Origin of the sequence: Halomonas borealis (genome assembly GCF_004798905.1) — a bacterium.
GTDB lineage: Bacteria > Pseudomonadota > Gammaproteobacteria > Pseudomonadales > Halomonadaceae > Halomonas > Halomonas borealis.
The window spans coordinates 57,672-112,972 of record NZ_SDMO01000009.1 but is presented as its reverse complement, the minus strand read 5'-3'; the positions used below and the strand labels follow the sequence as shown (position 1 = coordinate 112,972).

At 64.9% G+C, this 55,301-nt stretch carries 57 protein-coding genes and 1 tRNA gene (2 of these 58 cut by a window edge); 37 read left to right on the top strand and 21 right to left on the bottom strand.

The window, feature by feature from the left end; genetic code table 11:
• The 5 genes from ETC07_RS10555 to ETC07_RS10535 all read left to right on the top strand — a co-directional run.
• Nucleotides 1–52, top strand: partial view of a thiol:disulfide interchange protein DsbA/DsbL gene (locus tag ETC07_RS10555; protein ID WP_136248479.1) — the final stretch only. Its footprint begins 590 nt before the window's first position; 52 of the gene's 642 nt are visible here — the last part of the coding sequence; its start codon lies off the left edge, out of view; the stop codon is at nt 50–52.
• A gap of 40 nt (nt 53–92) precedes the next feature.
• A complete protein-coding gene (locus ETC07_RS10550; RefSeq protein ID WP_240724623.1) occupies nt 93–872 on the top strand; it encodes an endonuclease/exonuclease/phosphatase family protein in 780 nt (259 codons plus the stop codon).
• A gap of 118 nt (nt 873–990) precedes the next feature.
• On the top strand, nt 991–1,551 hold the full coding sequence (locus ETC07_RS10545; protein ID WP_136248477.1) for a TRAP transporter small permease subunit: 561 nt from the start codon (nt 991–993) through the stop codon (nt 1,549–1,551).
• On the top strand, nt 1,551–2,954 hold the full coding sequence (locus ETC07_RS10540) for a TRAP transporter large permease (RefSeq protein WP_136248476.1): 1,404 nt from the start codon (nt 1,551–1,553) through the stop codon (nt 2,952–2,954). The genes ETC07_RS10545 and ETC07_RS10540 overlap by 1 nt, the downstream gene beginning before the upstream one ends.
• 170 nt (nt 2,955–3,124) lie before the next feature.
• Nucleotides 3,125–4,234, top strand: coding sequence for a TRAP transporter substrate-binding protein (locus tag ETC07_RS10535; RefSeq protein WP_136248475.1), 1,110 nt, complete (start codon nt 3,125–3,127; stop codon nt 4,232–4,234).
• Between the two features lie 61 nt (nt 4,235–4,295).
• Here the strand turns inward: ETC07_RS10535 and ETC07_RS10530 are convergent, their stop codons facing one another.
• Nucleotides 4,296–4,727, bottom strand: coding sequence for a YqaA family protein (locus tag ETC07_RS10530; RefSeq protein WP_136248474.1), 432 nt, complete (start codon nt 4,725–4,727; stop codon nt 4,296–4,298).
• A 63-nt stretch (nt 4,728–4,790) separates the two neighbouring features.
• Between ETC07_RS10530 and thiD the strand changes: the two genes are divergently transcribed.
• The 4 genes from thiD (at nt 4,791) to dtd (ending at nt 7,684) form a co-directional block, all read left to right on the top strand.
• Nucleotides 4,791–5,612 carry a bifunctional hydroxymethylpyrimidine kinase/phosphomethylpyrimidine kinase gene (gene thiD / locus ETC07_RS10525; protein WP_136248473.1) on the top strand — a complete coding sequence of 274 codons (822 nt, stop codon included), beginning with the start codon at nt 4,791–4,793 and terminating at the stop codon, nt 5,610–5,612.
• Between the two features lie 105 nt (nt 5,613–5,717).
• Complete coding sequence (locus ETC07_RS10520; RefSeq protein WP_136248472.1) at nt 5,718–6,563, top strand: universal stress protein; 846 nt, start codon at nt 5,718–5,720, stop codon at nt 6,561–6,563.
• A 50-nt stretch (nt 6,564–6,613) separates the two neighbouring features.
• The gene (locus ETC07_RS10515; RefSeq protein ID WP_136248471.1) at nt 6,614–7,180 is read left to right on the top strand and encodes a chalcone isomerase family protein; all 567 of its coding nucleotides are present in this window, start codon (nt 6,614–6,616) and stop codon (nt 7,178–7,180) included.
• Nucleotides 7,181–7,246: 66 nt separating this feature from the next.
• Complete coding sequence (gene dtd / locus ETC07_RS10510; RefSeq protein WP_136248470.1) at nt 7,247–7,684, top strand: D-aminoacyl-tRNA deacylase; 438 nt, start codon at nt 7,247–7,249, stop codon at nt 7,682–7,684.
• 9 nt (nt 7,685–7,693) lie between these two features.
• On the opposite strand, the gene ETC07_RS10505 is transcribed toward dtd, so the two are convergent.
• Nucleotides 7,694–9,640: an ABC-F family ATP-binding cassette domain-containing protein gene (locus ETC07_RS10505; protein ID WP_136248469.1), complete on the bottom strand. Its 1,947-nt coding sequence runs from the start codon at nt 9,638–9,640 to the stop codon at nt 7,694–7,696.
• 194 nt (nt 9,641–9,834) lie between these two features.
• Between ETC07_RS10505 and ETC07_RS10500 the strand changes: the two genes are divergently transcribed.
• The 7 genes from ETC07_RS10500 to ETC07_RS10470 all read left to right on the top strand — a co-directional run bounded on the left by ETC07_RS10500 (nt 9,835) and on the right by ETC07_RS10470 (nt 15,888).
• Nucleotides 9,835–10,362 (top strand): TIGR02444 family protein, encoded by a 528-nt coding sequence (locus tag ETC07_RS10500; protein WP_136248468.1) that lies wholly within the window; start codon nt 9,835–9,837, stop codon nt 10,360–10,362.
• A gap of 80 nt (nt 10,363–10,442) precedes the next feature.
• Nucleotides 10,443–11,465, top strand: coding sequence for a TRAP transporter substrate-binding protein (locus ETC07_RS10495; RefSeq protein ID WP_136248467.1), 1,023 nt, complete (start codon nt 10,443–10,445; stop codon nt 11,463–11,465).
• Nucleotides 11,466–11,642: 177 nt separating this feature from the next.
• Complete coding sequence (locus ETC07_RS10490; protein ID WP_136248466.1) at nt 11,643–12,221, top strand: TRAP transporter small permease; 579 nt, start codon at nt 11,643–11,645, stop codon at nt 12,219–12,221.
• Nucleotides 12,222–12,249: 28 nt separating this feature from the next.
• Nucleotides 12,250–13,536, top strand: coding sequence for a TRAP transporter large permease (locus ETC07_RS10485; protein ID WP_136248465.1), 1,287 nt, complete (start codon nt 12,250–12,252; stop codon nt 13,534–13,536).
• A gap of 27 nt (nt 13,537–13,563) precedes the next feature.
• A complete protein-coding gene (locus tag ETC07_RS10480; RefSeq protein ID WP_136248501.1) occupies nt 13,564–14,007 on the top strand; it encodes a universal stress protein in 444 nt (147 codons plus the stop codon).
• 131 nt (nt 14,008–14,138) lie between these two features.
• A complete protein-coding gene (gene bamJ / locus ETC07_RS10475) occupies nt 14,139–14,855 on the top strand; it encodes a BamJ family beta-barrel-assembly machinery protein (protein WP_136248464.1) in 717 nt (238 codons plus the stop codon).
• Between the two features lie 118 nt (nt 14,856–14,973).
• The gene (locus ETC07_RS10470; RefSeq protein WP_136248463.1) at nt 14,974–15,888 is read left to right on the top strand and encodes an AEC family transporter; all 915 of its coding nucleotides are present in this window, start codon (nt 14,974–14,976) and stop codon (nt 15,886–15,888) included.
• A gap of 225 nt (nt 15,889–16,113) precedes the next feature.
• Here the strand turns inward: ETC07_RS10470 and ETC07_RS10465 are convergent, their stop codons facing one another.
• Complete coding sequence (locus ETC07_RS10465; RefSeq protein WP_136248462.1) at nt 16,114–16,998, bottom strand: LysR substrate-binding domain-containing protein; 885 nt, start codon at nt 16,996–16,998, stop codon at nt 16,114–16,116.
• Between the two features lie 89 nt (nt 16,999–17,087).
• On the opposite strand from ETC07_RS10465, the gene ETC07_RS10460 reads away from it, so the two are divergent.
• Nucleotides 17,088–18,116 carry a DMT family transporter gene (locus ETC07_RS10460; protein ID WP_136248461.1) on the top strand — a complete coding sequence of 343 codons (1,029 nt, stop codon included), beginning with the start codon at nt 17,088–17,090 and terminating at the stop codon, nt 18,114–18,116.
• 11 nt (nt 18,117–18,127) lie between these two features.
• On the opposite strand, the gene trmB is transcribed toward ETC07_RS10460, so the two are convergent.
• The 3 genes from trmB to thiS all read right to left on the bottom strand — a co-directional run bounded on the left by trmB (nt 18,128) and on the right by thiS (nt 20,117).
• On the bottom strand, nt 18,128–18,874 hold the full coding sequence (trmB, locus tag ETC07_RS10455) for a tRNA (guanosine(46)-N7)-methyltransferase TrmB (protein ID WP_136248460.1): 747 nt from the start codon (nt 18,872–18,874) through the stop codon (nt 18,128–18,130).
• 32 nt (nt 18,875–18,906) lie between these two features.
• On the bottom strand, nt 18,907–19,704 hold the full coding sequence (locus tag ETC07_RS10450) for a thiazole synthase (protein WP_136248459.1): 798 nt from the start codon (nt 19,702–19,704) through the stop codon (nt 18,907–18,909).
• 212 nt (nt 19,705–19,916) lie between these two features.
• A complete protein-coding gene (gene thiS / locus ETC07_RS10445; RefSeq protein WP_136248458.1) occupies nt 19,917–20,117 on the bottom strand; it encodes a sulfur carrier protein ThiS in 201 nt (66 codons plus the stop codon).
• Nucleotides 20,118–20,345: 228 nt separating this feature from the next.
• Between thiS and ETC07_RS10440 the strand changes: the two genes are divergently transcribed.
• Nucleotides 20,346–20,750, top strand: a complete 405-nt coding sequence (locus ETC07_RS10440) for a DUF423 domain-containing protein (RefSeq protein WP_136248457.1) — start codon at nt 20,346–20,348, stop codon at nt 20,748–20,750.
• A gap of 57 nt (nt 20,751–20,807) precedes the next feature.
• Here ETC07_RS10440 and ETC07_RS10435 read toward each other — a convergent pair whose 3' ends face one another.
• Complete coding sequence (locus tag ETC07_RS10435) at nt 20,808–21,221, bottom strand: PaaI family thioesterase (protein ID WP_136248456.1); 414 nt, start codon at nt 21,219–21,221, stop codon at nt 20,808–20,810.
• Between the two features lie 118 nt (nt 21,222–21,339).
• Entirely contained in the window at nt 21,340–23,526 is a 2,187-nt protein-coding gene (locus ETC07_RS10430) for a malate synthase G (protein WP_136248455.1), read from the bottom strand.
• 231 nt (nt 23,527–23,757) lie between these two features.
• Here ETC07_RS10430 and ETC07_RS10425 point away from each other — a divergent pair, with 231 nt between their 5' ends.
• The gene (locus ETC07_RS10425; protein WP_136248454.1) at nt 23,758–24,741 is read left to right on the top strand and encodes an alpha/beta hydrolase; all 984 of its coding nucleotides are present in this window, start codon (nt 23,758–23,760) and stop codon (nt 24,739–24,741) included.
• On the top strand, nt 24,738–25,235 hold the full coding sequence (locus ETC07_RS10420; RefSeq protein WP_136248453.1) for a hypothetical protein: 498 nt from the start codon (nt 24,738–24,740) through the stop codon (nt 25,233–25,235). Before ETC07_RS10425 ends, ETC07_RS10420 begins: the two co-directional genes overlap by 4 nt.
• Before the next feature lie 45 nt (nt 25,236–25,280).
• On the opposite strand, the gene ETC07_RS10415 is transcribed toward ETC07_RS10420, so the two are convergent.
• The gene (locus ETC07_RS10415) at nt 25,281–26,786 is read right to left on the bottom strand and encodes a YifB family Mg chelatase-like AAA ATPase (RefSeq protein WP_136248452.1); all 1,506 of its coding nucleotides are present in this window, start codon (nt 26,784–26,786) and stop codon (nt 25,281–25,283) included.
• A gap of 71 nt (nt 26,787–26,857) precedes the next feature.
• Nucleotides 26,858–27,205, bottom strand: a complete 348-nt coding sequence (locus ETC07_RS10410; protein ID WP_136248451.1) for an accessory factor UbiK family protein — start codon at nt 27,203–27,205, stop codon at nt 26,858–26,860.
• Nucleotides 27,206–27,520: 315 nt separating this feature from the next.
• Here ETC07_RS10410 and ETC07_RS10405 point away from each other — a divergent pair, with 315 nt between their 5' ends.
• The 4 genes from ETC07_RS10405 to ETC07_RS16515 all read left to right on the top strand — a co-directional run bounded on the left by ETC07_RS10405 (nt 27,521) and on the right by ETC07_RS16515 (nt 29,904).
• Nucleotides 27,521–27,859, top strand: a complete 339-nt coding sequence (locus ETC07_RS10405; protein WP_136248450.1) for a P-II family nitrogen regulator — start codon at nt 27,521–27,523, stop codon at nt 27,857–27,859.
• 38 nt (nt 27,860–27,897) lie between these two features.
• A complete protein-coding gene (locus ETC07_RS10400; RefSeq protein ID WP_136248449.1) occupies nt 27,898–29,214 on the top strand; it encodes an ammonium transporter in 1,317 nt (438 codons plus the stop codon).
• Between the two features lie 144 nt (nt 29,215–29,358).
• The gene (gene glnK, locus ETC07_RS10395) at nt 29,359–29,697 is read left to right on the top strand and encodes a P-II family nitrogen regulator (RefSeq protein ID WP_136248448.1); all 339 of its coding nucleotides are present in this window, start codon (nt 29,359–29,361) and stop codon (nt 29,695–29,697) included.
• Between the two features lie 21 nt (nt 29,698–29,718).
• Nucleotides 29,719–29,904, top strand: a complete 186-nt coding sequence (locus tag ETC07_RS16515; protein WP_438590662.1) for a P-II family nitrogen regulator — start codon at nt 29,719–29,721, stop codon at nt 29,902–29,904.
• Between the two features lie 26 nt (nt 29,905–29,930).
• Here the strand turns inward: ETC07_RS16515 and ETC07_RS10385 are convergent, their stop codons facing one another.
• The gene (locus tag ETC07_RS10385; protein ID WP_136248446.1) at nt 29,931–30,707 is read right to left on the bottom strand and encodes a ferredoxin--NADP reductase; all 777 of its coding nucleotides are present in this window, start codon (nt 30,705–30,707) and stop codon (nt 29,931–29,933) included.
• Nucleotides 30,708–30,865: 158 nt separating this feature from the next.
• On the opposite strand from ETC07_RS10385, the gene ETC07_RS10380 reads away from it, so the two are divergent.
• Entirely contained in the window at nt 30,866–31,792 is a 927-nt protein-coding gene (locus tag ETC07_RS10380) for a LysR family transcriptional regulator (protein ID WP_136248445.1), read from the top strand.
• A 128-nt stretch (nt 31,793–31,920) separates the two neighbouring features.
• Nucleotides 31,921–33,018 (top strand): cell division protein FtsZ, encoded by a 1,098-nt coding sequence (ftsZ, locus tag ETC07_RS10375; protein ID WP_136248444.1) that lies wholly within the window; start codon nt 31,921–31,923, stop codon nt 33,016–33,018.
• A 389-nt stretch (nt 33,019–33,407) separates the two neighbouring features.
• Here the strand turns inward: ftsZ and ETC07_RS10365 are convergent, their stop codons facing one another.
• Both ETC07_RS10365 and ETC07_RS10360 read right to left on the bottom strand, forming a co-directional pair.
• Entirely contained in the window at nt 33,408–33,869 is a 462-nt protein-coding gene (locus ETC07_RS10365) for a COG4315 family predicted lipoprotein (RefSeq protein WP_136248443.1), read from the bottom strand.
• Nucleotides 33,870–34,228: 359 nt separating this feature from the next.
• Nucleotides 34,229–34,305 (bottom strand) — tRNA-Arg (locus ETC07_RS10360).
• 328 nt (nt 34,306–34,633) lie between these two features.
• On the opposite strand from ETC07_RS10360, the gene ETC07_RS10355 reads away from it, so the two are divergent.
• Together ETC07_RS10355 and ETC07_RS10350 are read left to right on the top strand one after the other, a co-directional pair.
• Entirely contained in the window at nt 34,634–35,689 is a 1,056-nt protein-coding gene (locus tag ETC07_RS10355) for a baeRF3 domain-containing protein (protein WP_240724622.1), read from the top strand.
• A gap of 224 nt (nt 35,690–35,913) precedes the next feature.
• A complete protein-coding gene (locus ETC07_RS10350) occupies nt 35,914–36,348 on the top strand; it encodes a c-type cytochrome (protein ID WP_240724621.1) in 435 nt (144 codons plus the stop codon).
• A 54-nt stretch (nt 36,349–36,402) separates the two neighbouring features.
• Here the strand turns inward: ETC07_RS10350 and rep are convergent, their stop codons facing one another.
• From rep to pyrE, 3 genes are all read right to left on the bottom strand, one after another.
• Nucleotides 36,403–38,454 (bottom strand): DNA helicase Rep, encoded by a 2,052-nt coding sequence (rep, locus tag ETC07_RS10345; RefSeq protein ID WP_136248441.1) that lies wholly within the window; start codon nt 38,452–38,454, stop codon nt 36,403–36,405.
• Complete coding sequence (gene trmL / locus ETC07_RS10340; RefSeq protein WP_136248440.1) at nt 38,451–38,945, bottom strand: tRNA (uridine(34)/cytosine(34)/5-carboxymethylaminomethyluridine(34)-2'-O)-methyltransferase TrmL; 495 nt, start codon at nt 38,943–38,945, stop codon at nt 38,451–38,453. Before trmL ends, rep begins: the two co-directional genes overlap by 4 nt.
• Before the next feature lie 113 nt (nt 38,946–39,058).
• On the bottom strand, nt 39,059–39,739 hold the full coding sequence (gene pyrE / locus ETC07_RS10335) for an orotate phosphoribosyltransferase (protein WP_136248439.1): 681 nt from the start codon (nt 39,737–39,739) through the stop codon (nt 39,059–39,061).
• Between the two features lie 91 nt (nt 39,740–39,830).
• Between pyrE and ETC07_RS10330 the strand changes: the two genes are divergently transcribed.
• Nucleotides 39,831–40,598 (top strand): exodeoxyribonuclease III, encoded by a 768-nt coding sequence (locus ETC07_RS10330; protein WP_136248438.1) that lies wholly within the window; start codon nt 39,831–39,833, stop codon nt 40,596–40,598.
• A gap of 111 nt (nt 40,599–40,709) precedes the next feature.
• On the opposite strand, the gene rph is transcribed toward ETC07_RS10330, so the two are convergent.
• Nucleotides 40,710–41,447 (bottom strand): ribonuclease PH, encoded by a 738-nt coding sequence (rph, locus tag ETC07_RS10325; protein WP_136248437.1) that lies wholly within the window; start codon nt 41,445–41,447, stop codon nt 40,710–40,712.
• Between the two features lie 110 nt (nt 41,448–41,557).
• Here rph and ETC07_RS10320 point away from each other — a divergent pair, with 110 nt between their 5' ends.
• Nucleotides 41,558–42,421, top strand: a complete 864-nt coding sequence (locus tag ETC07_RS10320; RefSeq protein ID WP_136248436.1) for a YicC/YloC family endoribonuclease — start codon at nt 41,558–41,560, stop codon at nt 42,419–42,421.
• A gap of 348 nt (nt 42,422–42,769) precedes the next feature.
• Entirely contained in the window at nt 42,770–44,032 is a 1,263-nt protein-coding gene (locus tag ETC07_RS10315; RefSeq protein WP_136248435.1) for a tyrosine-type recombinase/integrase, read from the top strand.
• A 730-nt stretch (nt 44,033–44,762) separates the two neighbouring features.
• Here ETC07_RS10315 and ETC07_RS10310 read toward each other — a convergent pair.
• Entirely contained in the window at nt 44,763–45,686 is a 924-nt protein-coding gene (locus ETC07_RS10310) for a pentapeptide repeat-containing protein (protein ID WP_136248434.1), read from the bottom strand.
• A gap of 886 nt (nt 45,687–46,572) precedes the next feature.
• Between ETC07_RS10310 and ETC07_RS10305 the strand changes: the two genes are divergently transcribed.
• From ETC07_RS10305 to ETC07_RS10280, 6 genes are all read left to right on the top strand, one after another.
• Nucleotides 46,573–47,541, top strand: a complete 969-nt coding sequence (locus ETC07_RS10305) for a DUF932 domain-containing protein (RefSeq protein WP_136248433.1) — start codon at nt 46,573–46,575, stop codon at nt 47,539–47,541.
• 96 nt (nt 47,542–47,637) lie between these two features.
• A complete protein-coding gene (locus ETC07_RS10300; protein WP_136248432.1) occupies nt 47,638–47,823 on the top strand; it encodes a hypothetical protein in 186 nt (61 codons plus the stop codon).
• An 11-nt stretch (nt 47,824–47,834) separates the two neighbouring features.
• The gene (locus ETC07_RS10295) at nt 47,835–48,572 is read left to right on the top strand and encodes an ERF family protein (protein ID WP_136248431.1); all 738 of its coding nucleotides are present in this window, start codon (nt 47,835–47,837) and stop codon (nt 48,570–48,572) included.
• A 59-nt stretch (nt 48,573–48,631) separates the two neighbouring features.
• On the top strand, nt 48,632–49,243 hold the full coding sequence (locus ETC07_RS10290; RefSeq protein WP_136248430.1) for a lambda exonuclease family protein: 612 nt from the start codon (nt 48,632–48,634) through the stop codon (nt 49,241–49,243).
• 9 nt (nt 49,244–49,252) lie between these two features.
• A complete protein-coding gene (gene radC, locus ETC07_RS10285) occupies nt 49,253–49,750 on the top strand; it encodes a RadC family protein (RefSeq protein ID WP_136248429.1) in 498 nt (165 codons plus the stop codon).
• Nucleotides 49,751–50,225: 475 nt separating this feature from the next.
• Nucleotides 50,226–50,672 (top strand): hypothetical protein, encoded by a 447-nt coding sequence (locus ETC07_RS10280; RefSeq protein WP_136248428.1) that lies wholly within the window; start codon nt 50,226–50,228, stop codon nt 50,670–50,672.
• Between the two features lie 341 nt (nt 50,673–51,013).
• On the opposite strand, the gene ETC07_RS10275 is transcribed toward ETC07_RS10280, so the two are convergent.
• The 3 genes in view from ETC07_RS10275 to ETC07_RS10265 are tightly spaced (each overlapping or abutting the next) and all read right to left on the bottom strand, a layout consistent with a single transcriptional unit that may run on beyond the window.
• The gene (locus ETC07_RS10275; protein WP_205742538.1) at nt 51,014–51,748 is read right to left on the bottom strand and encodes a hypothetical protein; all 735 of its coding nucleotides are present in this window, start codon (nt 51,746–51,748) and stop codon (nt 51,014–51,016) included.
• On the bottom strand, nt 51,745–53,739 hold the full coding sequence (gene pglZ / locus ETC07_RS10270; RefSeq protein ID WP_136248427.1) for a BREX-3 system phosphatase PglZ: 1,995 nt from the start codon (nt 53,737–53,739) through the stop codon (nt 51,745–51,747). The genes ETC07_RS10275 and pglZ overlap by 4 nt, the downstream gene beginning before the upstream one ends.
• A protein-coding gene (locus ETC07_RS10265) for a DEAD/DEAH box helicase (protein ID WP_136248426.1) crosses the window boundary here: on the bottom strand, nt 53,739–55,301 show its 3' portion. 1,263 nt of this gene lie beyond the right edge of the window; 1,563 of the gene's 2,826 nt are visible here — the last part of the coding sequence; its start codon lies off the right edge, out of view; its stop codon occupies nt 53,739–53,741. The genes pglZ and ETC07_RS10265 overlap by 1 nt, the downstream gene beginning before the upstream one ends.

The following is a 55,301-nucleotide window of genomic DNA, read 5'->3' as shown; positions in this document are numbered from 1 at the left end:
GCAGATCGCCGATGCCCTGGTCGATCAGGTGCGCGACGAGCGGGCCGAGTGACATGCAACAGCGGGCCGAGGACAACGACCATGCTCCGGGCATGACGTCTCTGAAGCTACTGACCTTCAACCTGCAGGTCGGCATCCAGACCTCGGCCTACCGCCACTATCTGACGCGGGGCTGGCAACACCTGCTCCCCCATCCCCGCCGCGGTGAGCGCCTCGATGCCATGGGCGAGGTGCTCGGCGGCTTCGACATCGTCGGCCTGCAGGAGGTGGACGGGGGCAGCTTCCGCTCCGGCCACGTCAACCAGGTGGCCTACCTGGCCGGCCGGGCCGGCTTTCCCCACCACTACCAGCAGCTCAACCGCAACCTGGGGCGCGTCGCCCAGCACAGCAATGGTCTGCTGTCGAAACTGACGCCCGCGCGCGTCGAGGAGCACCGCCTGCCCGGCACCCTGCCCGGCCGCGGCGCCATCCATGCCCGCTTCGGCGAGGGGCCCGATGCCCTGCACGTCTTCGTCGCTCATCTGGCCCTCAGCCATCGTGGCCGCGTGCGCCAGCTCGACTACCTCAGCGAACTGATCCAGCCGCTGCGTCATGTGGTGGTGATGGGCGATCTCAACTGCACGCCGGATCAGATCCACGCCCATTCGCGGTTCCGCGATTCCCTGCCCCTGCATCCGGTGCGCCCGCCGCTCAGCTATCCCTCCTGGCAACCGCGCCGCGCCCTGGATCACATCCTGCTCTCCGATTCCCTGGAGACCGACCGCGTCGAGGTGCTGGAGCACCTGTACTCGGATCATCTGCCGGTCGCGATCGAGGTGCGGCTACCCGCCGCCTGCCAGGCCAGCCTGACGTCTCCCCCCGGCACGGGTTAAGACCAATGTCGGTCCTGTCATCCCGACAGGCGTTGACGAATTCCCGTATAGTCGGCTGAGTCGTTTCAACGCACGGCGCCCCTACTCTCGACGTCACCGCAACTCCGAGCGATCGCCCATGCCTCCTACCCACGAGCTCCCGAGTCTGCTGACCTGGCTCGACCGCTTCTCCGAGTGGCTCGGGCGCAGCCTGTCCTGGCTGATCCTGCTGATGATGCTGGTTCAGTTCTTGATCGTGGTGCTGCGCTATGCCTTCAGCATCAACAGCATCCCCATGCAGGAATCGGTGATGTACATGCATGCCACGGTGTTCATGCTCGCCGCCGGCTACACCCTGCGCCACGGCGGCCATGTGCGGGTGGACATCTTCTATCGAGCCATGACGCCGAAGCGCAAGGCACTGATCGACCTGCTGGGCACCCTGTTCCTGCTGCTGCCGTTCATGGTCTTCGTGATCCTGTCCAGCCTCGGCTATGTGAGCAAGTCCTGGGCGATCCTCGAGAGCTCGCCGGATACCGGCGGCATTCCCGCCGTCTTCCTGCTCAAGACGCTGATTCCCGCGTTCGGCGGGCTGATGATCCTCCAGGCCATGGTCGAGGCCACGCGTAACCTGCTGATCCTGACCGGCCGCATCGATCCCCAGGCCGACACCCCCGATCACCACGAGGAGCACCTGTGATGCTGGAGTTCATGCCGCTGGTGCTGTTCGCCGTAATCTGTACCGTGCTGATGTTCGGCTACCCGGTCGCCCTGTCGCTGGCCGGCACCGCGCTGGCCTTCGCCGGGCTGGGCTTCGGCCTCGAATCGCTGGGCATCGATGCCAACTTCGACGGCGGCTACCTGGCCGCCTTCCCCAACCGCCTCTACGGCATCATGAGCAATCAGACGCTGCTCGCGGTGCCGCTGTTCGTGCTGATGGGCGTGCTGCTGGAGAAGTCGCGGGTCGCCGAGACGCTGCTCGAGGCCATGGCCATGCTGTTCGGCTCGCTGCGCGGCGGCCTGGGCATCTCGGTGACCCTGGTCGGCATGCTGCTCGCCGCCTCCACCGGCATCGTCGGCGCCACCGTGGTCACCATGGGCCTGATGTCGCTGCCGACCATGCTCAAGCGCGGCTACAGCATACCGCTGGCCACCGGCACCATCTGCGCCACCGGCACCCTGGGCCAGATCATTCCGCCCTCCATCGCCCTGGTGCTGCTGGGCGACGTGCTGTCCTCCGCCTACCAGCAGGCCCAGCTGTCGATGGGCATCTTCAGCCCCAAGACCGTATCGGTGGGTGACCTGTTCATGGGCGCCCTGGTACCCGGCATGATCCTGGTGGCCCTCTATATCGCCTATGTCGCCGTGACCGCCTGGCTCAAGCCGGCCTCGGCCCCGGCGGTGGATCGCCAGGAGTTGATGGACGAGCTCGGCCACGAGGGCGGCCTGGGCCTGCTGTTGCTCAAGGGGCTGGTGCCGCCGATCGTGCTGATCGTGGTGGTGCTCGGCTCGATCCTCGGCGGCCTCGCCACGCCCACCGAGGCCTCGGCGGTGGGGGCCTTCGGCGCCCTGGTGCTGGCCCTGGCCTACCGGCGCCTGAGCCTCGCCACCCTCAAGGAGGTGCTGCGTTCCACGGCCGATGTCACCACCATGGTGTTCCTGATCCTGATCGGCGCGGCGCTGTTCTCACTGGTGTTCCGCGCCTACGGCGGCGAGGAGCTGGTCACCCACCTGTTCGAGGGCATGCCCGGCGGCGTGGTCGGCGCCACCCTGATCGTGATGCTGGTGATCTTCCTGCTCGGCTTCATCCTCGACTTCATCGAGATCACCTTCGTGGTGGTGCCGATCGTCGGCCCGATCCTGCTGGCCATGGGCCTCGACCCGGTGTGGCTGGGGATCATGATCGCCATCAACCTGCAGACCTCGTTCCTCACGCCGCCATTCGGCTTCGCGCTGTTCTACCTGCGCGGCGTGGCGCCGGATTCGGTGCCGACCTCCGCCATCTACCGCGGCGTGATGCCGTTCATCGCCCTGCAGCTGGCCATGCTGGTCGCGCTGTCGTTCTTCCCACAGCTCGCCACCTGGTTGCCGCAGCAGTTCTAGCCGTCTCCCGTTGGCGCCCCGTGGACGACACGAGGGCGCCGGCGGCTACAGTATCGGAAGCGGCGCCTCGCCCTTCCCCCCGGCTCGGCCAAGGCGCCGAGCCTCTTGCAAGCCATGCCCTACCGGGATTGCCCGGTTCAACAACGCCATAACAGATCAAGGGAGCAAGCATGCAGCGCACATCACTCACCAAAGCCATCACCCTCGCCGGAGCCGCCACCGGGCTACTGCTCATCGGCACCCAGGCCCAGGCCCAGGCCCAGGAGACCTTCGAGTGGAAGATGGCCACCGCCTGGCCGAAGAACTTCCCCGGCGTCGGCCAGGGGCCCGAACGCCTCGCCGAACTGGTCGACAAGATGTCCGACGGCCGGCTGACCCTCGAGGTGTTCGGCGCCGGCCAGCTGGTCCCCGGCTTCGAGGTCTTCGATGCCGTCGCCGAGGGCACCGCCGAAATGGGCCACTCCGCCTCCTACTACTGGAAGGGCAAGGCCCCGGCGGCCCAGTTCTTCGCCGCCGTGCCGTTCGGCATGAATGCCCAGGAGATGAACGCCTGGCTGCACTACGGCGGCGGCATGGAGCTGTGGAACGAGCTCTACGAGCCGTTCGGCGTCGACGTCATGGCCGCCGGTGCCTCCGGGGTACAGATGGGCGGCTGGTACAACGAGGAGATCACCTCGGTCGACGACCTGGACGGCCTGAAGATGCGCATGCCGGGCCTCGGCGGCGAGGTCATGAACCGCATGGGCGTGGCCATCGTCAACATGCCGGGCGGCGAGATCTTCACCTCGTTGCAGTCCGGCGCCATCGATGCCACCGAATGGATCGGCCCCTACAACGACCTGGCCTTCGGCCTCTACCAGGCCGCGGATTACTACTACTATCCGGGCTGGCACGAGCCGACGGTGATGTTCGAGGCGATCGTCAACGACGAGGCCATGGCCTCCCTGCCGGACGATCTCCAGGCGATCCTGCGCACCGCGATCCGCGATGTGAACCAGGATGTGCTGGACGAGTACACCGCGCGCAACAACGACGCCCTGGAGACCCTGGTCAACGAGCATGACGTCGAGCTGCGCCGCCTGCCGGACGACGTGCTGGCCGAGGCCCAGCGCATCTCCGACGATGTGGTCGCCGAGCTGGCCGAGTCCAGCGAGATGGCCGGCAAGATCTATGACTCCTACAGCGCCTTCCAGGAGAAGGTCGAGGACTACCACGCCATCTCCGAGCAGGCCTACTACGACGCCCGCAATCCGCAAGGCGACACCGCCTCCGCCGAGTAAGCTCACGGCCCCATCGCAGGACCGCCAGGGACCGCCTTCGGGCGGTCCCACTGCGTTCAGCCTATCGACAGAGCGGCGCCAGCCAGGCCTCGGCCAGCATCAGCACCAGGCCGTAGCGCCCGTCCTTGGCTATCAGGATCCACAGCGCGGCCCGCCACCAGGGCAGCCGGAAGATCCCCGCCAGCACGGTGAGCGGATCGCCGATCACCGGCATCCACGCCAGCAGCAGGCTGGCCTCGCCCCCTCGGCGGTACCAGTGCTCCGCCCGCGCCAGGCTGCGCGACGAGACCGGGAACCAGCGATGGTCCCGATAGTGGAGGGCGTGTCGCCCTAATCCCACATTGATCAGGCTGCCCAGCACGTTGCCCGCGGTGGCCACCGCCCATAACGCCAGCGGCGTGCCACCCTGACACCACTGCCTGGCCAGCCAGGCCTCCGAGCCACCGGGCAGCAAGGTGGCACTGACCAGGGCGACCAAGAACAGGCTCAGCATGGCCGTCGGCCGCTCCCCTGGCGTATGCTAGACACCGGATTCACGCCACAAGACGACAACATCATGTCCTCCATTCCCCATACCCTGACCATTGCCGGCTCCGACCCCTCGGGAGGCGCGGGCCTGCAGGGCGATCTCAAGACGTTCTCGGCGCTGGGCACCTACGCCACCAACGTCATCACCGCGGTGATCGCCCAGAACACCCAGGGTGTGGCCGCCGTGCACCCGGTGCCGGCGGCGGTGATTGGCGAGCAGCTCGAGAACCTGCTCGACGACGTTCGCATCGACGCGGTGAAGATCGGCATGGTCGGCGACCGCGCGGTCGCCGAGACCCTCGCCGAGGTGCTCGAGCGACGCCGGCCGCGCTGGATCGTACTCGACCCGGTGATGGTGGCCAAGAGCGGGGACATCCTGGTCGATGCCGCCGGCATCGCCGCGGTGCGCGACATCCTGGTGCCGCTGGCCGACGTGATCACCCCCAACCTGCCCGAAGCCGCGGTGTTGCTCGGCGCCGAGACGCCACGCACCCCGGATGCCATGGAGGCCATGCTGCCTGCGCTGCAGGCCCTCGAGGCGCCCTACGTGCTGCTCAAGGGCGGCCACCTGTATGGCGAATCCTGTCCCGACCTGCTGGCCACGCCCGAGAGCAGCCAGTGGCTGCCGGCGCCACGCATCGCCACCGACAACCTGCACGGCACCGGCTGCGCGCTGTCCTCGGCGATCACCGCCCGGCTGGCCCATCTGCCGCTCGAGGCCGACGGCGATGCCATCGTCACGGCCATCGGCGAGGCCAAGCGCTGGCTGCACGCCGCCCTCGACGCCAGCCCGCTGCTGGGGATCGGCCAAGGCCGCGGCCCGGTGCACCACTTCCACGCCTGGTGGTGAGGCGCGACGTCGGCGCCATGGCCGGGGCACCAACGCCCGCTTGCAGGGGCGGCCGGAGGCACCCATCCTGAAACGGTCATCTCCCGGCCGCATGAGGGTTGTGCCATGTCCCGCACCCTGCTGTTTGCCTGTGATCTTTCCGCCGAGAACCGTGCCGCCTTCGCCCGGGCCATCCGGCTCGCGAACGACACCGGCGCCCGTCTCGACGTCATCCACGTGCTCGACCCTCACCTGCCGCGTCGGGTCGTCCCTCGGCTGGAAGAGGCCGTGGTGGCGGATATCACCGCCACCCTCACCGACATCCGTGAGGACTACGCCCTCGACGAGCCGGCGACGCTGATACAGACGGTGGCCGGCGCGCCCTACGCGGAGATCATCCGCGAGGCCCACGAGCGCGAGGCCGACATGATCATCCTCGGCACCCACCGCAAGCGCGGCCAGCCGGACCTGGTCACCGGCACCAGCCTGGCGCGGGTGCTACGCGGCGCGCCCTGCCCGGTGCTCTCGGTGAGCCATCCCGCCACCCAGCCGTGGCAAGACATACTGGTGCCGGTAGACTTCTCGCTGACCTGCCGCCACACCCTGCACGAGACGCTCAGGCGCTTCCCCGAGGGCCGGCTGACCCTGCTGCATGCCTGGAACATCCCCGGCGAGCGCGAACTGGGCTCGCGCAGCGATTACGCCTTGTGGCGAGATCGCGAGGTGGCCAGGCTGCGGCGCCACCTCGAGCAGGAAATCGACCAGTTGTTGGGAGAGCTCGAACGCGTCCCCGAGGTGACCCTCGAGCTCGAGCAGGGCGACCCCCTGGAGGTACTGATGACTCGGCTGCGCCGCCAGCCACCGCAGCTGCTGGCGCTGGGCAGCCGCGGCCAGCTCGGGCGCCACAGCCAGATCACCGAGCGCCTGCTGGCCGAGCCGCATTGCGACATCATGCTGTGTCGCAGCTGGTGACGCCGGGCCCCGGCCCGCGCGTCTTCTACTCTCCCTCGCAGAGGTCGCCCATGCCGTCCAGACACCGGCCCCTCGCCGCCCTGCTGCTGACCCTGAGCCTCGTCGCCGCGCCCATCGACGCCGATGTCTCGGTCGAAGGCGCACGCTTCGCCTCGGACCAGCAGGTCGACGGCCGAGCCTTCCGACTGATCGGCCACGGGCTGTTCCGCTATATGATCTGGGATGCCTACGCCGGCGCCTATTACCAGGCCCGCGGCTATTCCCGGCCGGCGCCCCAGTCCACCGAGGTGCCGCGGCGCTTGGAGCTCGAGTACTTCCACGCCATCGACGCCGGGGACTTCGCCGAAGTCACCCGCGACACCCTGCGCGAACAGCTCGACGACGCCGACTTCCGCGCCCTCGAACCGGCACTTGCGACCTTCAATACCCGCTATCGGGAGGTCGCACCGGGCGACCGCTACGCGCTGACCTGGAACGGCGAGACCCTGCGCCTGACCCTGAACGGCGAGTCACTCTACGCAGCTGCCGAGCCGGCGCTGGCCGACGCCCTGTTCGGCATCTGGCTCGGCGAGGCGCCGCTGGACGACGGCTTCCGCGAGGCCCTGCTGGGGCGCTGAGCACGGGCATGCTAGGCTGCCTCGCCGGCCGCCGCAGGCGGGAAGCCTCATCAAAGGGAAGCTGCCATGAAAGCCCTGATCCAGCGTGTTCGCCATGCCAGCGTGACCGTCGACGGTCGCGAGACCGGTGCCATCGAGCAGGGCCTGCTGGCCTTCATCGGCGTCGAGAAAGGAGACGACGCGCAGCACGCCGAGCGGCTGCTGCACAAGTTGCTGCATTACCGGGTGTTCGCCGACGAGGCAGGGAAGATGAACCTCAACCTGCAGCAGGTCGAAGGCGGGCTGCTGCTGGTCTCCCAGTTCACGCTGGCCGCCGACACCCGTAAGGGCCTGCGCCCGAGCTTCTCCAGCGCCGCCCCGCCCGCCGACGGCCAACAGCGGTTCGAGGCCCTGGTCGAGCGCGCGCGAGCCGCCTGGCCACGCGTCGCCAGCGGCGAGTTCGGCGCCGACATGCAGGTGGCGCTGGTCAACGACGGTCCGGTGACCTTCCTGCTCGAGAGCTGAGCGCGGGCCTCACGCCTCCGCGCGCAGCTCGGCCTCCATCGCCTCCAGCGACTCCTCCGCGGCCAGCCAGGCCTGCTCCAGCTCGCCGAGCCGGGACGCCAGCTCGCCTTGTTCGGCGAGCCGCGCGGTGAGCTCATCCTTGCGTGCCTCGTCGGTATAGAGCTCGGCCTCGCCCAGCGCGTCCTCCACCTTGGACAGCGCCTGCTGGACCTTCTCCATCTCGCGCTCGCTGCGATCGCGGTCGCGCTTGAGCGGGCGCAGCTTCTCGCGTAGCTCGGCGGCGGCACGCCGCGCGGCCTTGCGATCCTCCCGGGGGGCCTCGGCGTCCTCCTGACGCTCGGCCTTCTGGGCCCGGGCCTCGCGGCGTTCGTTCTCGAGCCGGGTCTTGAGCCAGGCGCGATAGTCGTCCAGGTCGCCATCGAACGGCGTGACGCGATGGTCGGCGACCCGCCAGAACTCATCCACGGTGGCGCGCAGCAGATGGCGGTCGTGGGAGACCACGATCACCGTGCCCTCGAAGCTCGCCAGCGCCTGGGTGAGCGCCTCGCGCATCTCCAGGTCCAGGTGGTTGGTGGGCTCGTCGAGCAGCAGCAGGTTGGGCTTCTGCCAGGCCACCAGGGCCAGCGCCAGCCGCGCCTTTTCACCGCCGGAAAAGCGCCCCACCTCGGCGAAGGCGTCATCGCCCTTGAAACCGAAGCCACCCAGGAAGTGGCGAATGTCCAGGTCGGCGGCCCGCGGCGAGAGCCGCTGGACATGCAGGAAGGGCGTGGCCGAGAGGTCGAGGCCCTCGAGCTGATGCTGGGCGAAATAGCCGATCTGCAGGTGCTCGCCGGGTACCCGATGGCCATCGAGCAGCGCCAGCTCTCCGGTCAGCGACTTGATCAGCGTCGACTTGCCGGCGCCGTTGGGGCCCAGCAGGCCGATGCGCTGGCCCGGCTGCAGGGTCAGGTCGACCTCCTCGAGCTGCATCGTGTCTTCGCCCTCGCCGCGGTAGCCGAGGCGTGCCTTGTCGAGCACCAGCAGCGGATGCGAGGTGCGGTCGGCGGACGGCAGGGTGAAGTGGAAGGGCGAGTCGGCATGGGCCACGGCGATATCGCCCATGCGCTCGAGCATCTTCAGCCGGCTCTGCGCCTGCCGGGCCTTGGTGGCCTTGTAGCGGAAGCGCGCCACGAAGCGCTCGATCTCCTCCTTGCGCGCCTGCTGCTTGGCGGCCTCGGCCTGCTGCAGCGCCAGCTTCTCGGCACGGGTACGCTCGAAGGTGGAATAGTTGCCGCGATAGAGCGCCAGCGTCTGGCGGTCGAAGTGCACGATGTGATCGCAGACCGCGTCCAGGAAGTCGCGGTCGTGGGAGATCAGCAGCAGGGTGCCCGGGTAGCGGGTCAGCCACTGCTCGAGCCACAGCAGGGCATCGAGGTCCAGGTGGTTGGTCGGCTCATCGAGCAGCAGCAGGTCGGACGGCATGAACAGGGTCCGTGCCAGGTTGACGCGCATCCGCCAGCCGCCGGAGAAGTCCGACAGCGGCCGCACCAGGTCGCGCTGACCGAAACCGAGCCCGACCAGCAGCTGGGCGGCTCGTGCCGGGCCGCTGTAGCCGTCCAGCGCTTCGATGGTGCCGTGCAGCTCCGCCTCACGATGGGCCTCGCCGGCGGCCTGGGCCGCCTCCAGCGCCGCCTCGGCCTCACGCAGGGCCCGGTCGCCATCGAGCACGTAGTCCTGGATGCTGCGGTCGAGCGCCTCGACCTCCTGGGCCATGTGGGCGATGCGCTGGCCGCCGCTCATCTCTAGCGTGCCGCGATCGGGGCCGAACTCGCCGCGCAGCAGGCCGAACAGGCTCGACTTGCCGGCGCCATTGGGTCCGACGATACCCGCCTTGTGCCCGGCGTGCAGGGTCAGGTCGGTGTCCTCGAACAGCGCTTGAGTGCCGCGTTGCAGGGAAACTTGGCGCAGTGCAATCATGAGGGCTCCACAGGAAGGACGTGAAGGAAACGCTGAATAAATCACCGGGCATCGTGAAGCGAATGGAGCACAGAAAGCGAGAAACAACATGGTGTTAGGCGAGCTTTCGAGCACCGCGCAACGAAGCGATTTGCATGCGCAGGCATTCAAGCAGTATTTCCTGAGGCCATCGCCATGACGACGACAGCCGAATCATGACAGCCGATTCTACCGAATTACCGGCCGCTCTGCGGGGCCGGCTCGACATCGATCCGCTCTGGGCGTTCGCCTGTGCGCTCTACGCCCGCCCCGGAGTGGAGGCGGCTTGCCTGCACCTGCAGGACGATGCGGGCATCGAGGTGATCGAGCTGTTGTGGCGACTGTGGCTGTTCCGCCACGGCTTCGCCGCCGGGCCGATACCCGAGGAGGTGACTCGCTGGCAGGCCGAGGTGACCGCACCGCTGCGCCGGCTGCGGCGCGAACTCAAGGCCGAGGCCGCCGAGCGCGAAGGCGTCGCGGCGCTGCGCGAGCGGATCAAGGCCGCCGAGCTGGACGCCGAACGCGAGGCCCTCGCCAGGCTCGAGGCCTATAGCCGGGATGGCGGCCCTCCGCATCGCCGGCTGTCGCCAGGCGACGGCCTGCAGGAGGCGCTGCCCGATCATCTCAGGCTGACCCGGCCCTCCCATGTCTCGGCGCTGGGAAGGTTGAAAGGCCAACTTGACCCTTCATGGCCGCCCCACTAGCCTAAACAAACACTGCAAAAACAAAACCTTCTTTTCGTTGGCGCGGTTTTGCCGACAGAATCTGCAGAGGAACTCTACTCATGAAGTCACAAAAACTGCTGGCTACCGCAGGCATCGGCGCCCTGATGCTCGGCCTGTCGACGGCCGCCTATTCGGATAACTGGCGTTACGCCCACGAGGAATACGAAGGTGACGTCCAGGACGTGTTCGCCCAGGAATTCAAGCGCTACGTGGAGGAGAACTCCGACCACAGCGTCCAGGTCTATCGTTTCGGCGAGCTTGGCGAGTCCGACGACATCATGGAGCAGACCCAGAACGGCATCCTGCAGTTCGTCGACCAGTCGCCCGGTTTCACCGGCGCCCTGATCCCGGCGGCTCAGATCTTTTTCATTCCGTATCTGATGCCGACCGACATGGATACCGTGCTCGAGTTCTTCGATGAGAGCAAGGCCATCAACGAGATGTTCCCCGCGCTCTACGCCGAGCATGGCCTGAAGCTGCTGCAGATGTTCCCCGAGGGGGAAATGGTGGTCACCGCCGACGAGCCGATCACCGAGCCCGCGGACTTCGACAACAAGAAGATCCGCGTCATGACCAACCCTCTGCTCGCCGAGACCTACAACGCCTTCGGGGCCACTCCGACCCCGCTGCCGTGGGGCGAAGTCTATGGTGGCCTGCAGACCGGTATCCTCGACGGCCAGGAAAACCCGATCTTCTGGATCGAGTCCGGCGGCCTCTACGAGGTCTCCCCGAATCTGACCTTCACCGGCCATGGCTGGTTCACCACCGCCATGATGGCCAACATGGACTTCTACGAAGGGCTGTCCGACGACGATCAGCAGCTGGTGCAGGATGCCACCGACGCGGCCTATGATCACACCATCGAGCATATCCAGGGCCTGGCCGATGAATCACTGGCCAAGATCCAGGAAGCCTCCGATGAGGTCACCGTGACCCGCCTGAACGACGAACAGATCGCCGCCTTCAAGGAGCGTGCTCCGCAAGTCGAGGAGAAGTTCCTCGAGATGACCGGCGAGGACGGTGCGGCCCTGCTCGAGCAGTTCAAGAGCGACCTCGAGAGCGTGCAGCAAGCAGAGCAGTAAGCGCGTTCCAAGGTACCACCACGACGGGGGCAGCCAGGCTGCCCCCGATTTGTTTGCGGCCCGCCGGTCAACGTTCACCCAACGTTGACCCGGCGGCCCTCCTACATGGCGGCGAGCCATTATGCTGCTCGATAGGGACGTCGCTGCGTCGCCATATCCGCTGAAAGGAGTCCGCCCATGACCGAAGAAGAGTCCGAAAAACACTATCGCTCGGGGCTACCGGGCTTTCTCGGCGTCATCGATACCTTCATCAGCAAGGTCGAGTCGGTGATCCTCGCCCTCGGCGTGCTGCTGATGGCCATCAACACCATCGCCAACGTCGTCGGCCGCTTCGCGTTCGGCGAGAGTATCTTCTTCACCGGCGAGATCAACCGCATCCTGATCATCATGATCACCTTCGCCGGCATCGGCTACGCGGCGCGCCACGGCCGCCATATCCGCATGTCGGCGATCTACGATGCGCTGCCGGTCGGTGGGCGTCGCGCGCTGATGATCACGATCTCGCTGTTCACCTCCCTGGTGATGTTCTTCCTGCTCTACTACTCGGTGCTCTACATCCTCGACCTGTACGACAAGGGTCGCATCCTGCCGGCGTTGGGCTTCCCCATCTTCATCATCTATATCTGGGTGCCACTGGGCTTTCTGATCACCGGCATCCAGTACCTGCTCACCGCCATCAAGAACATGACGTCGCGTGACGTCTACCTGTCGACCTCGGTGCTCGACGGCTACAAGGATACGGAAACGGAAGTCTGACGCAGGGCACTGCCCGGGGGAACGCAAGATGACGACAGTAATGGTTGTAACCATGATCGCCCTGCTGCTGCTGGGCTTTCCGATGATGATCCCGCTGATCACCGCGGCGGTCATCGGCTTCTTCATGATGTTCAGCGGCTTGGGCCAGATGGAGACGCTGATCCAACAGATGATGGCCGGCATCCGGCCGGCCTCGCTGATCGCGGTACCGATGTTCATCCTCGCCGCGGACATCATGACCCGCGGACAATCGGCCGAACGACTGATCAACATGGTGATGTCCTTCATCGGCCACGTGAAGGGTGGCCTGGCGGTCAGCACGGCCGCCTCCTGCACCCTGTTCGGGGCCGTCTCCGGCTCCACCCAGGCCACGGTGGTGGCGGTGGGCTCGCCGTTGCGCCCGCGCATGCTCAAGGCCGGCTACTCGGATTCCTTCACCCTGGCCCTGATCATCAACTCCAGCGATATCGCCTTCCTGATCCCCCCGAGCATCGGCATGATCATCTACGGGGTCATCTCCGGCACCTCGATCGGCGAGCTGTTCATCGCCGGCATCGGGCCCGGCCTTTTGATCCTGTCCATGTTCGCCGCCTACTGCGTGCTCTATGCGGTGATCCGCAAGGTGCCCACCGAACCCAAGTCCAGCTGGGGCGAGCGCCTGACCGCGGTGCGCATGGCGCTATGGCCGCTGGGCTTCCCGGTGATCATCGTCGGCGGCATCTATGGCGGTGTGTTCAGCCCCACCGAGGCCGCCGCGGCCTGTGTGCTGTATGCCATACTGCTCGAGTTCGTGATCTTCCGCTCGCTGAAGCTCGACAATATCTACGCCATCGCCAAGTCCACCGGCCTGATCACCGCGGTGGTGTTCATCCTGGTCGCGGTGGGCAACGGCTTCTCCTGGATCATCTCCTTCGCCCAGATCCCCCAGGCGCTCCTCGACGCCGTGGGGATCAACGAGGCCGGCCCCACCGGGGTCCTGATCGCCATCTGCATCGCCTTCTTCGTGGCCTGCATGTTCGTCGATCCGATCGTGGTGATCCTGGTGCTGACGCCGATCTTCGCCCCGGCCGTGGAAGCCACCGGCCTGGACCCTGTGCTGGTCGGCATACTGATCACCCTGCAGGTGGCCATCGGTTCGGCGACGCCACCCTTCGGCTGTGACATCTTCACCGCCATCGCGATCTTCAAGCGGCCGTACCTGGATGTGATCAAGGGCACGCCGCCGTTCGTTTGCCTGCTGATTCTCGCCGCCGCCCTGCTGATCATCTTCCCGCAGATCGCCCTGTTCCTGCGCGACCTGGCCTTCAGCGGCTGACCCTGACTACCTAGAGGAGAGGTCATGATGTTCAAACGGATCATGGTGCCGGTGGATGGCTCCAAGGGGGCGATCAAGGCACTGGACAAGGCCATCGCACTCCAACAGCTCACCGGCGCCGAGCTGTATATCCTGTGCGTGTTCAAGCACCACAGCCTGCTCGAGGCCTCGCTGTCCATGGTGCGTCCGACGCGACTCGATATTCCCGACGATGCCCTCAAGGAATATGCCACCGAGATCGCCGTGCAGGCCAAGGCCCATGCCACCGAACTCGGCGTGCCCGCCGACGGGGCCCGCGCCTTCGTCAAAGGCGGGCGCCCCTCACGCACCATCGTGCGCTTCGCCCGCAAGCGCGACTGCGACCTGATCGTGATCGGCGCCCAGGGCACCAACGGCGACAAGGGCCTGCTGCTGGGCAGCGTGTCACAGCGAGTGGCGGGCTCCTCCCATTGCCCGACCCTGGTCGTCTAGGCCACCATCCGCGTCATTGTCGGGTCGATTCGCACCTCATCGCGACGGGTGCGGAACCGATCCGGCCCTGTTAGAGTCCCAAGGATCCCACTCATCGATGGCGCCAAGGCGCCGGAGTACAAGGCATTTTCATGAAGCGACTGCTGACTACCGCATCCCTGACGGCGCTGCTGACCGCGGCCCCGCTGGCCCTGGCCGCCGCCCCGGATACCGACGGCGAGAAACTCGGCTACAGCCTCGGCGTGACACTGGGCAAGAGCATCCAGCAGGACGTCTCCGACCTCGACGTCGACGCCTTTACCCAGGCCGTGCAGGACGTCTTCGGCGACAACGAGCTGGAGATGAGCGAGGAAGAGATGAATTCCACCATGCAGGCCTTCCAGCAGCAGGCCATGCAGGAGCGCGCCGCCGAGGCCGAGAAAGAGGCCGAGAGCAACAAGGCCGCGGGCGAGGCTTACCAGGCCGAGAACGCCGAGCAGGATGGCGTGACCGTCACCGACTCCGGCCTGCAGTATCGCGAGATCGAATCCGGCGACGGCGCCTCACCGAGCGACGGCGACACCGTGAAGGTCAACTACGAAGGTAAGCTGATCGACGGCACCGTCTTCGACAGCTCCTACGAGCGCGGCGAGCCGGTCAGCTTCCAGGTCGGCCAGGTCATCGAAGGCTGGCAGGAAGCCCTGAAGATGATGGACGTCGGCGATACCTGGGAAGTCGTGATCCCCGCCGAGCTCGCCTACGGCACCCGCGGCCAGGGCCCCATCGGTCCCAATGAGACCCTGGACTTCAAGGTCGAACTACTCGACGTGAACCCCGATAACGGGGCAGGCGACGACGCCGAAGGCTGATCCGCCTCGCGGCAGAGGTACGCTGATCGCGTGACCGACGGCCGGCCTCCCTCGGGGGCCGGCCGACTTGCGTCATGCCTCGCGACATGCCGCGCCCACCCCAGGACATGACACCATCATGGAAAGCATCGTCGGCGCCCTCGGCCCCCTGTTCCTGCTGATCCTGCTCGGCGCCCTGCTCGGCCGCGGCCCCTGGCCCGGCGGCGACTTCTGGTCGCGCCTCGAGAGCCTGATCTACTACCTGCTGTTCCCGGCGATGCTGGTCGCCACCCTGGCCGAGGCCGACATCCACGCCGTGCCGGTGGTGCGCCTCGCCCTGGTGCTGCTCGGCAGCCTGCTGTTGATGGGCATCGGCCTGTGGGCGCTACGCCCTCGCCTGGGGCTCGACATGCCGGCCTTCACCTCGGTCTTCCAGGGCTCGCTGCGCTTCAATACCTACGTCGGCGTCGCCGGCGCCGGCGCCCTGCACGGCTCGGCCGGCGCCACCGTCGCGGCGGTGGCCGTGGCGCTGATGGTGCCGCTGGTCAACGTGCTGTGCGTGCTGACCTTCCTGGCCGCCGGCACCCTGGGGAAGGGCGGCGTGGCGGCCAGCCTGAAGGCCCTGGCCCGCAACCCACTGATCCTGGCCTGCCTCGCGGGGGCCGCCCTCAACCTCTCGGGACTCGGCCTGCCCGGCTGGAGCCACGAGGCGGTGGCCCTGCTCGGCCGGGCGGCGCTGCCGTTGGGGCTGGTCGCGGTCGGCGTGGCGCTGCGCCCCCAGGCGTTGCTCCGCCGCGGCGGCGGCCTCTGGGCCTCTACCCTGATCAAGTTGGCGCTGATGCCGGCGCTGGCGCTGGGGCTCGCCACCCTGCTAGGCCTGGCGCCGGTGAGTCGCGACGTGGTGCTGCTGTTCGCCGCCCTACCCACCGCCACCTCGGCCTACATCCTGTCGCGCCAGCTCGGCGGCGACGCCGAGCTGATGGCCGCACTGATCACCACCCAAACGTTGATCGCCATGCTCAGCCTGCCGCTCTGGCTAAGCTTCGTCTCCTAAGTAAATAAAAAAGAGTCTCGTTAGCATTGACCTTGTTAATGAGAATGATTTACTCTTCTTGCCTGACATCGCCGAGGTGCGTGTCAGGCTCGCGGAGCCCTACCAGTCCTCCGCGAGGGTTCTCCTCCTCATTGCTAGTCACGGTCTTTTCGCCGCCCCGCCCAGGGCGGCTTTCTTTTGCCTGGCCCACCGCTCGGCCGCCAACGGTGTCTTTCCGGCGGCATGTCAGCCATGCCGGCCCAGACGCGCCTTGATCATCTCCCCCAGCGCCTCCACCGCCGGCCAGGAAGACGCGTCGATCCTTCGTCCGTAATGCAGCTCGGCATGACATTCCGCCAGGCGCGGCAGGCCCTCGGCCTCACCCAGCACCCGCATGGCCGGCGTCAGGCGTTCACGCTCCAGCAAGCCAACCCCCAGCCCGGCCTCCACCGCGGTCTCCAGCGCATGGATGCTGGTACTGGTGAAGACCGCATGCCAGGGTCGGCCACCGGCCTCCAGGGCCTCGACACCCAGTTGGCGATAGGGGCAGTCCACCGGGTGGAGCGCCAACGGCAAAGGAGCCTCCGGCGTCAGCGACAGCTCCCGGGCGCCGGCCCACACCGGGGCGGTACGCCACAGCCGCTCGCCGCCATTCAGGTGATAAGGCCGGTCCAGGGCCACGACCAGCGACAGTTCGCCTTGCTCCAGCCGCCGGGCCAGCTCGCCACTGGTCGCGGTCACCGCCTCCAGCACCACGTCGGGATGCCGAGCCAGGAAGTCCGGAAGCAGGCGTCCCACCAGGTGTCGGGCATAGTCCTCCGGCATGCCGAAGCGCACTCGGCCGGACAGTCCCCGGCCGCTGATCCTGGCCACCAAGCCGTCGTGGTGGCGCAGCAGCTCACGCGCCTCGCCGAGCAGCGCCTCGCCGCTGGTGGTCAGCGTCATGCCACGCGCGCCGCGCACCAGCAACCGCGATTCCAGGCGCGTCTCCAGGCGCTTGATCTGCATGCTCAGGGCGCCGACGGTACGGTGCCGTTCCTCCGCCGCCGCGGCCAGCGAACCGCGGCGGGCGACCGTCACGAAACTGCGCAGGGCCTCCAGGTCCAGGGTCTGCCACAAAGCTTCAGCCATATTGAAGTCTCACTACAATAAGTTTCGATTCCCTGAAGACATTAGCCGGCGCAGACTCGCCAGTGCAAGTTCGAGGGAAGGAGGCTCCCATGCAGGCAATTCGACAGGTACGGCTCCCGCACTTCCGGCATCCACGGCGTCTCGCCGGTTTGGGCGTCGCAGTGGGCTTCGTGATCTGCTGGAGCAGCGGCTTCGTGGGCAGCCGCCTGGCTGTGGCCGTCGATTCGCCGGTGCTGTCGCTGTATGCCTGGCGCTTCGCCCTGGCCACCCTGCTGGCAGCCATCTGGGCCGGGTTGACGCTCGGACGACGGCGACTGGACCACCGTGCGCTGGGCCATGAGGCGCTGGTGGGCAGCCTGACGGTAGGCGGCTATCTGCTGGCCATGCTGCTGGCGGTGGAAAGCGGCGTCGATGCCGGCGTGGCGGCCCTGATCGGCGCCTTGCAGCCGCTGGCGGCCACGCTCATGGCCAGCCGCCTGCTGGGCGAGCGCCCTCGGACCGTGCAGTGGCTGGGCCTGGCCGGCGCGACCCTGGGCGCCGGGCTGAGCGTGCTCGACGACCTGCGCGGCGCCGGCGGCGCACCGCTGTGGGCCTACGGGCTGCCGTTGCTGGCGGTGTTGGCGGTGAGCCTCGGCAGCGTGCTGAGCGCCGGACGGCCGGCGACCCAGCCCATGGCGGCACGCCTGACGTCACAGCTGGCGGCGGCCACGCTGATCTTCGCCCTCGCCGCCCTCGTCAGGGGCGATGGCCTTCCCCTGCCGCCGGTCTCGGCGCCGAGCCTCACCGCCCTGGCCTGGCTGATCGCGCTGGCGACCTTCGGCGGCTACGGCTTCTTCAACGCCAGCCTGCAGCGCTTCGGGGTCAGCCAGAGCGCGGCCCTGGTCGCCCTGACCCCGGCCACCACGCTCGCCGCCACGCTCATGCTGTTCGGCGAGTGGCCGGGGAGCCTCGGCGCCATCGGCATGCTCCTGGGCATCGTCGGTGCCGGAGCCGCCCTGGCCAGCAGGCGGCCTCAGGGACGCGGTGCCGGCGGCCATGATGCCACCGCCCGCCCGGTCGAGCAGCGTGAAGCACGCCGGCGGGTCAGGCCGAGCGCCCTGCCGACGCGGCGAGGCTGAGGCCCGCCGCCTCAGTCGAGGCGGCGGAAGATCAGGTCCCAGACGCCGTGGCCGAGCTTCTCGCCACGGCGCTCGAACTTGGTCAGCGGGCGGAACTCGGGGCGTGGCACATAGGGTGCCATCGCCGCGTCGGCGGTGTTCGCATAGCCCGGCGCCTCGGTCATCACCTCGGCCATCCACTCGGCGTAGGCCTCCCAGTCGGTGGCCATGTGCAGGGTGCCGCCGGGGATGAGGCGACGGCGCACCAGCTCGACGAAGGCCGGCTGGACGATGCGCCGCTTGTGATGCTTGGTCTTCGGCCAGGGGTCGGGGAAGAACAACTGCAGGGTCGCGAGGCTCCCCTCGGGCAGGCACTGCTCGAGCACCGCCAGGGCATCTTCACGGTAGACCCGCAGGTTGGTCAGGCCACGCTTGTCGGCCTCGTCGAGCAGCTTGCCGACCCCGGGCGCATGCACCTCGATGCCGATGAAATCGGTGTCGGGATGGGTCTCGGCCTGCTCGATCAGCGAGGCGCCCATGCCGAAGCCGATCTCCAGCACCACCGGGGCACGACGCCCGAACAGCGCCGCGAGATCCTGGCGGCCGTCGGCGAGCGTCAGCCCCAGCCGCGGCCAGACCTCTTCGAGGCCGCGAGTCTGGGCGCCGGTCATGCGTCCGGCACGCAGCACGTAGCTCTTGATGCCGCGGCGGTGCAGCGGGGCATCCGGGCCCTCGGGGCCGGTGGTGGTCGGGTCGGGGCGTTGCGGATCGTCGTTCATGCGCGGCGTGGAACTCGTGAAGAATGGAGGGTTCAGGCGTTGATGCGGCCGGCCAGCGGCGAGGAGGCCTCGGCGCCCCCGCGGCGCGGCATGCGCCCGGCGAGGAAGGCCTCGCGGCCGGCCTCGACGGCCCGCCGCATGGCGCCGGCCATCCGCACCGGCTGACGGGCATGGGCGATGGCGGAGTTCATCAGCACCCCGTCGCAGCCCAGCTCCATGGCCTGGGCGGCCTCGGAGGCGGCGCCGATGCCGGCATCGACCAGCACCGGCACACTGGCCTGCTCGATGATCAGGCGGATGTTGTGCGGGTTCTGGATGCCGTGGCCGGAGCCGATCAGCGAGCCCAGCGGCATCACGGCGCAACAACCCAGGCGCTCCAGCTCGCGGGCGACGATCGGGTCATCGCTGGTATAGACCATGACATCGAAGCCATCGTTGATCAGGGTCTCGGCGGCGGCCAGGGTCTCCACCACATTGGGATACAGCGTGGTGTCGTCGCCCAGCACCTCGAGCTTGACCAGGTTGTGACCGTCGAGCAGCTCGCGGGCCAGCCGGCAGGTACGTACCGCGTCCTGGGCCGTATAGCAGCCGGCGGTGTTGGGCAGCAGGGTATAGCGCTCCGGGGGCACGACATCGAGCAAGTTGGCCGCCGCGGCATCCTGCCCCAGGTTGGTGCGCCGCACGGCGAAGGTCACTACCTCGGTGCCGCTGGCGGCGATGGCCTCGCCGGTCTCATCCATATCACGGTACTTGCCGGTGCCCACCAGCAGGCGCGAGGCGAATTCACGGCCGGCGACGCGCAGCGGCGCGTCCTGAAAGAAATCGGTCATGCGTGTATTTCTCCTATGACTCAGGGGAAAGCGCTGATGTGTCTTGCGAGCGAAGACAGGTTGGACGACACCGGAACGGAAATACCGGAGTTTACACGCCAGTCAATGAGGATATTGAGTACCGCCGGCGGCCAGGATGGCGAGGTTCGTTCCCGACGAACCCACGCACTTCCCTACGGGTCGTCGAGCGCAGCGATACATCCGTGTTTTCCTCAGCCGCCACCGATGGCATGGACGATCTCCACCCGATCATCGGCGGCCAGGCGCGTCTCGTCGTGGACGCTACGGGGCACGATCTCCTCGTTGACCTCCACGGCGATACGCCGTCCGGTCAGGCCGAGAAGCTCGACCAGCTGTGCCACGGAGGCATCGGCCTCAAGGGTACGGGCCTCGCCGTTGAGCTGGATCTGCATGGCATCCTCCAGGGCTGCGATTTCGCGGGCCCCTATTGTAGCGCCTTGCGGCTTCCGCGGGTACGGTAAGCGCGTGAGACGACGCGGGGCCGATCCGTCGGCGGGGCGCTGTGGCGCCATCCCTAGGCGCGACGCTCACCTTCCCAGGCCCCGCTTCGCTCCAACCGGCGCCCCTGGTCCGGCGTCGCGACGATGCCCCCGCGGGCGAAGCACGAGGAGAGAGACAAGATGCGGGATCGAGGCTGGTGGATGATGGTGGCGCTAGGCGGCGCCCTGACGGTCGTGGCCGGAGCCTTCGGCGCCCATGCCCTGAGCGGGGCACTGGCACCGCGGTTGATGACGGCCTTCGAGACAGGCGTGCGCTACCAGGCCTGGCACACCCTGGCGATGCTCGGCGTGCTGGCCTGGCGCGCCAGCCTGCCGCTACCCGGCCAACGGCTGACACTAGGCCTGTGGCTGGCCGGCATAGGGCTCTTCTCGGGGTCGCTCTACGCCCTGGCGCTGAGCGGCGTCGCCATGCTCGGCGCCATCACCCCGCTCGGCGGCGGCCTGCTGATCGCCGGCTGGCTGGCCCTGGCGGCCTGCGTATTGCGTGCCCCCGGACCGAGGCCCGGAGAGCGCCGCGGGGGATGACTCACACGGCAACGGCGAGCCGCCAGCGCGCAGTCCTCCTTCGGTTCGGTCCCAGACTCAGTCGCCGTCCGGCAATACATAGGTCGCCGTGACCAGCGCCACAGGATCGTCCTCGCCATCGGAGAACAGCTGAACCTCGCCCACCGCCAGGCGACGCCCCAGCTTGAGCAGCCGGGCGTTGGCGATGAGGTCGCGGTCGCCCCGAGGACGGCGCAGGAAACGGCAGTGCAGGTCGCTGGTGACCGCCATCGGCTCGGGGCCGATCTGGGCCAGGATCGCCACGTAGAGGCAGACATCGGCGAGCCCCATCAGGGTCGGCCCGGAGACGCTGGCACCGGGGCGCAGATGCTCGTCCTCGATGGCCAGGCTCATGGTGGCACGGTGCTCGCCGACCCCCTCGATGGTGCCGGCGCGCTGGGGAAACACCTCCTCGAGGAATTCCTCGATGGCGGCGGCGGTCATCACGGTCATGGGCGCACTCCCTGCGGCGAATGGGCGATGGCCCTAAGATAGCCCAGACCGCAGGCCGCGCACAGCCGGCGCAGGGCGCGAGTCACCGGCTATCCCGCCACTCGCGCCCCACCGGCCATCAGCTCGCCTTGTACACGGCCCGCCCGCGATGCAGCAGCGGCTCGGTGTAGCCGGAAGGTTGCTCGATGCCTTTGAGGATCAGGTCCGTGGCGACCTGGAAGGCGTGGGAGGCGACGAAATCGACGCTCATCGGCCGATAGGTCGGATCACCGGCGTTCTGCTCGTCGACCACCCGGGCCATGCGCTCCAGGGTCGCGCGCACGCGGTCGGCATCGACCACGCCATGGTAGAGCCAGTTGGCCACGTGCTGGCTGGAGATCCGCAGGGTGGCACGGTCCTCCATCAGGCCCACGTCGTGGATATCCGGCACCTTGGAGCAGCCCACGCCGTGCTCGACCCAGCGCACCACGTAGCCGAGGATGCCCTGGCAGTTGTTGTCCAGCTCCTGCTGGACCGCCTCGTCGTCCCAGTCGGGCGTCTCGGCCACCGGCACGGTCAGCAGATCGTCGAGCAGCTGTTCCATCAGGGCAGGATCGCCCTGGGCCTCCAGCTCGCGCTGTACCTCGGCCACGCTGAGCTGGTGATAATGCAGGGCGTGCAGGGTCGCGGCGGTCGGCGACGGCACCCAGGCGGTGTTGGCGCCGGCCTTGGGGTGGCCGATCTTCTGCTCGAGCATGGCCGCCATCAGTTCCGGCATGGCCCACATGCCCTTGCCGATCTGGGCGTGGCCGCGCAGCCCGCAGGCCAGGCCGACCTGCACGTTGTTACGCTCGTAGGCGCCGATCCAGGCGGCGTTCTTCATATCGCCCTTGCGCACCATCGGGCCGGCCTGCATGGCGGTGTGCATCTCGTCGCCGGTGCGATCGAGGAAGCCGGTGTTGATGAACACCACCCGCGAGGTCGCCTCGTTGATACACGCCTTGAGGTTGACCGAGGTACGGCGTTCCTCGTCCATGATGCCCATCTTGAGGGTATCGCGCTCGAGCCCCAGCAGGTCCTCGACGCGCCCGAACAGCTTATTAGTGAAGGCCACTTCCTTGGGCCCGTGCATCTTCGGCTTGACGATGTACACCGAGCCCTCGCGGGAGTTGCGGGCCTCACCGGCGCCCTTCCGCAGGTCACGCATGGCCAGCAGGCTGGTCATGACGGCATCGAGGATGCCCTCCGGCAGTTCCTGGCCCTCGTCATCCAGCAGCGCCGGGGTGGTCATCAGGTGGCCGACGTTACGCACGAACATCAGCGAGCGGCCGGGCAGGGTCACCTCGCCACCGTGCGGGGCGCTCCAGGTACGATCCGCCGCCAGCTTACGGGTGAAACGCTTGCCCCCCTTGTCGATCGGCTCCTCGAGATCGCCGGCCATCAGGCCCAGCCAGTTGGCATAGACGCCGACCTTATCCTCGGCATCGACCGCCGCCACGGAGTCCTCGCAGTCCATGATCGAGGTCAGCGCCGACTCGACGACCACGTCCTTGACCCCGGCCGCATCGGTCTTGCCGATCGCATGGGTCGCATCGACCTGGATCTCCAGGTGCAGGTCGTTGTTGACCAGCAATACCGAGCTCGGCGCGGCCGCATCGCCCAGGTAACCGACTAGCTTGCTGGGCTCCTGCAGGCCGGTCTCGCGGCCGCCTTCCAGGCTCACCACCAGCTGGCCGTCGCGCAGCGCATACGCCACCGCCTCGGCGTGGGAGCCGCCGGCCAGCGGCGCGGCGCGGTCGAGCACATCGCGCGCATAGGCGATGACCTTCTCGGCGCGCTTCGGGTTGAAGCCGTCGCCGCGCTCGGCGCCACCCTCGTCGGCGATGGCATCGGTGCCATAGAGCGCATCGTAGAGGCTACCCCAGCGGGCGTTGGCGGCGTTCAGCGCGTAGCGAGCGTTGTTCACCGGCACCACCAGCTGCGGGCCGGCCTGAACGGCGATCTCACGGTCGACGTTAGCGGTGGTGACGGCCACCTCGGTGGGTGCCGGCTGCAGGTAGCCGATGCGCTCGAGGAAGCCACGATAGGCGGCCATGTCACGCACCGGGCCTGCGTTCTCGCGATGCCAGGCATCGAGCTCGGCCTGCAGGGCATCACGCTCGGCGAGCAGTTCGCGATTGTGTGGTGTCAGATCATGGAAGAGGGCGTCGACGCCGGCCCAGAAGGCCTCGGGATCGACGCCTGCGCCCGGCAGGGCCTGCTCGTTGATGAAACGGTCCAGCTCGGCGGCTACCTGAAGGCGATGGTGGGTGATGCGTTGGGTCATGGGTCGTTCTCCTATGCGGGGCCGCTCGGCGCTCCCCCAGCGCCGAGCGGCCAGACAGGCAATGGTGACTGCGTCATCACCAGTATTGTGGAAAATGATTCCACATGTAAACCCGAAGCCTGCGAACTGCCGCGCAGACTCGACCAATAGACGAGACCCAAGCGTTGGCGATACGACGCTGGTGGCCACCCCGGCGGGGCGCTAGCATGGGCAGCCACAATGGAGACTTCGATGACCGACTTCACGCCCCTGCAGGCGCTGGGCCCCATCGCGCCGGCCGATCCCTTCGGCCGCCTGCTACAGGGCTATCTAGACCACTATGGCCTGGCACCTCTGCTGGCCAGCCGGGTCGGCCTGCACGTGGGGTACGTGGAGGCCCACGGCTTTCGCCTGTGGACCCAGGTCTGGTCCCCGCCGGCCCCACGCGGCACGATCTTCGTGGTACACGGTTACTACGATCACCTGGGCCTCTATCGCCACCTGCTGGAGTGCCTGCTCGAGCGCGGCTGGCAGGTGGTGCTGTGGGACCTGCCGGGGCACGGGCTGTCCAGCGGGCCCCGCGCCACCATCGCCGACTTCGCCGACTATGGCCGCTGCCTGGAAAGCCTGCAGACTCAACTGTCCGCCCGCGACCTGGCGCCACGCCCCTGGCTCGGCATCGGCCAGAGCACCGGCGCGGCGATCCTCGCCACCGACGCCCTGCACCGGGGCGACGACGGCCACTGGAGCGGCCTGGTGCTGCTGGCCCCGCTGGTGCGGCCCTCGGGTTGGAGCCAGTCGAGCTGGCTGCACCGCCTGCTGGGTCCCTTCGTGAGCTCGGTGCCGCGCCGCTTCCGCGAGAACTCCACCGATAGTGACTTCGCCACCTTCCTGCGCGAGAGCGACCCCCTGCAGCCGGACCGCTTGACCATGGAATGGGTGGACGCCATGCGCCGCTGGATGCCACGGCTGCTGGCCATGCCGGAAAGTCCGTTGCCGACGCTGATCCTGCAGGGTGAGCAGGACCTGACCGTGGACTGGGAGTGGAACCTCGACGTGCTGACCCGCAAGTTCCCCCGCGCCGAGGTCCACCGCCACCCCGAGGCCCGCCATCACCTGGTCAACGAGGCCGAGCCGATCCGGCGAGTGCTGTTCGGGCAGCTGACGCGTTTCCTCGCCGCTTTCGAGCATGCCGACACCCCCACCGCCACCTCCCGGAGCGCCACGCACCGATGAGCCTTCGCCCCCGCGCCCTACTCCCGGCCCTGCTGATCGGGCTGCTGCTCACCGGCTGCGCCACCGGCGCGCCGGAATCTCCCGAGACCATCCGCCAGGCCCTTCACGGCCTCGGCGACCGGGCCGCCAGCCAGGTCGTCGCGGCGCCGCTGCTGCCGCAACCCGCCAACGATCAGGTGTTGCTGCTGGCGACGCCGGAGATCGACGCCCGGCTGGGTGTGGGACAGGCACGCCTGCTCGAGAGCCTGAGCCGCGCCCTGCTCGGCCGCGACCGGGGTCCCCAGGTGCTCGACTGGCAGCCGGCCCTGTCACAGGGTGCCGAGGCCAATCAGTGGCGACTCGACAGCCGACTGATGGCGATGGGCCCGCGTCTCTCGCTGTCCGATCGCACCCTGCTGCCCTACCGGCTGCAGCTGACCCTGCGTCGCCCCGGCGACCCGACGCCGCTCTGGCAGACCCGGCTGGACGGCGCCCTGGACGCCAGCGCGCTCTAGCCCCCCCTCGGCTTCATCCCCCTTCAATGCCCCTTCAATGTCCCTTCAATGCCCCTTCAGCAGGCGGTCGAGCTGACGATAACCGATCGCCTCGATCAGATGCTCGCGCCCGGGGCGCGATTCACCGACCAGATCGGCGAGCGTCAACGCCACCCGCAGCACCCGATGGTAGGCCCGCGCCGAGAGGCTCAATCGCTCCAGCACCCCGGCCAGCCAGGCACGATCCGCACCGCTCAGGCCGCAGGCGGCTTCCAGCTCGCGGCTACCCAGCTGGGCGTTGAGCGCACCCCGCGCCCACTGCCGCCGGCGTGCCGCCAGCACTCGCTCGCGCACCGCCTCCGAAGGCTCGCCGCTCTCCTGCGCGGTCAGCTGCTCGGGCGGCAGCGCCGGCACCTCTACCTGCAGGTCGATGCGATCGAGCAAGGGGCCGGAGAGGCGCGCCTGATAGCGCTGGATCTGGGCGGCGGTGCAGTGGCAACGACGACGGGGATCGCCGAGGTAACCGCAGGGGCAGGGATTCATCGCCGCCACCAGCTGGAAGCGCGCCGGGTAGCGCCGCTCATGGCTGGCCCGGGCGATATGAATGCGCCCGGACTCCATCGGCTCGCGCATCACCTCAAGCACCTGGCGCGGAAACTCGGGCAGCTCGTCGAGGAACAGCACACCTCGGTGGGCCAGCGATATTTCCCCGGGGCGCGGCCGCGAGCCGCCGCCCACCAGCGCCACCGCGCTGGCGGTGTGGTGGGGCGAGCGGAAGGGGCGACGCCCCCAGTCTTCGTCGAGCGGCAGGCCGCAGACCGAGCGCACCGCCGCTACCTCCAGGGCCTCTTCATCGCTCAACGGCGGCAGGATGCCGGGCAGGCGGCTGGCCAGCATGGTCTTGCCGGTGCCGGGCGGGCCGGCCAGCAACAGGTTGTGGCCGCCGCTCGCCGCGATCTCCAGGGCACGGCGGGCCTGGTGCTGGCCACGCACCTCGGCGAGGTCGGCACCCCCGGAGGCGGCCATGACGGGCCGTGACGCCCGGTGCGGCACGATCGGCGTCTGCCCCAGCAGGTGTCCGACCACCTCGAGAAGATGCTCGGCGGGCAGCACCTCGAGCTCGCCGGCCATCGCCGCCTCGTCGGCATTGGCCCGCGGCACGATCAGCCGACGCCCCGCGCGACGAGTGGCCAGTGCCAGCGGCAACACCCCGGCCACCGGCCGCAGGGCGCCGTCCAGCGCCAGCTCACCCACGCACTCGCTGTCGGCCAGGGCCTCGGGGGGAATCTGCCCGGAAGCCACCAGCAACCCCAGGGCGATGGGCAGGTCGAAGCGCCCGCCCTCCTTGGGCAGATCGGCGGGTGCCAGATTGAGCGTGATGCGCCGCAGCGGGAAGTCGAAACCGGCATTGACCAAGGCACTGCGCACTCGCTCGCGGCTCTCACGCACCGCGGTCTCGGGCAGCCCGACCAGGGTGATGCCGGGCAGGCCATTAGCCAGGTGGACTTCCACCAGCACCTCGGGCGCCTCGAGGCCGAGGCCGGCCCGGGTGTGGACGATCGACAGGGTCATTCGGCGGTCCCTCGCGCGGGTCTTGCCCTCAGGCTAGACCAGCTCGACGGGCACCGCCCGGCGGTGGCGGATCAGCGGCCGGTCTCGCCGGCGCCGGCATCCTCTCCCGGGGTCGTGGAAGGCTCGTCGGCGGGCGCGTCGTCCGCCACGGCCGGCGCTGCGTCTTCCGTGCGGGAAGCGTCCAGCGCCGCCTCCAGGGCGGCGACCTGGTGCTCGAGGGCCTCCACCCGGCCACGGGTACGCTGCAGCACATCCATCAGGATGTCGAAGTCCTCCCGCGACACCAGCTCGAGCCGGTCGAAGGCGCCACGCACGACCTGCTGGATGCCTTTCTGCATGTCCTCCGGCGCCTGGGAGGCGCCCTGCAGGCGCTCGCCGATCTGCTGAGCCAGGCGGCCGATGCGGTCTTGGCTGACCATGATGTCTCTCCTGAATGGACTAAGGCTTCCCCCAAGGATACGCAAGCCACACGCCGCGCGCATTCCCGTGTGCCGTGGGCCGCGCCCCCGGATGGTGCGCCATGCCCACCCACGAGCATCAAAATCGTGCAGGCCCGCTATCCCCCGCCGTCTCGGGCGCTCGGCTTCGGCCTCGAAAAGCAAAGCAAGCCCATGAAAACCATGGCTAATCCCTCTGGGTGGCACGTTTTACGCACATGCCAAGACAGCTGCGTAACCCCTGCACTTAACCTACCGCGCGGACTCATTCGCGCCCATCCAACTGGGAGATCCGGGATGAAGCTGATCACCGCCATCATCAAGCCCTTCAAGCTCGACGAGGTGCGCGAGGCGCTCGCCGATAACGGCGTCCAGGGCGTCACCGTCACCGAGGTCAAGGGCTTCGGCCGCCAGAAGGGCCATACCGAACTCTATCGGGGCGCCGAATACGTGGTCGACTTCCTGCCCAAGGTCAAGGTCGAGATCGCCGTGGACGCCGAGCGGCTCGATAGCGTACTGGATGCCATCTGCCGTGCCGCCAACAGCGGCAAGATCGGCGACGGCAAGGTCTTCGTGACCCCCCTCGAGGACATCATCCGCATCCGTACCGGCGAGCGTGGCGCCGACGCCGTCTGAGCCGACCGCCCTTATCCCTGCCTAGAGGAGTGACCGTCATGACCGAGCTTGCCGAGCTGAGCTACGCGCTCGATACCTTCTATTTCCTGATCTGCGGCGTCCTGGTGATGTGGATGGCCGCCGGCTTCTCGATGCTCGAGGCCGGACTGGTGCGTTCCAAGAACACCGCCGAGATCCTGACCAAGAACATCGCACTGTTCGCCATCGCCTGCAGCATGTACCTGCTGGTGGGCTACTCCCTGATGTACTCCGGCGACGCCGGCGGCGTGCTTCCCAACCTCGGCTTCCTGATCGGCGGCGAGAATAGCGTGGCGGCGGTGACCGCCGGCGGCGACGACGCGCCCTACTATTCCCAGCGTTCGGACTTCTTCTTCCAGGTGGTGTTCGTGGCCACCGCCATGTCGATCGTCTCCGGGGCCGTGGCCGAGCGCATGAAGCTGTGGGCCTTCCTGGCCTTCGCCGTGGTGATGACCGGCGTCATCTACCCGGTCTCCGGCTACTGGACCTGGGGCGGCGGCTGGCTGGCCGAGCTCGGCTTCTCCGACTATGCCGGCTCCGGCATCGTGCACCTGGCCGGGGCGGCCGCGGCGCTGGCCGGGGTGCTGGTACTCGGCCCGCGCAAGGGCAAGTACGGCAAGGATGGCGGCATCTTCGCCATCCCCGGCGCCAACATGCCGCTGGCCACCCTGGGGACCTTCATCCTGTGGATGGGCTGGTTCGGCTTCAACGGCGGCTCCGAACTGAAGGTCTCCGACGTGAGTTCGGCCAACCACATGGCCCAGGTGCTGGTGAACACCAACGCCGCCGCCGCCGGCGGGGTGATCGCCGCGCTGATCCTGGCCAAGGTGTGGTTCCGTAAAGCCGACCTGACCATGGCCCTCAACGGCGCCATCGCCGGCCTGGTGTCCATCACCGCCGACCCGCTGTCGCCCAGCGCCCTCGGGGCCACCTTGATCGGCGGCGCGGGCGGCCTGCTGGTGGTCTTCGCCATCATCGGCCTCGACAAGCTCAGGCTCGACGACCCGGTAGGCGCCATCTCCGCCCACGGCGTGGTCGGCATCTGGGGCGTGCTCGCGGTGCCGCTGAACAATGACGGCGCCGCCTTCGGTCCTCAGATCATCGGCATCCTCGGCATCTTCGCCTGGGTGTTCGGCGCCAGCCTGGCCGTGTGGCTGATCCTCAAGGCGATCATGGGCGTTCGCGTCAGCGACGAAGAAGAGTACGAAGGCGTCGACCTCGTCGAGTGCGGGCTCGAGGCCTACCCCGAGTTCACCGTGTCCTCGCTGCACGGCGGCGGCGGACGCTCCAGCGGCGAGCGCATGGCCCAGCCGCGCATGGCCCCGAGCCCCGAGTAGGCCCGGCGCGCATCACGCCTCGACATGGCCCCCACGCGGGGCCATTTTTTGGTTCTTCCCGCCGCGGGTGTATGCTCTGGCACAATGGCTCCGTCAGGGATGGCGAGTGGCGCCATCGGATACGAATAACGCGAGGAGAGGACCATGAAACTGGTGACCGCCATCATCAAGCCATTCAAGCTCGACGACGTCCGCGAGGCGCTCTCGGAGATCGGTGTCCAGGGCATCACCGTCACCGAGGTCAAGGGCTTCGGCCGTCAGAAGGGCCATACCGAGCTCTATCGCGGTGCCGAATACGTGGTCGACTTCCTGCCCAAGGTGAAGCTCGAGGTGGCCGTGGACGAGCCGATGACCGAACAAGTCATCGATGCCATCACCCAGGTAGCCAACACCGGGAAGATCGGCGATGGCAAGATCTTCGTCACCGCCCTGGAGCAGGTGATCCGGATTCGTACCGGGGAAACCGACAAGGATGCCGTCTAACCGGGCATCGGCACCCTACCGGTGACGCTCACCAGCGCCAGCAAGATCGGCGATGGCACGATCTTCGTCACCGCCCTGGAGCCGATGATCCGGATTCGTACCGGGGAAAACGACGAGGATGCCGTCGAAGCTCGAAGGCAGCATGAACGCCACCGCCCCAGGCATATGCCTGGGGCGGTGGCGTTTTTCTTCCAGCTTCAAGCTTGAGGCTGACAGCTCACGGCACGGCCGGCTTACTTCTCGACGAAGGCCCGCTCGATGACGTAGTCGCCGGGCTCGCCGAGGCGCGGCGAGATGTTGAAGCCCAGCTCGTCGAGCAGCGCGCTGGTCTCGTCGAGCATCGCAGGGCTGCCGCAGATCATGGCGCGGTCCTGCTTCGGGTCGAGAGGCGGCAGGCCGGTATCCTCGGCGAGCTTGCCGCTGCGAATATGGTCGGTCAGGCGGCCCATGGTGTGGAACGTCTCGCGGGTCACGGTGGGGTAGTAGACCAGCTTCTCGCTGATTTCCTCGCCCAGATACTCGTGCGCCGGCAGGTCCTGGGTGATGAAGTCGGCATAGGCCAGCTCGCTGACGCTGCGCACGCCGTGGATCAGCACGATCTTCTCGTAACGCTCGTAGGCTTCGGGGTCCTGGATCAGGCTCATGAAGGGCGCCAGGCCGGTACCGGTGGACAGCAGGTAGAGGTTGCGGCCCGGCAGCAGGTCGTCGGTGACCAGGGTGCCGGTAGGCTTGCGGCTGACCATGATCTGATCGCCGACCTCGAGATGCTGAAGGCGCGAGGTCAGCGGGCCATCCGGCACCTTGATGGAGAAGAACTCCAGGTGATCCTCGTAGTTGGGGCTGGCCACGGAGTAGGCGCGCATCAGCGGCTTGCCGTCCACCTCCAGGCCGATCATCACGAACTGGCCATTCTTGAAGCGCAGGCTGCGCTCACGAGTGGTCTTGAAGCTGAACAGGGTGTCGTTCCAGTGATGAACGCTGAGGACTTCTTCCAGGGCGAACTTGCTCATGCCGGCTCCTATGTTTCGCCAAGGCGCATATGCCGAAAACTAATAAGCGCGCCAGATTGTCTTTGATCATCATTCTAAGAGACGGCGTGATATCTGTTAAATGGGTTGTGTGAATAAAGCTTATCTATAATCTAGATAAAAAGATCCGGAGCCCCACCATGCGCTATACCCTGCGCCAGCTCGAAGTGTTCGTCGCCGTGGCCCAGCACGAAAGCGTTTCCCACGCCGCCCGCGCCCTGGCGCTGTCCCAGTCGGCGGCCAGCACCGCCTTGGCCGAGCTGGAGCGGCAATTCGACTGTCGCCTGCTGGACCGCATCGGCAAGCGTCTCAAGCTCAACGCGCTGGGCTTCCAGCTGCTGCCCAAGGCCGTGGCCCTGCTCGACCGCGCCGAAGAGATCGAGGGATTACTCCGTGGCCAGCAAGGCATCGGTATCCTCGACGTGGGCGCCACGCTGACCATCGGCAACTACCTCGCCACGCTGCTGATCAGCGACTTCATGCAGCAGCATCCGGGCAGCCGCATCCGCCTTCAGGTGCGCAATACCCGCACCATCATCGAAGGCGTACGCCACCATGAGCTGGACCTGGGGCTGATCGAGGGGCAATGCGAGGACGAAGACGTGATCACCCAGCCCTGGGTCGAGGACGATCTGGCGGTGTTCTGCGCCCCGGGCCACCCCCTGGCCGGCCAGGGCCCGGTGGAACTCGACCGCCTGCTGCGCGAGGACTGGATCATGCGTGAACAAGGCTCCGGTACCCGGCTGACGCTGGAACAGGCCGCCCGGCACCGGCGGGGGCGCTTCAACGCCCTGCTGGAGCTCGAACACACCGAGGGCATCAAGCGCGCCGTGGAGTCGGGCCTGGGCATCGGCTGCGTCTCGCGCCTGGCGCTACGCGATGCCTTCCGCCGCGGCAGCCTGGTGCCGATCCCCACGCCCGACCTGGACCTGAGCCGCCAGTTCGCCTTCATCTGGCACCGTCACAAGTACCTGGCGCCCGGCATGCGAGAATTCCTCAAGCTCTGCCGCCAGATGACCGAAGGCATTCGGCGCAGCGATCAGATCGACCTTCCCCAGCCCTCCTGAAGGCCGCTGCGCGCGATGCCCAAGCGTCGCCGGCCCTTTCCACGGGCACGGACCTTTCAAACCGGCCACACTTTCACCGATGATGGGACAACAGTCTCTCCTTTCCTCACCGACCCGTGGCAGTACGCATGAGCGAACCCTATCTCCCCCAGGAGTATCCCGCCTCCCTCAAGGTGGTCGGCATCGGCGGTGGCGGTGGCAATGCCATCCGTCACCTGATCGATACCACCGCCCTCGAAGGCATCGATGCCATCGCCGTGAACACCGACCGCCAGGCTCTCGAGCGACTGCCCCAGGGCGTGGCGCTGCCCATCGGCAGCGCCACCACCCGCGGCCTCGGCGCCGGAGCGGACCCCGAGGCCGGTCAGCGGGCCACCGAGGAAAGCCGCGATAACCTGCGCGCCCGGCTGGCCGGCACCGACCTGCTGTTCCTGATGGCCGGCATGGGCGGCGGCACCGGCAGCGGTGCGACCCCGGCGGTCGCCGGCCTGGCCCGCGAGATGGGCCTGTTGAGCGTGGCCGTGGTGACGCGCCCCTTCGGCTTCGAGGGCCAGCGACGCCAGCAGACCGCCGACGACGCCATCGCCGCGCTCGACGGCCAGGTAGACTGCCTCGTGGTGGTGCCCAACGACCGCCTGCTGCCGACCCTCGGCCACGGCGCCTCGATGATGCGCGCCTTCGCCGCGGTCAACGACGTGCTGCGTGAGGCCGTGACCGGCATCGCCGAGATCATTACCCGTCCCGGCCTGATCAACATCGACTTCGCCGACGTGGCGGCGGTGATGCGGCGGCCCGGCCGGGCACGCATCGGCACCGGCGAAGGTCACGGCGAGGACCGGGCCCAGGCGGCGGTGCGCGCGGCGATGGAGCATCCACTGCTGGAGGCCACCGACCTGGCCGAGGCCGCGGGTGTGCTGGTCAGCATCACCGCCGGCGCCGACCTGAGCCTCGCCGACTTCGACGAGGTCGGCCATCAGGTCGCCGCGCTCGCCAGTGAAGATGCCATGCGCGTGGTCGGCACCGCCTTCGATCCCGACATGAACGGCAGCCTGCGCGTCTCGCTGATCGCCACCGGGCTGGCGGCGACCCCCGAGACGCGTCCGGGCCGTGCCGCGGGCAAGCCGCGGCCAACACGCACGACCGAGGCGGCGACCCCCAAGCACGGCAAGCGCCAGGAAGACCTGCTGGATCTCGACAGTTTCCTGAACCACCTGAAGCGACGCTGACTCGGCTAGCGCTCCTGCCAAGGCTCGCCCGGAGAGGCGCCGGCGAAACCGCCCTTGAAGATACCGGTGAGATGGGTCGACAGCACGATCGACGTCCAGGCGAGCCAGGAATAGTCGAGGAGAGACAGCGGCGGCGCATCCCTGCGACCCGGCGGCGTGCCCGGGGCTCACATCCAGGCGTGCTGCGGGACCGATTCACGCACCGGGGGAGCGGTCGAAGGGGCGATCGTCAGGCAGACTCGGGGCCTCTCCAGGCGGGTAGCGTGGCGAAGGGCGCCACGCGGCAAGCCAGGCCCGCCATCGCGCCCGGCCGCTCACATGTCGAGTGCGTCCCTCCATGCGCCCCGGCTAACGCCTAGCCGGGGCGCCATCATGCGGAGGGCATGCCCTTACTGCGCATCGTTCTTGGTCCCGTCCGGCGACAGCAGATACCACTCCCCGTCGAAGCCATGGACATCCTGGCCCTTCACTTCACCGGCGGCCTGATCCTTGACGAAGCGGTACAGCGGCCACCCCCCATACGTCAGCTGGGTCGTGCCATCCTCACGCTCGAGCGTGCCGACCAGCGATGGATCCAGCCCCTCGCCGACCTGCGGCTCACCATCGACGCTATGCGGCGGCCAGACCTCCGCGCATTGATCATGGCAGCGGCTCGCCGCCTGGCCATCGCCGTCACCCTGTGCATCCTTGGTGAACAGATACAGCGTGCGGCCTTGGCCATCGGTCAGGTAACGCTCGTACTGGTCACTCTGTTCGACGTTCAAGACGGCATCTCTACCGGACTGCGCCAGGGCGGGCACTGACACGGCGGCGGCGAGGGCGGTGGCGAGGGCTGTTTTCCATACTTGCATGATCGTTATCCTTGATAGGAAAGCATCACGGGCCGAGTTCAGGGTGCAGGTGAACACTCGGCCGGACGGTTCTTCCGGCCCCTCACAGGCATCGCAAGTCGCGAAGCGCGGCGCGTGTCTTGTGCGTCTTGCGCGAACAGGGGCCGGAAGACCCTTATCAGAATGGGGGCTTAAACGATCGAGGTCGAGCCCTTGCCCTGGGGCGGAACGCTCGCCTCCTTGAGCCGAGACGACATGCACCGGGCCGTCATGCTTCGAACATGGACCCGGTGCCCGTGTCGGCGAGCATGGACGGGGGTAGCGCTTGAAGACCGGCCAAGAAAAAGGGCCTACGGATAACCGTAGGCCCTTGAATTCTATGGCGCGCCCTAAAGGATTCGAACCTTTGACCTTCGCCTCCGGAGGGCGACGCTCTATCCAGCTGAGCTAAGGGCGCGCGGTGCTCGTTGGCCATCGCCACCGAGCGAGCGACATCCTACCGCGCCACTTTTCGGCTGTCCAGCCGCAGGGAAATAACGCCCACCCGGTCGAGCCTTGTCCACCTGGTGGGCCACTCCGCCATGTCATGCGGTGTGCCGCGGGAAATGTGCAGACAGCGGGGCGGTTCTTGAAAGGCCGATCCATCATCGACATGTCATTTGGTGAAGACATGCGCTACCCAACTCTCAGGGAGTCACATGGCAACGACACCACACGAAACTCAGGCCCCAGCTCTCCAAGAACGCGACATCACGACCCTCCTGAAGGGGGATGATGCACCATGCGTGAGCCTCTATGTGCCCACCACACCGGTCTCCAATTACCGTGAAGAGAACCGGATCCTCTACAAGGATCAGGTCAAGAAGGCCATCGAAGCGCTCGAGGGCTGGGAGATCGACAAGTCCCGGCGGGCAGAGCTGATCGAGCAGCTGGAGTCGGTGGGCACCGACGAGACGTTCTGGACCCATCAGCAGAATGGCCTGGTCGTCTTCGTCTCACCGAACCGATTCATTATCCGGACGATGATGACCCGTCCGGAGAGCGCCCTGGCCATCGTCGGCCATGAGTTCTACCTGCGCCCGGCCCTGCGCGAAGCCTCTCACTGGATGCAGTATCAGGTGCTCTGCGTCAGCCTGCATGACGTGACGCTGTATAACGGCAATCAGGAGCAATTGACCGAAGTCGAGCTGCACCGTGACGTGCCGCGCGGCATGGGCGAGGCCCTTGGCAAGACCGAAACCTCCGCCAACCGCAAGGACGGCGAGCGCAGCGGTGATGACAGCACCGACCTGAAGCAATACTTCAAGGCGATCGACCAGGCAATCCGCGCTCACCACACCGGCAAGCAGAAGCGTCCGCTGGTGCTCGCCATGGTCGCCGAGCATCAGGGGCTGTTCCGCGAGGTCAGCGAACACCCCCACCTGCTCGAGAGTGGCATCGATCAAGAGCCTTTCGAAGCCATTCGCCAGCACAATCTCGGTGAGATGTCCTGGGAAGTGGCTCGCCAGGCGACGCGCACCGACCTCGATGCGCTGATCGAGCAGTATCAGGAGCGCGCCTCGCATGGCGAGGGCGAGAGCGACCTCGAAAAGATCGCCTACTCGGCCACCATCGGCCAGGTCGGTACCCTGCTGATCGACACGGAGACGCGTATCGAAGGCACTGTCGATGCCGGGGATGGCAAGGTCGATTATGACCAACCCGGCACGGAGGATGTGCTCGACGCCATCGCCAAGCATGTCATCAGCACCGACGGCGAGGTGGTATTCGTGCCGAGCGAGCTGATGCCCGCCCGCAGTGGTGTAGCAGCCATCCTGCGCTATGCCATGGAACCGGTGTAAGGCAGCGATATCGCCCCTGGCGATCATCGAGCTCCGGAGCAACGTAGCGGTACACGACGGCGGTCCTAGGGCCGCCGTTCTTGTCTATCAACGCAGGCCTGGCCGCTTCTGTCCCCGCAACGCCTCATGCTGGTTATACTGGTCGGCATGACGGGGTGCGCCACGCACCGGTTCAGCACCGGCTGACGCCACCATCGAGTGACCGCCTATCGAGAGGTGACATAGTGAATGCCAGCAAGTGGATCGCGGGATACCTGGCCGGCCTCAGCCTGACGGGGCTGGCCTTCGCCGCTGACGACATGAGTCACGATGCTATCGCCGAACGCCTGGCGCCGGTGGGCGAGCTCTGCCTCCAGGGCGATGACTGCGGCGACGGGGCCGCCTCTTCTGCCAGCACCAGCGAATCGGCCGCCACCGACATCGATGGCGCCGCCGCCTACGGCTCGGCGTGCACGGCCTGCCACGACACCGGCGCCGCCGGCGCCCCCAAGATGGGCGATGCAGCGGCCTGGGGGCCGCGCCTCGACAAGGGCATCGAGACCCTCTACGACCACGCCATCAATGGCCTCAACGCCATGCCCGCCAAGGGCGGCAACCCCAACCTGTCCGACGCCCAGGTCAAGGCGGCCGTCGATCACCTGGTCAGCGCCTCGCAATAGCGCGGTGGCCGCACCATGACACCGGGGCGTCGACGCAGCCTTTCGCCCCGGTGCTCATCCCAGCAGCGAGCGCAGCCCGGCGATGGCGTCCTTACCGCGAGCCTGTTTCTTCTCCGGGTCCTCACGGTCGGCCCGCCCTTCCCATTCCAGGGCATCCTCCGGCAGCTCGTCGAGGAAGCGGCTCGGCGTGCAGTCCATCAGCTCGCCGTAGGCCTTGCGCTGACGCGCCAGGGTCATGGTCAGGGTACGCCGCGCCCGGGTGATGCCCACGTAGGCCAGGCGTCGCTCCTCCTCGACGGTATCGACCTCGATGGCGTTGCGGTGCGGCAGCAGCTCCTCCTCCAGCCCCATCAGGTAGACATGCGGGAACTCGAGCCCCTTGGAGGCGTGCATGGTCAGCAGCTGCACGCGGTCGGAGTCGTCTTCCTCGGCCTGCTGCTCGAGGATGTCGCGCAACACCAGCCGCGAGATCGCCGCCTCCACGCCATCGGTCTCGGTGCTGGCGGTGTCCTCGTCGGGGTCGGCGCCCATCGACTTCTCGAGCTGGTCGATCAGCGTCCAGACGTTGGCCATGCGTCGCTCGGCGATGGTCGGGGCGCTGGCGTTCTGATAGAGCCAGGCCTCGTAGTCCATCTCGCGCAGCATGTCACGGATCGCCTCGATGGCATCGCCGCCATCCATGCGTCGACGCACGCCCTCGATGAAGTGGGTGAAGCGCCCCAGGCGTTCCACCGCGCGGGTCGGCAGCAGCTCGGCCAGCCCCATCTCCTGGCAGGCGGCGAACAGCGAACCGCCGCGCTCGGTGGCGTAGTTGGCGAGCTTCTCCAGGGTGCTCGGCCCGATCTCGCGGCGCGGCACGTTGACGATGCGCAGGAAGGCGTTGTCATCGGCCGGGTTGATCAGCAGCCGCAGGTAGGCCATGGCGTCCTTGATCTCGTTGCGCGAGAAGAAGGAGGTGCCGCCGGAGAGCTTGTAGGGGATCTGGTAGTGCTGCAGCTTGAGCTCCAGCAGCCGGGCCTGGAAGTTACCGCGGTAGAGCACCGCGAAGTCGCGCCATTCGGCGCGCTCCTTGATGCGCCGAGTGAGGATCTCGCTGGCCACCCGCTCGGCCTCGGCCTCCTCGTGGCGATTGACCACCACGCGGATCGACTCGCCCTGACCCATATCCGACCATAGGGTCTTCTCGTAGACGTGGGGGTTGTTGGCGATCAGCGTATTGGCGGCACGCAGGATGGTCCCGGTGGAACGGTAGTTCTGCTCGAGCTTGATGACGTTCAGACGCGGGAAGTCCTCGCCCAGGGTCACCAGGTTCTCGGGGCGCGCGCCGCGCCAGGCATAGATCGACTGATCGTCGTCGCCGACCACGGTGAAGGTCTGGCGCTCGGCCATCAGCAAGCGCACCAACATGTACTGGCTGACGTTGGTGTCCTGGTATTCGTCCACCAGCATGTAGTGGATCTTGCGCCGCCAGCGGGCCAACGCCTCGGGATCGTCGCGCAGCAGGGTCACCGGCAGCAGGATCAGGTCGTCGAAGTCCACCGCGTTGTAGGCCTTGAGGTGGCGCACATAGGCCTCGTAGACCCGCGCGGCGAACAGCTCGTCCTCGCTTTCCGCATGCGACAGCGCCTGGCCGGGCAGCACCAGGTCGTTCTTCCAGTTGGAGATGGTCGCCTGCACCTGGTTGATCGCCTCGGCGTCGACCTGGGCGTCCTTGTTCATCAGGTCGCGCAGCAGCGCCTTGGCATCTTCCGGGTCGAACAGCGAGAAGCCCGGCTTGTAGCCCAGCACCTTGAGCTCGCCGCGGATGATGTTGAGCCCCAGGGTGTGGAAGGTCGAGACCGTCAGCCCGTGGCCCTGGCGGCCCTGGAGCAGCTGGCCCACACGCTCCTTCATCTCCCGGGCGGCCTTGTTGGTGAAGGTCACCGCGGCGATCCGCCGGGCGCTCATGCCACACTCCTGCACCAGGTAGGCGATCTTGGTGGTGATCACGCTGGTCTTGCCGGAGCCGGCGCCGGCCAGCACCAGGCAGGGCCCATCGATGGCGCGCACCGCCTCCTGCTGGCGGGGGTTGAGCTTGGCGACACGGCTGCTGATGCTCTGGCTCATGCGTCACTCCTCGGCGCGTCCTCCGGCAGGCCGGCCCCCTCGAACCCCAGCTGGCGCCAGGCCTCGAAGACCAGCACCGCACCGGCGTTGGACAGGTTCAGGCTGCGGCTCGCGGGCAACATGGGGATGCGCAGACGCTGCGCCTCGGGCAAGGCGTCGAGCATCGCCTGGGGCAGGCCGCGGGTCTCGGGGCCCAGCACCAGGGCATCGCCCTCGCGATAGGCGGGTTCGTGATGGCCGGTACGCCCGCGGGTCGAGACCGCGAACACCCGGGCCGGCGCCACGGCGGTGAGGAACGCCGCCCAGTCGGGATGCACCGTCACCCGGGCCCACTCATGATAGTCGAGGCCGGCACGCCGCAGGCGCTTGTCGTCCAGCTCGAAACCCAGCGGTTCGATCAGGTGTAGCCGGAAGCCGGTATTGGCACACAGCCGGATCAGGTTGCCGGTGTTGGGCGGGATCTCGGGCTGGTAGAGCACCACGTCGAGCATCGATGACTCCTGTGAACAGGCAAGGGCGACAACGCGCTCGGGCCCCGCCATGGGGCCCGAGAATCCGGCATCGGCAGTGGGGCCTGATCACGCCGCCCCGGAGTGAAAGCCGCCTAGTGCGCCGCGATGCCGTAGCGGTCGCGGTAGGCGCGGATCGCCTCGGCGTGGCCGCGCAGCGCATCGCCGGCATGCACCTCGAGATACTCGAGCACCATGTCCAGGGTGACGATGCTGACCACCGGCACGGCGTAGGCGGCCTCGACCTGCTGGATGGCACTGCGCGGATCGGCGTCATCGCCGCCGCGCTCCTGGCGGTCCAGGGCGACGACCACCCCGGCGGCCTCGGCTCCGGCACCCTCGATCAGCCCCATCACCTCGCGGATGGCGGTGCCGGCGGTGATGACATCGTCGATGATCAGGATGCGGCCGGCCAGCTCGGCGCCGACGATCTGGCCGCCCTCGCCGTGGTCCTTGGCCTCCTTGCGATTGAACGCATAGGGCAGATCGCGGTCATGATGGTCCGCCAGCGCCACACCCGTGGTCGCGGCCAGGGGGATGCCCTTGTAGGCCGGACCGAACAGCACGTCGGCCTCGAGGCCGCTGTCGGCGATGGCCTGGGCGTAGCAGCGCCCCAGCTGCGCCAGGGCGCGGCCGCTCTTGAACAGCCCGGCATTGAAGAAATAGGGGCTGACGCGCCCGGACTTGAGGGTGAACTCGCCGAAGCGCAGCACGCCCTGCTCGATGGCGAACTCGATGAAGGCCTGCTGATACGGTTGCAGGGTCGATGCGGCCACGGAGCCTCCTATCACGTCTATTGGCGGACGCCATTTACCCAAACGTCGAAACGTCGGGTATCATACACGCGCGACGCAAAAGGGACCATGTATGAAAATCGCCACCATCAATGTCAATGGCATCCGCGAGGCGGTGGGTCGGGGCTTCCTCGACTGGCTGGCCAACCAGGATGCCGATGTCGTCTGCGTGCAGAACTTGAAGGCCAAGAGTTTTGAGCTCGACGACAGCATCCTCTATCCGGAAGGCTACGAGGGTTACTTCCTCGATGCCGAACAGGACGGGTTCTCCGGCGTCGGCCTTTACTGCCGCAAGATTCCCAAGGCGATCATGTACGGCCTGGGCTTCCCCGAGTGCGACCACGAGGCGCGCTTTCTGCAGGCCGACTACGACCGCTTCAGCATCGCCAGTTTCCTGATGCCCGACGGCAGCGACCCGGCCGCCAAGCAGAACTTCATGGCCCAGTACCAGGAGTACCTGGCCAAGATGGCCCGCAAGCGCCGCGAGTACATCATCTGCGGCACCTGGCACATCGCCCACAAGACCGTCGATCTCGAGAACTGGGCCGATAACCAGACGACGCCGGGCTTTAAGCCCGAGGAGCGCGCCTGGATGGATCAGGTATTCGGCCCGATCGGCTTCATCGACACCTTCCGCGAGATCAACCGCGACGCCGGCGAGTACACCTGGTGGCCGGCGCTGGACCAAGACCAGCCCCGCGAGCGGCAGGAAGGCTGGCGCGTCGACTACCAGCTGGTCGGCCCCAACTTCCGCCGTCATGTGGTGGACGCCTGGATCGACTACGACGCAACCTTCTCCGAGTACGCGCCGCTGATCGTCGAGTACGACCTGCCGCTCTGAGGCGCCTCCCTTCGTCGCCGTCGTGCCCCAGCATGACGCAACACGCCGGCCCTTAGGCCGGCGTGTTGCGTTACGGAAGCCCTGATCGACTGGGCCTTGAGCGAGACCGTTTCAGCCGCGGATGCCCAGCGCCTCGCGCTGATGATCGAATAGCTGGCTGCCGGCCTGCTCGGCCAGGTCGAGCATGGCATCGAGCTCGGAGCGGCTGTAAGTGCCCGACTCCGCGGTGCCCTGCACCTCGATCAACCCGCCGCCCTCGGCCATCACCACGTTCATGTCGGTACCGGCCCGGGAGTCCTCGGGGTAATCGAGGTCGACCACCGGTACGCCCTGATAGATGCCCACCGAGATCGAACCGACCAGCTGGTGGAAGGGGTCGGCCTTGATCAGCTTCTCGCGCTGCAGGTAGCGCACGGCATCGATCAGCGCCACGCAGCCGCCGGTGATCGAGGCCGTGCGGGTGCCACCGTCGGCCTGGATGACGTCACAATCCACGGTGATGGTGTATTCGCCGAGTTTCTTCAGGTTCACCGCCGCGCGCAACGAACGGCCGATCAGCCGCTGGATCTCGAGCGTACGACCACCCTGCTTGCCGCGGGTCGCCTCGCGGCCGCTGCGGGAATGAGTCGCCCGGGGCAGCATGCCGTACTCGGCGGTCACCCAACCCTGCTTCTTGCCACGCAGCCAGCGCGGCACACCGGCCTCGACGCTGGCGTTGCACAGCACCTTGGTCTCGCCGAACTCCACCAGCACCGAGCCTTCGGCATGGCGGGTGTAGTCGCGGGTCAGGCGGACCTCGCGGGTCTCGTGGGGGGTGCGTCCGCTGGGACGCCGGAAATCCTCGGCCATGGCAGCTCTCTCGCAGTCGGGAATGGATGGCCCGCCATTCTACACGCCCTGCCGAGGGAATCGGTTACACTGATCGCCGCCGTTCTAGACCGCCCGACAGGAGCCCCGCCATGACGCACAGCATGACCGCCTTCTCGCGGCAGGATCACGACGCCGACTGGGGGCGACTGCAACTGGAACTGCGCTCGGTCAACCAGCGCTATCTCGACCCTCACTTCCGCCTTCCCGAGGCATTGCGCGACCTGGAGCCCGACTTCCGTGACGCCCTGAGAAACCGCCTGGCGCGTGGCAAGATCGAATGCACGCTACGCTTCGACCCCACCCGGCGCGGCGCCTCGCCGAGCGTCAACCACGCACGGCTCGCGGCCCTGGGCGACGCACTGGCCGAGGTCCGCGAGACGCTGCCCGACGCCACGCTGCCCGACGCCCTGGCACTGCTCGAGCATCCCGGCGTGCTCGAGGCGCCGGAGCCGGACCTCGACGCCATCAAGGCCGAGGCCCGCCGCCTGTTCGCCGCCGCCCTGGACGACCTGGCCGCCGGGCGTGCCCGCGAGGGTGAGCAACTCGCCGCGTTGATCCGCGAGCGGCTGACGGGGATTCGCACGCAGGTCCGGGCCGTCCGCGACCTGCTGCCGGAGATCCTCGAGCGCCAGCGCACCCAGCTGCTCGAGCGGCTGGCCGAGATGCGCGCCGAGCTCGACCCCCAACGCCTGGAGGCCGAGCTGGTGCTGCTCGCCCAGAAGGCCGACGTGGCCGAGGAGCTCGACCGCCTGGAGACGCATGTGGGCGAAGTCGAGCGCCAGCTCGGCCAGCCGGGCCCGATCGGTCGGCGCCTCGACTTCCTGATGCAGGAGCTCAACCGCGAGGCCAACACCCTATCGTCGAAGTCGGTAGTCGCCGAGACCACGCGCTGCGCCGTGGAACTCAAGGTACTGATCGAGCAGATGCGCGAGCAGATCCAAAACATTGAGTGATGTCCACAGACCTCCACCAACATCCATATCCTCATGTTTTAAAAGAAATATAAGAAGTGGGTTGTCTATGGATGTCTACGAAAATCTAGCTTAAGCCACGGCCAAGTGGGGAGTACAATGGGGAGCACATGGGCTTACTCCCCACCAAAAGGCGCAATTCTCCCGATATGTACTCCCCACTTCAAACGCTCACTGCCAGCTATCGCCGCTCCTGCGGCGAGCCCTGTCGCTTGCCATCCTGGCAACCTAAAGCGTTCAAACAAGGACTTGCGCTTCACCCACCCTTTGTTCAGCCACGAATCCAAACACTTGTTTCAAATTTTTTGATAGTGATCTCTGGGAGGGGTGATGGGTAGCTTCACTGCCAAGAAGGTCCAGGCCTTGATCAAGGACGGCACTCCGGGCCGCTACAGCGATGGCAACGGTCTGTACCTGATGATTCCCAAAAGGGGAGCTCCCTACTGGATGCATCGGTACACGCTCGCCGGAAAGCGCCGTGAGCTGACATTGGACAAGTGCGCGGACCTCTCCCTGGCGGAGGCCCGCGTGCAGGCGGTAGAGGTTCAGAGGGCCATCCGCAAGGGCGTCGACCCGGTCGAAGAGCGCAAGCGTGAAGAGCAGGTCGCCATCCACACCACCAAAGATCTCTTCAGCGACTGGCACCAAGACCTGGAGAAGCGCCTCAAGCACCCCAACATCCCGAAGCGGATCTTCGAAAAGGAGATCGCGCCCTCTGTCGGACACCTCACCCTGGATAGCGTCACACCCATGGAGGTGCGGGCCATCGTCAGGAAGGTCGCCGAAAGTGGCCGCCCGGCCATTGCGAACGACACCCTGATGTACCTGAAGCAGCTATTCAATCACGCCATCAAACTGGGGCTACTCACCTACAACCCGGCATCGGCCTTCAACGTCAACGATGCAGGTGGGATAGAGAAAAGCCGCGACAGGGCTTTGAGCCTCGATGAGATTCACCATGTCTTCCGAGTCTTCAGAAAGAGCAGTGACAGTTTCAGCCGCGACAACTATCTCGCCTGCTCGCTGCTGCTTGTACTAGGGGTACGCAAGACCGAACTGACAGAGGCTCAGTGGTCAGAATTCGATCTGAAGAAAGGCCGGTGGGAGCTATCCGGTGAGCGCAGCAAGACCGGCAAAGGAATCATCATACCCCTCCCCCCGCAGACCATTGACTGGCTGGAAGAGCTCAAGATTCGTGCCTGCGAATCGACATATGTGTTCCCTAGCCGCCGCAGCAGCAAGCGGCCTCACATGGGCAAGGACACGCTCAACCGCGCTATTGCCAAGCTATTCGGCAAAGAGCCAGGCAACAAACCGCAGCCAGAAAACAGGATGGGTGATATCGCAGAGTTCACAGTGCACGACCTGCGACGGACCTGCCGCAGTTTGCTGGCTGCCGCAGGCGTGCCCGGACACATCGCGGAACGCTGCCTGAACCACAAGCTCAAAGGCGTAGAAGGCATCTACGATCGTCACGACTACTTTGAGGAGCGGAAAGAGGCCCTGGCTAAGGTGGCAGAGCTGGTGGAGCCTGCCATCAATGATGTGCCAGAGGCACGTTCAAAAAACGGTAGGAAGATTGCAAAAGCATAACCGCTGCTCCTAAGCGGCGGTTCTCCTTCTGCCGCGACATCTACCGCTTCGTCATCATCATCGGCCGGGCCAAATACAATCCATTGACCGATCTTGGTGCTGCCCTGGAGAAGCAGAAGCACCAACATTTTCCTCACATCGCACAGGACGAGCTCCCAGAGATCGTCAGCGCTATACACACCTACGACAAGAGCCCACTCGTCAAGGCGGGGCTCCGAGCTAATGCTGATTGACGACCGTGTGCACTGGGAAGCTGCGCATGGCTCGTTAGGAAGCAGTCAAATTCGAGGAGGCGTTGTGGAAGATACTTCCGGACAACATGCATATTAGCCGTACTCATCGAGTCTCCTTGCCCACCCAAGCCATTAAGGTACTGAGGGGGCTTTACGGCATGACGGATAGTTACGATCTTCTGTTCCCGGGGCGGATTGCCCCCAACGAGCTTATCTCCGATGCCGCCTTCGGCATGGCTACCAAGTGAATAGGTTTCGAGGGCCGCTCCCCCCCCCCCCCCGCGGGACCCGCTATGTTGTAGCCACCGGCCTACAGAATATGGGATACCCTCGGGAGTGAATTGAGGTCCAGCTGTCGTACAAACAGCCAGGCCTCGAGGGCGTCTACACGCATGCGAAGCATATGGCTGCCGAGCTATACAACCTACCAACACCACGTAGCTCTTGACAGATAAGCCGCCAATTGAAATTATCAAGATAGGCCGGATGCGGGTCAGCTACTGACAATTACGTCGGTAGTCAGAGGGTTCGATTCCCTCATGGCCGGCCCCCTGATATTTAAAATCATCACGCAGCTCTAACAACTTCTCAAGAACATCTTTATCCAGTTTGACATAGTCTAAGCACTCAGCTTCTGCCAACCTCTCTACCTGCAAATTCGAAGCCCTTTTGAGGCTTGCTTGCTTTAAATTTGCACCTTTAAAAACAACCTCCCTTAAATCGCAATCGTTGAAGTTAACATTTTGCAACCCTGCCCTTGTAAAGTCACTCCTTTCAAGAACTGACCCCTTAAATGAAACCCCTCTAAGTTCTGCCTCCTTATCATCTAGAGGGGTAAAACTCGTTTTGTATAAATGACACCCCTCAAAAGATGAGCCAGATATCCTGCTACCTGAAAATCGAGAAGAGCGCATCTTAACATCTCTGAACACTACGTTCTGTATCCTTGCCCCCTCTGCCTTAAGACCAATCATCCTAGTTGATTCAAAAACCAGGCCTTTCAAAGATGAGCGATTTACACACAAATTCTGCACATCAATATCATAAACCCCAAGCTCGTTGAGCCTTTTAATGCTGCCAACCTTCTTTAAATTAACCTCATCAAAGTCCAAAAACGAGTAATCCGAAAGGTCTTCCCTAAAACGCTTTACCTCTTGAGAGATTGACCTCTTAGAATCTGCCCACAGTATCAAAAAACCAAATACACCAAGCTCTAAAACACTACCATGCAAATTTACTAACAAACCCACCCAAAAACTCCTATCATACAAACCGAAAGAAGTATTAGGCATAACTTTACCGCTAATCCATTCCCAGCCTAGCGAAACGGGAACAAGAATAACCACAGCCCCCCCCATTATCATCAGAAACGTTCTGACAGGGTTATGTAAAACCTCTTCCCTGAACCATTTTCTCAACATCCTTACTCCTCAATCAGCTAAAAGCTCACAGTCTCAGTGTTACCAGAAGACCAGCAGGCACTGACTCTTCTCTTCCTTAGCAGCCTCAAGTCTAAAGCCGTTGTGAAACATCAATTTACAACGTCAACGCGTCGAAACGCGACCAATTCCCTTGCCAGCTGATCTTATCCGGGGAGAATTTGTCGTAGGCTCACCACATAAAACCAGCTGCTCGAGCAGCAGCATTGGCTTCTCCGCAGCTAGAAAACGCCTCCTCCTGAAGGCCGGAAAACGCTCTTTTAGGCCACTCTGGGACAGGTTCGAAAAGGCCAAGAAAGAGGAACGATAGAGAAGCTTTTCTGAGCCCGGCCTCAGCGTGCTCCATAGCACTCTTGGGGAGCTTTCCGTGCTGAGCTGTGAGGCTAGATCCCCAGCGATTCAATCCAAACCATTTTGAGATCTATATCACTCCTGTGAGCTGAGTCTTACCCAGGCTCGTTTCAACTGCACAGGAGACGTCATATGCCCCCACCCTGCCTGCGCTGCGATTCGCAGCGCGTCATCAACCTCGAGACTGCCCGCAAACTCGGGATCGCGGCCGGCGCAATGGCCGGTACGCTACAGGGCGCCTATGGGTCGCTCTACTCTCCCGGAAACCTGCTCTCTTCCAGACAATTTCCGCTCACCCGAGCCGCTGCCGCTGTCGTCGCCGGCGCATCAGGTGGCATCGCTGGAGCTGCGGCTGGCGATCGCCTAGTTGTAAACCTGTTCCCTCCCGGAGAAGGCATACCCTGGCTCTGTCTGGGCTGTGGCCACGCCTTTCGTGACCTGGCCTGACCCAACTCGCACTTCCTCTTACTCCATCAGCCGGCACTCAGCCGGCTTTTTTTCGTCCAGGAGATTTCTCATGGCACATCAAATCGAGCACATGGCTTACGTCGGCGACACTCCCTGGCATGGGCTGGGCCAGCAACTGTCTCGTCACCAGCCGCTGGAGGTCTGGCGACAGCAAGCCGGCATGGACTGGCACATCGATGAATCCCCGGTGCGCTTCATCGCCGATGGCGCGGGCCACCTAGGGAGCATCCATTCCTTTCCGGAACAAAAGGTGCTCTACCGCTCCGATACCAAGGACCCACTCTCGGTGGTCTCCCAGCGCTACAAGGTGGTTCAGCCAGAAGAGGTATTGGAGTTCTACCGCGATCTGACGGAGTACGCTGGCTATGAGCTCGAGACCGCTGGAGTGCTCAAGGGCGGGCGCAAGTTCTGGGCGTTGGCCAAGAGTGGCCTGGGAGGAGCTCTGAAGGGGCAGGACCAGGTCAACGACTACCTGTTGCTGGCCACGTCCTGCGATGGGTCCCTGGCCACCGTCGCCACCCCGACCTCGGTACGGGTGGTCTGCAACAACACCCTGACCATCGCCGTGGACGGCATGTCGCAAGGGGTGAAAGTGCCGCACAGCACCGAGTTCCGTCCGCAGCTGGTCAAGCAGCAGCTGGGTATCTCGGTCTCACAGTGGGACGACTTCATGTATCGCCTGAAGACGCTGGCCGAGCGCAAGGTCAGCCTGGAGGAAGCGAGAGCCTACTTCCAAGCGGTGATCTGCAACGCTGAGGCGCCGCTGGAAGATCCGTCCAAGTTGCCCAACGTCCGTGCCCTCAATCGCGTCCAGAAGCTCTATCAAGGCGAAGGACGTGGCTCCCAGCTGTGCACGGCGCAAGGCACCGCCTGGGGGCTGCTCAACGCGGTCACCGAATACGTGGACCACGAGAAGCGCGCCCGCGGCAACGACTACCGCATGGACTCCGCCTGGTTCGGCCAGGGGGCTGGCCTCAAGGACAAGGCGCTGGAGTCAGCCATTGCGCTGGTGGGCTGATCATCACCCAGCAACACAACCACGCTGTCTTTCCATCACCACGGCATAGCGCCCGGCCCCTTCAAAGGCCGGGCGTTACTGTTTCAGGAGATGCCAATGCAATCGCCCATGACGTTCGAGATATGCCGGGCCCTGACCCAGCTGACCCGTCAGCTGCTGGAGGCCGGTGAACACGCAACCGAGACCCATGTGCTAGCCAAGGGCCGCGTCTATCGCGTGGCCCTATCCCTGGAGCCGGTTCCAATCGACCAGCTCCCTGGCGTCATCCAACGCTATCGCTAACGGAGGCCACTATGGCAACGCCCATTCACCCCAAGACCGTCAACCAAGCACAAATTACGCAAGCCACTCCAGACAGCACTGCGATCATCCAGGTGATCGAGCGCGCCGCCCTCAACCCTGAGGTCGATATCGACAAGATGGAGCGTCTGCTGCAGATGCAGGAGCGCGTACTGGATCGCCAGGCGCTGATGGCCTATAGCGCTGCCATGGCGGCCATGCAGACGGAGTTGCCGAGCATCATCGAGCGCGGCCAGGGCAACAACGGCCACTACGCCACCCTCGAGGACATCGTCGATACCGTGCGCCCGATCATGAAGACGCACGGCTTCGCGGTGAGCTTTCGTATCCAGACGCAGGAGCGAGGCATTCAGGTCACCGGCGTGCTGATGCACCAGGAAGGCCATCGGGAGGAAACCAGTATGCTGCTGCCGGCCGATGTCAGCGGCAACAAAAATGCCGTCCAGGCCTTCGGATCCTCGACCAGCTATGGAAAGCGCTACGTACTTTGCGCCTTGCTCAACATCACCACCCGGGGCCAGGACGACAACGGGCAGACCGCAGTCCCCATCAAGCCGGTCACGTCCTTCCAGGCGGGGCAGATCAAGAAACTGATCGCCGCCTGCCCTCCTGCGACCCAAGAGTGGTTCGTCGGCAAGTACGGCGACGCCGAACAGGTGCCGCGCGACGACTTCGACAAACTGCGCGCGTCCCTCCAGAAGCGAGCGCAGCCCAACCGTCAACGCCACTGACCAGCCAGCGAGGGGCAGCCCCTCGCGGCTTATGCCGTCTTATCGAGAAGGAGATCGTCATGCAGATCCTGACACTGGACCAGGGCACGCCCGAGTGGCATGCCGCCCGGCTGGGCATCGTCACCATGTCCGAATTGAAGACGCTGCTGGTTAAGGGCAAGGGACCGGGAGGCTTCGGTGCTGGTGCGCTGAGCTACATGCACCAGCTGATTGGTGAGCGCATCACTGGCGAACCGTCTGATGCCTTCCCGGGTAATGCCCACACGCAGCGTGGCCACGAACTGGAGCCCGTGGCCCGTGAGCTCTACCAGGAGGCCACCGGTCTGCCCCGCCTGGAGCAGGTCGGCATCATCCTCAACAACGGCGTCGGCTACTCGCCCGACTGTCTGGTGGATAACGGCGGCCTAGTGGAGATCAAGACCAAGCTGCCCAAGTACCAGATCGAGCTGTTGCTAGCCGACGAGCTGCCCCAGGAACACATCGCCCAGTGCCAGGGCGGCCTGTGGGTCAGCGAGCGGGAATGGATCGACTTCGTCAGTTATTGGCCGGGGATGCCGCTGTTCGTGAAGCGGGCCTATCGCGACGAGGCGATGATCAGCACCATCGCCGAGCGGGTCGAGGCTTTCTACGCGGAACTGGAGCGCCGCATGGCGCTGGTGATGGCGGCGTGAGGAGAGAGTATGAACCACCGCAAGCTGAGAGCCGGCGAGACCGCCGGCACCTACCGCATCACCGACACAGTGACCGAAGCGGAGCTCTTGATTATCGCCAAGTCCTTTGCCCGTCGCCGTCTGTCCAGAGGGCGCAAGATCACCCAGCCAGCGCTGGCGTTCGAGTACCTGCAGATACTGCTGCAGGAAGTCGAGCACGAGGTGTTCTGTGCTGTCTTCCTTGACAGTCAGCACCGCGTGATCAGCTTCGAGGAGTTGTTCCGCGGCACCATCGACTCGGCCAGCGTGTATCCCCGCGAGGTGGTCAAGCAGGCGCTGGCCTGCAACGCCGCAGCAGTGATCCTGGTGCACAACCATCCTCCTGGAGATCCGGCGCCTAGCGATGCTGACCGGCGTATCACTCAGCGGCTGAAGGAGGCGCTCGGACTGGTGGAGATCCGGATCATCGATCACATCGTGGTCGGGAGCGAGGGATGCCGATCCTTTGCGGAGCTGGGATACCTGTGAAAGCGATACACGACATAACGCCAGTGCTGCCCACTCAGGGCGGCACTGGGGCCTCGAATTACTATTTTTTGTCCATCGGCTTTGACAACTTGGCAATTCCCGATCTCAGCTTTGGCTTGGCAGTGACATGACTGGCAAAAGGCGAGCTTTCTGTGGGACAGGGAGAGGAGCTTCCTTCTCAGCCTCGAAGGCTGGGAGATACTACTCATACAGGCGGGGCTGATCGACAGAAATCTGAGCGAGCCTTGAGCGGGCCAGTTGGTTCTTCAACTACTTGATACCGCATCAACGACTTCTGCTGACGTATGAGTTCAAGTCATTGGTGGAGAGCCTAGGAATCCAGCGTGCCTGTTTGCCATGCTAACTTGAAAGCACGGAACCAGCTCTCATAGTCGAGTGATGGCAGTGCCCAGGGGCACTTCCATCTGCCGCCCCACGCCGCCACAAGCGGCCTTGCTACGACCCGAGGTGCCCAATGCCCGATACCTACGGAACATCAAACATTCTCCACCAGTACAGCGCCTTCCACGAATTGGAAGATGAGTACGACCGCGACGTGGCCTGCCGCCTCACAAGTCGAAGTTTTCAGCGGCATGGCGTTCCTGCAGAGCCGGACGATGTGGATGTATGGGATCGACTCAACACGGCTGCCGCCCAGGGCATGCTCGACATATCTGTCGAGAGACGTCATGGCGAAAGCATGGCCGATGCTGTCGTCCACACCGCCCTATACCGCATGAGTGAGGACGACGACAGCGGCGAAGACGGAGTGCTAGCCGAGGATGACTACGGCAACAACGACAACTACGACGAGCAGGAGGAATGGGACTCACTTAGCGACATCTTTGGCTACGAAGACGATGAGGACAATGAGGAAGCCGCCCTAGATACCATACTGAAAAACAACGAACGGGTCGATTGACCTGCGCCCGATGCGCCGGCCAGGACCGACTGGCCGGTCAGCCGCGGATAACCACACGCATTCCGATGTCCAGCGACTTACCCAGTGTCCGAACTCCTCTACTGTTCATTCTTGGATGAACTGAATCTACTCCGGCCTCCGCCCGGCACCATGCAGCCAAAGATATCGACTTCTACCTTCGGCTATTTACCCTCGGTGTGAAGGCCACGCAATTCATGTACCTAACTACCCAGCGCTGAATAGTACCGCGGCGCTCGCCGGGATACGCAGCCCGCCACGGCTAAACCATTGATTCTCTGGATCCAACTATAATCAATTGATACTTTATATGACACTTAGGCTTAACTCACAAAACTTGGCAAAGATACGAACTGACTATTTACCCCCTGAGAATATACAACTAAGTTTGGACTCTTTGAAACCAAATACCCGAGCGGCTGGTCTAGCATGAAAGGGAATATAACAGCCTGGGAAGACAGCACCGATACTGGGAATGCCTTATTTACATAGCGCAATACCGCTTCTACCAGCCAAGTAACAGATTCCTCGCTACTTATTCTGATTGGTGCCATCCTGATCAGACGTTTACCTTTTTCCACGCGCTCAATGGCCCCCCAATTAGCTTGTGATTGGAGTACCATATTCGTCATGCGAAGAGTCCCCTCTCGTTCACCGTAGATTTCACTCATGCGCCGGTGAACTTCCGCAGAGGCACAGTCCCCCTGTAGAGATGACAGTCGGCCTATCAGTTCGGCCACCTTGCCAAAAAACGGATAGGTGGCAATCGCCATGCCCCAGGTTAGTGCTGCAATGGGCACACTCGGATCAGATTTGTATATATCCACGCCTCGCTGGGCGAAATCAGCCAGCTCCGGGCGGGGCTGTAGCCAAAGCCGGTTCAAGACAGTTCTAGTTTTTTTCCGAGCTTCCACGCCCAGTCCTGCCGCATCAAGCAACTCGTTTAGGTCATCAACGGTTCCGGATTCAGCGCGGGCACGCAGGGCTGCAGCGGCCCAGTCAAGAGCAATGTAACGATCAAAACCAATCTTGGGTGAAGAAATTTTCTGTCGAGTCAATTTACGTAACTCACTCTCACAAATGGGACGACAAGCTCTTCCAGTGACATACCCCCATGAACAACAACCTGATTCCCTTTCGGTACAAAGGCTCCTCTTCCCCGAGCAAATAGCGGCATGAAATCAGCGGGCAAGCCAGGTACATCAACGCGGAGAGTCTCCGGATAAGCAGCTGCTGTCTCGGCAATCGTGGTCTCGCTGCGATAGGTGCGTACACGCTCTCCACGAAGATCAGATGTAACGCCCTGATTGATACGGCCAATACCAGAGGCTTCCGCGTTACCATGGTCTGCAGTCAAGTATACTTGGTACCCGTGATCCAACAAGAAAATTAACAACTTTGTAATAAATCCAGTCTCACACCAGTTAGCGATCTGAGTTGCTACGCCCTGCTTACCCAGCACAGCACCGTGTATAATCTCATCAACGGTGTCCACAACCAGTCCTGCCACCCTGATAGCCGGGTTGGACAAAGCATCTTCCAGTTCCGGCAGGTCGTCGTTACGCTTGATGGATTTACGGAACATAACCCCATTGGGGCGCACACCTTGGTCTTGCCAGAACCGAGACCAATAAGCGGGTTCGCGTGAAGTCGATTCGATACTATCCGGGAATTCTCTTGGTCGAAGCCCTGAAAACAGAGCCTGACGGGATACCGAAGTCAGCGTCGGCAACCATGCAAAGCAAGCAAACTCATTGAAAATCAGCTTGTCACATGCCTTAACAAGACTTTCCCGAATATGAACCCACTGGTCAAAAGCCAAACCGTCAAAGACAACCAGAGCTACCTTTTCATTGCTGGGCGAATGATTCATGGCCAAATAACGGGGTATGTGATGAAGCATCACTGGCCCCTTGACGATAGGCAAGGAGGACAAGTCAGCATAGTGTCTGAAAACCCAATGCTCTAGTTTCTCATCTATTTGCCGAACAAAATTCTGCATCTCCGCCCTGATACATTCCGCCCGGGGCACATCCAATCCATGAAACCTCGACAGGATCTCGCCGAACCGTTTGGCAAAATGCATCCAGTCTCGATAACCAGAGTCAGTGTCGGGTATTTCTTTGGAAAGGCTTTCGATACCATCCAACACCAGCTTCGCTTTTGCTCTAGGATCTCGGATAATGCCAGCTTTTATCCATTCTGGCAGATCAGACGGAACATCCTGCACTTCCAGTGGGTGCAATGTGCCATCCAAGAACATGGAATCAACGATAACCCTAATATCATGATGATCAAACGGTATCGATAACTCTGGAACGTAGGTCTTGGGAGCCCCTTCGCCGGTGCGACCACCACTAAGGCCCAGCCTATGCAGGTATCGGTACCAGGCATCCTGAACCGTTCTCAGAGCCAAATCTTTATGTACCAGCAAGTCAGCAACAGGGATGTTATCGAAGGGCTTGTTCTCCGTAATAACCTGAGCTACGTACTCTGCCAGAACTCTGGGTACGGCCATGTCCCGAAAGTGTAATCGCAGCATCTCCCGCCAGAGATCCTCTTCCCGCGTGATCAGGTGAGGGCTGAAGCGGAAAATGTGTGTCAGAACAAAATCCTTGGTGGCCGCCTCTCCCAGATCCTGAGTGACATGCTTGGCTTGTGACTCAAATAGGGCTGGCAGCAGCTCGCCACCAACCTGCCTGACAACGGAATAACTCAGCTTGGAAAATAACTCATGAAGTCCCAAATGGACTTGCCGTGATGAGCGCAGATAGTCCCATGGCAGCTCACTAAGGTCAGTGCCTCGTAGGTGGAGGATAACTGCTCTTGCCGGGCCTGGCTCACCCTGTTCCCAGGGAATACGATAACGTTCCTCATATTCAGCACGAAAGGCCACACTGTCCTTGAATGGCAGTACCTCAAATCCACGATCCCTCAGCTCGACAAGCACCTGCTCGTCTAGCAATACATCATCAGGGTCTGCTGCTATCCACAGCCGAGCCAGGTCGGATGGAAACTCCTCTAGAATTCGTTTGGCCCAAAGGCTCATCAAGCTGACCTCCCAGATTGACCGATCCGTAACACCAGAACTGCATGCATATCCGGAAGGCAGGTTTCGGCATCCCGCAAATTTGCCATTCGAACCTCGTGCTCTGCTTGAAGTCGCTTTCGCCGATGTTCCCTGACCGCAGACAGACCAATACGGCCAATCGCCTGCTGACGTGATTCAAAGGAGTAAGTCGCGCGATCACACTCCTCTGATAGCCAAGAGCGATGTTCATCCAACAGCTCGTTGAACAACTGTTCCCCTTGAGCATGGGCGGCTTTAGAGGATGATTCATACCACTCGATGGCGTGCTCTAGCCCGGTGGCTTGTTGTATTTTAACATGCTCAGTGAGCAGTAAATCCCAGATACGCTTTGCCGTCGGTACAAATGACCGGCCATTATCCATCACAAACACCGGCAAAAACCGCTTTCGATTGAATTGACTGGAGGAGCTGCCTGCGCTCAGGCTGATCTCCCAGAGCGACCAGACACCCTGGACGGTGTCTGGTAATCCACTTACCGCCACCACCGGCACTGGCTGACCGACTACGAAGCGTGGCAGATCCATGATCACAGCACGGGCTCTGGGGTCTTCCAGTGTGATCCACTCCAGCTCAGGGTTCTGTTCAGCAGTACGCGCATCAAAGCACACGCGGTGAGATTCACTGCCATCCATCCAGATCACCTGCCAGGCATCATCATGTTTGACGGCAGTGCCGCCACGACCAGCCAACCCGGTGGTGATGGCCCGCTCTAGCCAGAACTGTGCCGGGTGATCGCGCCACTTGCGAGCATCGTCGGCTTCGAGCGTATGGTCTTCCGTCAAAAGGTCATTGTCTTTCCGGTACGCGGTCACCTTATCCCGGACCTGATCGATCACTTCCTCGCATTCCTGATCAATGGAGGACGGATCTTGCAAGCCATGCACGAAGAGCTCATCGAACAAGGGCTCAACCTCTACGGAATCCATCACATCCGCCGCCTTATCGACACCGAACTCTTCCGCAATCACGGCCAGCTTCTCTTCGAGCACCTCCCGTACGCGATATTCCACCGTGTCTGCCAGTACAAAATTGACGGCACGAACCACGTGAGGCTGGCCGATGCGGTCCACACGCCCAATCCGCTGCTCCAGCCGCATTGGGTTCCAGGGCATATCGAAATTGACGATGACGTGGCAGAACTGCAGGTTAAGCCCCTCGCCACCGGCATCCGTGGAAACCAGTATGCGCACATCCTGAGAAAACGCTTTCTGGGCTCTGGTTCGCGCCTCCAGGTCCATCCCGCCATTTAGCAGAGCTACGGAGAACCCACGGCTTTCCAGAAATTCGGCCAGCATGGCCTGGGTTGGCACGAATTCCGTAAACACCAACACCTTCAGCTCAGGGTCATTCTCTTCCTGCTGCTGCTTGTATATCAGCTCCAGCAAAGCCTCGGCTTTGGCATCGCTGCCTTGTTGCTCAGTTTCCCGGGCCAGTGCCAGCAGCGTATCGACTTCTGATTTCTCCTGTGCCCAGCTACTGGACTGCAGGGCCGCATCCAGCTGGGACTGGCTGTCCAGCTC

Bases quoted from the DNA above. Each gene is read 5' to 3' on its own strand.
- ETC07_RS10550 (WP_240724623.1), top strand. From the start codon at position 93: ATGACGTCTCTGAAGCTACTGACCTTCAACCTGCAGGTCGGCATCCAG.
- ETC07_RS10545 (WP_136248477.1), top strand. From the start codon at position 991: ATGCCTCCTACCCACGAGCTCCCGAGTCTGCTGACCTGGCTCGACCGC.
- ETC07_RS10540 (WP_136248476.1), top strand. From the start codon at position 1,551: ATGCTGGAGTTCATGCCGCTGGTGCTGTTCGCCGTAATCTGTACCGTG.
- ETC07_RS10535 (WP_136248475.1), top strand. From the start codon at position 3,125: ATGCAGCGCACATCACTCACCAAAGCCATCACCCTCGCCGGAGCCGCC.
- ETC07_RS10530 (WP_136248474.1), bottom strand. From the start codon at position 4,727: ATGCTGAGCCTGTTCTTGGTCGCCCTGGTCAGTGCCACCTTGCTGCCC.
- thiD (WP_136248473.1), top strand. From the start codon at position 4,791: ATGTCCTCCATTCCCCATACCCTGACCATTGCCGGCTCCGACCCCTCG.
- ETC07_RS10520 (WP_136248472.1), top strand. From the start codon at position 5,718: ATGTCCCGCACCCTGCTGTTTGCCTGTGATCTTTCCGCCGAGAACCGT.
- ETC07_RS10515 (WP_136248471.1), top strand. From the start codon at position 6,614: ATGCCGTCCAGACACCGGCCCCTCGCCGCCCTGCTGCTGACCCTGAGC.
- dtd (WP_136248470.1), top strand. From the start codon at position 7,247: ATGAAAGCCCTGATCCAGCGTGTTCGCCATGCCAGCGTGACCGTCGAC.
- ETC07_RS10505 (WP_136248469.1), bottom strand. From the start codon at position 9,640: ATGATTGCACTGCGCCAAGTTTCCCTGCAACGCGGCACTCAAGCGCTG.
- ETC07_RS10500 (WP_136248468.1), top strand. From the start codon at position 9,835: ATGACAGCCGATTCTACCGAATTACCGGCCGCTCTGCGGGGCCGGCTC.
- ETC07_RS10495 (WP_136248467.1), top strand. From the start codon at position 10,443: ATGAAGTCACAAAAACTGCTGGCTACCGCAGGCATCGGCGCCCTGATG.
- ETC07_RS10490 (WP_136248466.1), top strand. From the start codon at position 11,643: ATGACCGAAGAAGAGTCCGAAAAACACTATCGCTCGGGGCTACCGGGC.
- ETC07_RS10485 (WP_136248465.1), top strand. From the start codon at position 12,250: ATGACGACAGTAATGGTTGTAACCATGATCGCCCTGCTGCTGCTGGGC.
- ETC07_RS10480 (WP_136248501.1), top strand. From the start codon at position 13,564: ATGTTCAAACGGATCATGGTGCCGGTGGATGGCTCCAAGGGGGCGATC.
- bamJ (WP_136248464.1), top strand. From the start codon at position 14,139: ATGAAGCGACTGCTGACTACCGCATCCCTGACGGCGCTGCTGACCGCG.
- ETC07_RS10470 (WP_136248463.1), top strand. From the start codon at position 14,974: ATGGAAAGCATCGTCGGCGCCCTCGGCCCCCTGTTCCTGCTGATCCTG.
- ETC07_RS10465 (WP_136248462.1), bottom strand. From the start codon at position 16,998: ATGGCTGAAGCTTTGTGGCAGACCCTGGACCTGGAGGCCCTGCGCAGT.
- ETC07_RS10460 (WP_136248461.1), top strand. From the start codon at position 17,088: ATGCAGGCAATTCGACAGGTACGGCTCCCGCACTTCCGGCATCCACGG.
- trmB (WP_136248460.1), bottom strand. From the start codon at position 18,874: ATGAACGACGATCCGCAACGCCCCGACCCGACCACCACCGGCCCCGAG.
- ETC07_RS10450 (WP_136248459.1), bottom strand. From the start codon at position 19,704: ATGACCGATTTCTTTCAGGACGCGCCGCTGCGCGTCGCCGGCCGTGAA.
- thiS (WP_136248458.1), bottom strand. From the start codon at position 20,117: ATGCAGATCCAGCTCAACGGCGAGGCCCGTACCCTTGAGGCCGATGCC.
- ETC07_RS10440 (WP_136248457.1), top strand. From the start codon at position 20,346: ATGCGGGATCGAGGCTGGTGGATGATGGTGGCGCTAGGCGGCGCCCTG.
- ETC07_RS10435 (WP_136248456.1), bottom strand. From the start codon at position 21,221: ATGACCGTGATGACCGCCGCCGCCATCGAGGAATTCCTCGAGGAGGTG.
- ETC07_RS10430 (WP_136248455.1), bottom strand. From the start codon at position 23,526: ATGACCCAACGCATCACCCACCATCGCCTTCAGGTAGCCGCCGAGCTG.
- ETC07_RS10425 (WP_136248454.1), top strand. From the start codon at position 23,758: ATGACCGACTTCACGCCCCTGCAGGCGCTGGGCCCCATCGCGCCGGCC.
- ETC07_RS10420 (WP_136248453.1), top strand. From the start codon at position 24,738: ATGAGCCTTCGCCCCCGCGCCCTACTCCCGGCCCTGCTGATCGGGCTG.
- ETC07_RS10415 (WP_136248452.1), bottom strand. From the start codon at position 26,786: ATGACCCTGTCGATCGTCCACACCCGGGCCGGCCTCGGCCTCGAGGCG.
- ETC07_RS10410 (WP_136248451.1), bottom strand. From the start codon at position 27,205: ATGGTCAGCCAAGACCGCATCGGCCGCCTGGCTCAGCAGATCGGCGAG.
- ETC07_RS10405 (WP_136248450.1), top strand. From the start codon at position 27,521: ATGAAGCTGATCACCGCCATCATCAAGCCCTTCAAGCTCGACGAGGTG.
- ETC07_RS10400 (WP_136248449.1), top strand. From the start codon at position 27,898: ATGACCGAGCTTGCCGAGCTGAGCTACGCGCTCGATACCTTCTATTTC.
- glnK (WP_136248448.1), top strand. From the start codon at position 29,359: ATGAAACTGGTGACCGCCATCATCAAGCCATTCAAGCTCGACGACGTC.
- ETC07_RS10385 (WP_136248446.1), bottom strand. From the start codon at position 30,707: ATGAGCAAGTTCGCCCTGGAAGAAGTCCTCAGCGTTCATCACTGGAAC.
- ETC07_RS10380 (WP_136248445.1), top strand. From the start codon at position 30,866: ATGCGCTATACCCTGCGCCAGCTCGAAGTGTTCGTCGCCGTGGCCCAG.
- ftsZ (WP_136248444.1), top strand. From the start codon at position 31,921: ATGAGCGAACCCTATCTCCCCCAGGAGTATCCCGCCTCCCTCAAGGTG.
- ETC07_RS10365 (WP_136248443.1), bottom strand. From the start codon at position 33,869: ATGCAAGTATGGAAAACAGCCCTCGCCACCGCCCTCGCCGCCGCCGTG.
- rep (WP_136248441.1), bottom strand. From the start codon at position 38,454: ATGAGCCAGAGCATCAGCAGCCGTGTCGCCAAGCTCAACCCCCGCCAG.
- trmL (WP_136248440.1), bottom strand. From the start codon at position 38,945: ATGCTCGACGTGGTGCTCTACCAGCCCGAGATCCCGCCCAACACCGGC.
- ETC07_RS10330 (WP_136248438.1), top strand. From the start codon at position 39,831: ATGAAAATCGCCACCATCAATGTCAATGGCATCCGCGAGGCGGTGGGT.
- rph (WP_136248437.1), bottom strand. From the start codon at position 41,447: ATGGCCGAGGATTTCCGGCGTCCCAGCGGACGCACCCCCCACGAGACC.
- ETC07_RS10320 (WP_136248436.1), top strand. From the start codon at position 41,558: ATGACGCACAGCATGACCGCCTTCTCGCGGCAGGATCACGACGCCGAC.
- ETC07_RS10315 (WP_136248435.1), top strand. From the start codon at position 42,770: ATGGGTAGCTTCACTGCCAAGAAGGTCCAGGCCTTGATCAAGGACGGC.
- ETC07_RS10310 (WP_136248434.1), bottom strand. From the start codon at position 45,686: ATGTTGAGAAAATGGTTCAGGGAAGAGGTTTTACATAACCCTGTCAGA.
- ETC07_RS10305 (WP_136248433.1), top strand. From the start codon at position 46,573: ATGGCACATCAAATCGAGCACATGGCTTACGTCGGCGACACTCCCTGG.
- ETC07_RS10300 (WP_136248432.1), top strand. From the start codon at position 47,638: ATGCAATCGCCCATGACGTTCGAGATATGCCGGGCCCTGACCCAGCTG.
- ETC07_RS10295 (WP_136248431.1), top strand. From the start codon at position 47,835: ATGGCAACGCCCATTCACCCCAAGACCGTCAACCAAGCACAAATTACG.
- ETC07_RS10290 (WP_136248430.1), top strand. From the start codon at position 48,632: ATGCAGATCCTGACACTGGACCAGGGCACGCCCGAGTGGCATGCCGCC.
- radC (WP_136248429.1), top strand. From the start codon at position 49,253: ATGAACCACCGCAAGCTGAGAGCCGGCGAGACCGCCGGCACCTACCGC.
- ETC07_RS10280 (WP_136248428.1), top strand. From the start codon at position 50,226: ATGCCCGATACCTACGGAACATCAAACATTCTCCACCAGTACAGCGCC.
- pglZ (WP_136248427.1), bottom strand. From the start codon at position 53,739: ATGAGCCTTTGGGCCAAACGAATTCTAGAGGAGTTTCCATCCGACCTG.